General features: G+C 48.2%; 57 protein-coding genes and 1 riboswitch (2 of these 58 running past the window's edge). Of the genes, 9 read left to right on the forward strand and 48 right to left on the reverse strand.

Annotated features, from left to right (window positions below; translation table 11 throughout):
• Both T3H97_RS24195 and T3H97_RS26495 read right to left on the reverse strand, forming a co-directional pair.
• Positions 1-393 carry the 5' portion of an SMI1/KNR4 family protein gene (locus T3H97_RS24195; protein WP_328801103.1) on the reverse strand. The gene continues 147 nt to the left of window position 1, outside the view, so the window shows 393 of its 540 coding nt (coding positions 1-393); the start codon lies at positions 391-393; the stop codon falls past the left edge of the window.
• Between the two features lie 218 nt (positions 394-611).
• Positions 612-704: a putative holin-like toxin gene (locus T3H97_RS26495; protein WP_219727865.1), complete on the reverse strand. Its 93-nt coding sequence runs from the start codon at positions 702-704 to the stop codon at positions 612-614.
• A 119-nt stretch (positions 705-823) separates the two neighbouring features.
• On the opposite strand from T3H97_RS26495, the gene T3H97_RS24200 reads away from it, so the two are divergent.
• On the forward strand, positions 824-1483 hold the full coding sequence (locus T3H97_RS24200) for a hypothetical protein (protein WP_328801104.1): 660 nt from the start codon (positions 824-826) through the stop codon (positions 1481-1483).
• Entirely contained in the window at positions 1464-1823 is a 360-nt protein-coding gene (locus tag T3H97_RS24205; RefSeq protein WP_328801105.1) for a DUF7716 domain-containing protein, read from the forward strand. The genes T3H97_RS24200 and T3H97_RS24205 overlap by 20 nt, the downstream gene beginning before the upstream one ends.
• Here the strand turns inward: T3H97_RS24205 and T3H97_RS24210 are convergent.
• Positions 1813-3450 carry a DUF6138 family protein gene (locus T3H97_RS24210; protein ID WP_328801106.1) on the reverse strand — a complete coding sequence of 546 codons (1638 nt, stop codon included), beginning with the start codon at positions 3448-3450 and terminating at the stop codon, positions 1813-1815. The two genes, T3H97_RS24205 and T3H97_RS24210, sit on opposite strands and share 11 nt — an antisense overlap.
• A 158-nt stretch (positions 3451-3608) precedes the next feature.
• Between T3H97_RS24210 and T3H97_RS24215 the strand changes: the two genes are divergently transcribed.
• Together T3H97_RS24215 and T3H97_RS24220 are read left to right on the forward strand one after the other, a co-directional pair.
• A complete protein-coding gene (locus tag T3H97_RS24215; RefSeq protein WP_328801107.1) occupies positions 3609-4385 on the forward strand; it encodes an SMI1/KNR4 family protein in 777 nt (258 codons plus the stop codon).
• 17 nt (positions 4386-4402) lie between these two features.
• Positions 4403-5824 carry an SMI1/KNR4 family protein gene (locus tag T3H97_RS24220; protein WP_328801108.1) on the forward strand — a complete coding sequence of 474 codons (1422 nt, stop codon included), beginning with the start codon at positions 4403-4405 and terminating at the stop codon, positions 5822-5824.
• Positions 5825-5892: 68 nt separating this feature from the next.
• On the opposite strand, the gene T3H97_RS24225 is transcribed toward T3H97_RS24220, so the two are convergent.
• On the reverse strand, positions 5893-6507 hold the full coding sequence (locus T3H97_RS24225) for a TetR/AcrR family transcriptional regulator (RefSeq protein WP_272639368.1): 615 nt from the start codon (positions 6505-6507) through the stop codon (positions 5893-5895).
• Positions 6508-6532: 25 nt separating this feature from the next.
• The gene (locus T3H97_RS24230) at positions 6533-8017 is read right to left on the reverse strand and encodes a phytoene desaturase family protein (RefSeq protein WP_328801109.1); all 1485 of its coding nucleotides are present in this window, start codon (positions 8015-8017) and stop codon (positions 6533-6535) included.
• 424 nt (positions 8018-8441) lie between these two features.
• On the opposite strand from T3H97_RS24230, the gene T3H97_RS24235 reads away from it, so the two are divergent.
• On the forward strand, positions 8442-9674 hold the full coding sequence (locus T3H97_RS24235) for a PHB depolymerase family esterase (protein ID WP_272639370.1): 1233 nt from the start codon (positions 8442-8444) through the stop codon (positions 9672-9674).
• 191 nt (positions 9675-9865) lie between these two features.
• Here the strand turns inward: T3H97_RS24235 and T3H97_RS24240 are convergent, their stop codons facing one another.
• From T3H97_RS24240 to T3H97_RS24295, 12 genes are all read right to left on the reverse strand, one after another.
• A complete protein-coding gene (locus T3H97_RS24240; RefSeq protein WP_328801110.1) occupies positions 9866-9973 on the reverse strand; it encodes a putative metal homeostasis protein in 108 nt (35 codons plus the stop codon).
• 250 nt (positions 9974-10223) lie between these two features.
• Positions 10224-11099, reverse strand: coding sequence for a cysteine ABC transporter substrate-binding protein (locus tag T3H97_RS24245; RefSeq protein ID WP_328801111.1), 876 nt, complete (start codon positions 11097-11099; stop codon positions 10224-10226).
• 18 nt (positions 11100-11117) lie between these two features.
• The gene (locus tag T3H97_RS24250) at positions 11118-11873 is read right to left on the reverse strand and encodes an amino acid ABC transporter ATP-binding protein (RefSeq protein ID WP_328801112.1); all 756 of its coding nucleotides are present in this window, start codon (positions 11871-11873) and stop codon (positions 11118-11120) included.
• Between the two features lie 18 nt (positions 11874-11891).
• Positions 11892-12569 (reverse strand): amino acid ABC transporter permease, encoded by a 678-nt coding sequence (locus tag T3H97_RS24255; RefSeq protein WP_103047354.1) that lies wholly within the window; start codon positions 12567-12569, stop codon positions 11892-11894.
• Positions 12550-13215 carry an amino acid ABC transporter permease gene (locus T3H97_RS24260; RefSeq protein WP_328801113.1) on the reverse strand — a complete coding sequence of 222 codons (666 nt, stop codon included), beginning with the start codon at positions 13213-13215 and terminating at the stop codon, positions 12550-12552. Before T3H97_RS24260 ends, T3H97_RS24255 begins: the two co-directional genes overlap by 20 nt.
• 219 nt (positions 13216-13434) lie before the next feature.
• Positions 13435-14883, reverse strand: a complete 1449-nt coding sequence (locus T3H97_RS24265; protein ID WP_328801114.1) for a SulP family inorganic anion transporter — start codon at positions 14881-14883, stop codon at positions 13435-13437.
• Positions 14884-15171: 288 nt separating this feature from the next.
• Positions 15172-15576 (reverse strand): PIN domain-containing protein, encoded by a 405-nt coding sequence (locus tag T3H97_RS24270; RefSeq protein ID WP_190298162.1) that lies wholly within the window; start codon positions 15574-15576, stop codon positions 15172-15174.
• Entirely contained in the window at positions 15577-15816 is a 240-nt protein-coding gene (locus tag T3H97_RS24275) for a hypothetical protein (RefSeq protein WP_016822811.1), read from the reverse strand. It abuts the gene before it with no gap.
• A 64-nt stretch (positions 15817-15880) separates the two neighbouring features.
• Positions 15881-16438: a hypothetical protein gene (locus T3H97_RS24280; RefSeq protein WP_134903266.1), complete on the reverse strand. Its 558-nt coding sequence runs from the start codon at positions 16436-16438 to the stop codon at positions 15881-15883.
• A gap of 23 nt (positions 16439-16461) precedes the next feature.
• Entirely contained in the window at positions 16462-18132 is a 1671-nt protein-coding gene (locus T3H97_RS24285; protein ID WP_328801115.1) for an ABC1 kinase family protein, read from the reverse strand.
• 1 nt (position 18133) lies between these two features.
• Positions 18134-18493, reverse strand: a complete 360-nt coding sequence (locus tag T3H97_RS24290) for a phasin family protein (protein ID WP_013312404.1) — start codon at positions 18491-18493, stop codon at positions 18134-18136.
• A gap of 102 nt (positions 18494-18595) precedes the next feature.
• A complete protein-coding gene (locus tag T3H97_RS24295; protein ID WP_134903268.1) occupies positions 18596-19234 on the reverse strand; it encodes a ThuA domain-containing protein in 639 nt (212 codons plus the stop codon).
• A 438-nt stretch (positions 19235-19672) separates the two neighbouring features.
• Between T3H97_RS24295 and T3H97_RS24300 the strand changes: the two genes are divergently transcribed.
• Positions 19673-20122 carry an AbrB/MazE/SpoVT family DNA-binding domain-containing protein gene (locus T3H97_RS24300; RefSeq protein ID WP_025721620.1) on the forward strand — a complete coding sequence of 150 codons (450 nt, stop codon included), beginning with the start codon at positions 19673-19675 and terminating at the stop codon, positions 20120-20122.
• 134 nt (positions 20123-20256) lie between these two features.
• On the opposite strand, the gene T3H97_RS24305 is transcribed toward T3H97_RS24300, so the two are convergent.
• The 19 genes from T3H97_RS24305 to T3H97_RS24395 all read right to left on the reverse strand — a co-directional run bounded on the left by T3H97_RS24305 (position 20257) and on the right by T3H97_RS24395 (position 40235).
• Positions 20257-21714 (reverse strand): cobyrinic acid a,c-diamide synthase CobB, encoded by a 1458-nt coding sequence (locus T3H97_RS24305; RefSeq protein WP_134903269.1) that lies wholly within the window; start codon positions 21712-21714, stop codon positions 20257-20259.
• Positions 21707-22795, reverse strand: a complete 1089-nt coding sequence (locus T3H97_RS24310) for a cobalt-precorrin 5A hydrolase (protein ID WP_328801116.1) — start codon at positions 22793-22795, stop codon at positions 21707-21709. The genes T3H97_RS24305 and T3H97_RS24310 overlap by 8 nt, the downstream gene beginning before the upstream one ends.
• Positions 22788-23582, reverse strand: coding sequence for a precorrin-4 C(11)-methyltransferase (gene cobM, locus T3H97_RS24315; protein ID WP_134903271.1), 795 nt, complete (start codon positions 23580-23582; stop codon positions 22788-22790). Before cobM ends, T3H97_RS24310 begins: the two co-directional genes overlap by 8 nt.
• Complete coding sequence (gene cobI, locus T3H97_RS24320; RefSeq protein ID WP_025719607.1) at positions 23579-24295, reverse strand: precorrin-2 C(20)-methyltransferase; 717 nt, start codon at positions 24293-24295, stop codon at positions 23579-23581. Before cobI ends, cobM begins: the two co-directional genes overlap by 4 nt.
• A gap of 31 nt (positions 24296-24326) precedes the next feature.
• The gene (gene cbiE / locus T3H97_RS24325) at positions 24327-25583 is read right to left on the reverse strand and encodes a precorrin-6y C5,15-methyltransferase (decarboxylating) subunit CbiE (protein ID WP_328801117.1); all 1257 of its coding nucleotides are present in this window, start codon (positions 25581-25583) and stop codon (positions 24327-24329) included.
• Positions 25576-26721 (reverse strand): cobalt-precorrin-5B (C(1))-methyltransferase, encoded by a 1146-nt coding sequence (locus tag T3H97_RS24330; RefSeq protein ID WP_328801118.1) that lies wholly within the window; start codon positions 26719-26721, stop codon positions 25576-25578. The genes cbiE and T3H97_RS24330 overlap by 8 nt, the downstream gene beginning before the upstream one ends.
• A 74-nt stretch (positions 26722-26795) precedes the next feature.
• Positions 26796-27440: a precorrin-8X methylmutase gene (locus T3H97_RS24335; protein ID WP_103047344.1), complete on the reverse strand. Its 645-nt coding sequence runs from the start codon at positions 27438-27440 to the stop codon at positions 26796-26798.
• A 396-nt stretch (positions 27441-27836) separates the two neighbouring features.
• Positions 27837-28601, reverse strand: a complete 765-nt coding sequence (gene cobK / locus T3H97_RS24340; RefSeq protein ID WP_311080469.1) for a precorrin-6A reductase — start codon at positions 28599-28601, stop codon at positions 27837-27839.
• Entirely contained in the window at positions 28598-29644 is a 1047-nt protein-coding gene (locus T3H97_RS24345; RefSeq protein ID WP_328801119.1) for a sirohydrochlorin chelatase, read from the reverse strand. Before T3H97_RS24345 ends, cobK begins: the two co-directional genes overlap by 4 nt.
• A gap of 92 nt (positions 29645-29736) precedes the next feature.
• Positions 29737-31536, reverse strand: coding sequence for a precorrin-3B C(17)-methyltransferase (cobJ, locus tag T3H97_RS24350; RefSeq protein WP_328801120.1), 1800 nt, complete (start codon positions 31534-31536; stop codon positions 29737-29739).
• Positions 31537-31846: 310 nt separating this feature from the next.
• Positions 31847-32032, reverse strand: a riboswitch (cobalamin riboswitch).
• Between the two features lie 57 nt (positions 32033-32089).
• Entirely contained in the window at positions 32090-32644 is a 555-nt protein-coding gene (locus T3H97_RS24355; RefSeq protein WP_023990794.1) for an LOG family protein, read from the reverse strand.
• 205 nt (positions 32645-32849) lie between these two features.
• Positions 32850-33701, reverse strand: coding sequence for a uroporphyrinogen-III synthase (locus T3H97_RS24360; RefSeq protein WP_069080101.1), 852 nt, complete (start codon positions 33699-33701; stop codon positions 32850-32852).
• A gap of 101 nt (positions 33702-33802) precedes the next feature.
• A complete protein-coding gene (locus T3H97_RS24365; RefSeq protein ID WP_328801121.1) occupies positions 33803-34957 on the reverse strand; it encodes a GerAB/ArcD/ProY family transporter in 1155 nt (384 codons plus the stop codon).
• Between the two features lie 44 nt (positions 34958-35001).
• On the reverse strand, positions 35002-35226 hold the full coding sequence (locus T3H97_RS24370; RefSeq protein WP_328801123.1) for a hypothetical protein: 225 nt from the start codon (positions 35224-35226) through the stop codon (positions 35002-35004).
• Positions 35219-36436 (reverse strand): Ger(x)C family spore germination protein, encoded by a 1218-nt coding sequence (locus T3H97_RS24375; protein ID WP_209947740.1) that lies wholly within the window; start codon positions 36434-36436, stop codon positions 35219-35221. Before T3H97_RS24375 ends, T3H97_RS24370 begins: the two co-directional genes overlap by 8 nt.
• On the reverse strand, positions 36436-38061 hold the full coding sequence (locus tag T3H97_RS24380) for a spore germination protein (RefSeq protein WP_328801124.1): 1626 nt from the start codon (positions 38059-38061) through the stop codon (positions 36436-36438). The genes T3H97_RS24375 and T3H97_RS24380 overlap by 1 nt, the downstream gene beginning before the upstream one ends.
• Positions 38062-38240: 179 nt before the next feature.
• The gene (locus T3H97_RS24385) at positions 38241-38579 is read right to left on the reverse strand and encodes a hypothetical protein (RefSeq protein WP_328801126.1); all 339 of its coding nucleotides are present in this window, start codon (positions 38577-38579) and stop codon (positions 38241-38243) included.
• Positions 38580-38594: 15 nt separating this feature from the next.
• Complete coding sequence (locus tag T3H97_RS24390; protein WP_028540748.1) at positions 38595-39308, reverse strand: pirin family protein; 714 nt, start codon at positions 39306-39308, stop codon at positions 38595-38597.
• A gap of 69 nt (positions 39309-39377) precedes the next feature.
• Positions 39378-40235, reverse strand: coding sequence for a LysR family transcriptional regulator (locus T3H97_RS24395; protein WP_023990802.1), 858 nt, complete (start codon positions 40233-40235; stop codon positions 39378-39380).
• A 181-nt stretch (positions 40236-40416) separates the two neighbouring features.
• Between T3H97_RS24395 and T3H97_RS24400 the strand changes: the two genes are divergently transcribed.
• On the forward strand, positions 40417-41397 hold the full coding sequence (locus T3H97_RS24400; protein ID WP_328801127.1) for a DMT family transporter: 981 nt from the start codon (positions 40417-40419) through the stop codon (positions 41395-41397).
• A 95-nt stretch (positions 41398-41492) separates the two neighbouring features.
• On the opposite strand, the gene T3H97_RS24405 is transcribed toward T3H97_RS24400, so the two are convergent.
• The 10 genes from T3H97_RS24405 to T3H97_RS24450 all read right to left on the reverse strand — a co-directional run bounded on the left by T3H97_RS24405 (position 41493) and on the right by T3H97_RS24450 (position 52328).
• Entirely contained in the window at positions 41493-43481 is a 1989-nt protein-coding gene (locus tag T3H97_RS24405) for a methyl-accepting chemotaxis protein (protein WP_328801128.1), read from the reverse strand.
• 154 nt (positions 43482-43635) lie between these two features.
• A complete protein-coding gene (locus T3H97_RS24410) occupies positions 43636-44043 on the reverse strand; it encodes a DoxX family protein (protein ID WP_165177881.1) in 408 nt (135 codons plus the stop codon).
• 117 nt (positions 44044-44160) lie between these two features.
• A complete protein-coding gene (locus T3H97_RS24415) occupies positions 44161-45021 on the reverse strand; it encodes a M56 family metallopeptidase (protein ID WP_328801129.1) in 861 nt (286 codons plus the stop codon).
• Between the two features lie 2 nt (positions 45022-45023).
• The gene (locus tag T3H97_RS24420; RefSeq protein ID WP_039271686.1) at positions 45024-45437 is read right to left on the reverse strand and encodes a BlaI/MecI/CopY family transcriptional regulator; all 414 of its coding nucleotides are present in this window, start codon (positions 45435-45437) and stop codon (positions 45024-45026) included.
• A gap of 146 nt (positions 45438-45583) precedes the next feature.
• Entirely contained in the window at positions 45584-46423 is an 840-nt protein-coding gene (locus tag T3H97_RS24425) for a response regulator transcription factor (protein ID WP_061830456.1), read from the reverse strand.
• On the reverse strand, positions 46399-46794 hold the full coding sequence (locus tag T3H97_RS24430; RefSeq protein WP_069290605.1) for a Fur family transcriptional regulator: 396 nt from the start codon (positions 46792-46794) through the stop codon (positions 46399-46401). Before T3H97_RS24430 ends, T3H97_RS24425 begins: the two co-directional genes overlap by 25 nt.
• Positions 46795-47197: 403 nt before the next feature.
• Positions 47198-48343, reverse strand: coding sequence for a GerAB/ArcD/ProY family transporter (locus tag T3H97_RS24435; protein WP_328801130.1), 1146 nt, complete (start codon positions 48341-48343; stop codon positions 47198-47200).
• Positions 48340-49449 carry a GerAB/ArcD/ProY family transporter gene (locus T3H97_RS24440; protein ID WP_328801131.1) on the reverse strand — a complete coding sequence of 370 codons (1110 nt, stop codon included), beginning with the start codon at positions 49447-49449 and terminating at the stop codon, positions 48340-48342. Before T3H97_RS24440 ends, T3H97_RS24435 begins: the two co-directional genes overlap by 4 nt.
• A 25-nt stretch (positions 49450-49474) precedes the next feature.
• Entirely contained in the window at positions 49475-50716 is a 1242-nt protein-coding gene (locus tag T3H97_RS24445; RefSeq protein WP_328801132.1) for a Ger(x)C family spore germination protein, read from the reverse strand.
• Positions 50694-52328, reverse strand: a complete 1635-nt coding sequence (locus T3H97_RS24450) for a spore germination protein (RefSeq protein ID WP_328801133.1) — start codon at positions 52326-52328, stop codon at positions 50694-50696. Before T3H97_RS24450 ends, T3H97_RS24445 begins: the two co-directional genes overlap by 23 nt.
• A gap of 224 nt (positions 52329-52552) precedes the next feature.
• On the opposite strand from T3H97_RS24450, the gene T3H97_RS24455 reads away from it, so the two are divergent.
• Positions 52553-53644: a diguanylate cyclase gene (locus T3H97_RS24455; RefSeq protein WP_328801134.1), complete on the forward strand. Its 1092-nt coding sequence runs from the start codon at positions 52553-52555 to the stop codon at positions 53642-53644.
• Between the two features lie 67 nt (positions 53645-53711).
• On the opposite strand, the gene T3H97_RS24460 is transcribed toward T3H97_RS24455, so the two are convergent.
• Both T3H97_RS24460 and T3H97_RS24465 read right to left on the reverse strand, forming a co-directional pair.
• A complete protein-coding gene (locus T3H97_RS24460) occupies positions 53712-54185 on the reverse strand; it encodes an Rrf2 family transcriptional regulator (protein WP_013312437.1) in 474 nt (157 codons plus the stop codon).
• 66 nt (positions 54186-54251) lie between these two features.
• Positions 54252-57197, reverse strand: coding sequence for a glycoside hydrolase family 3 C-terminal domain-containing protein (locus T3H97_RS24465; RefSeq protein ID WP_328801135.1), 2946 nt, complete (start codon positions 57195-57197; stop codon positions 54252-54254).
• Between the two features lie 234 nt (positions 57198-57431).
• On the opposite strand from T3H97_RS24465, the gene T3H97_RS24470 reads away from it, so the two are divergent.
• Positions 57432-57671 carry the 5' portion of an AbrB/MazE/SpoVT family DNA-binding domain-containing protein gene (locus tag T3H97_RS24470; protein WP_328801137.1) on the forward strand. 231 nt of this gene lie beyond the right edge of the window, so 240 of the gene's 471 nt are visible here — the first part of the coding sequence; its start codon is at positions 57432-57434; its stop codon lies beyond the right edge, outside the window.

Genomic DNA, 57671 nt, shown 5'->3' on the forward strand with positions numbered 1-57671 from the left:
ATAGATTGGGAATTCTCCCCGTTCATCAGGCGATTGAATATCCCAAATCAGCAGGTCATTCCCTTCACTAGAAGCGAAGGGAACCGCATGGTCCAAAAGCTCCGGAAAACCATCTGGCTCCAGCGCCGCTTCTTGTAGAACCTCTTCTGATTCTAGTAAATCATCAAACCAGGCCCGCCAGTTATGATAACGATGAAACCATGAATTCGGGTGATCGCCAAGAGGAATATGAATGTTCCATAAGCCGCATAGTCGCCCGTAACCAAGAGTTTTGACATAATCTATATAAGAAGGCGGAAAACCCATACCATTTTCAAAACGATGCTCTATTAGAAAAGCCTCATCATAATAAGCCTGAAACTGCGGACGTTGCAGCCCTGTAAAAATGCTCATGTTCACCCTCTCCTTTTGCACGTCCTATTCACCTTTTCACCCTTCGGTGCATTGAAAAGGCCATTTTCAAGTGTTAGAATGGGAATAAGATGTATATTCTAAAAAAAGAGTGAAGATGCGTCAACATCCTCACTCTTTGGCAACAGCCGCTTTTAAGGGCGGTAGCCGTGTCAAAGGATGATCATTGAAATAGACCGCTTGCCTTTGTCGAGGGCGGTCTATTTCTTTTTATGGAAGGAAAGAATTAGGATCACCAACGTTGCGAATTGAATCATCAACATTAAGGTGTCTTTAACCTCCACAGGCCTCACCTCCTTTACAGGAGACTAGCCGACCGCCCATCTAAGCCATTCTGTTGTTAAGGAATATTATAACATATGAATCATAAAATGTACGTTTTTACGCTCTTTTCGAAAAGGGGGGCACGAATATGGAGCAAAAACGCTTCAAAGATGAACATGGATATAAATATGACTTTGCCGCCGTGATCCGGAGAGGAGAACAAGTAGCTGTTCACTGTCCCCGTTGTCAGGGCCAAGCTTTTATTTCCAGATCCAAAAAAGACTGTTATTACGTCGTTCGATGCTCTCATTGTTACTACACGTATCAGCAACCAGAATCTTATACATTCTATGCACGCGGCGTATGCAACCATTGCGAGCGGTATTTTAACATCGAAATCCATGATGACCGAACGAAACTCCATAAAAATACGAATATAAACTGTCCGCACTGTGAGACACGTAATCAGGTTCCGGTACATCGTGTGCAATCACGCGAATGGCATACGGACGTGATCCAAAACGGAAAAGACCCTATTTTCCAGCTCCAGCTGTACTTCCTTGATTACTATCGTGATAAACCTGTCTGGGCTCTTAACCGGATACACCTGAATTACCTGCTCTCCTATATCTCTGCCGAGTTGCGAGAAAAGCCTACATCCGGTATGATGCGTACGGCTTCCCATTCCATTCCCAAGTACATTAAGGATGCGAAGAATCGACAGGCCATCTTGAGAATATTACAAAAACTACAGCATAAGTCAGCAGATAAGAGAGGGGCCTCCATACATGAGCATACAAACTTTTGATAGCCTTGAAGCACTGGTCCATGCCGTTGACCAAACAGAAATCAATGAATGGGTATTTGCCAATCTGGAACGTGTTCAAAGCAGTCCGCTTGATACTACCTATTACATCATCCCCGAGGAAGAATTGTGGGAGCTGGAGGATGCGGGTCTCACCGTCACCAATCATCGTGATGAAAGTATCCCTGCATCTCTGCCAGACCATCACGTGCAATCTTGGCTGGAGGTGGCGACTGTACAGGATGTCATTGAAGTGTTACGCCACAGCGGAAGCGAGCCGGATATTGAACGCATTGCGCAGGGACTGCGATATTACCATGAATATGATGCTTTTATGGAATAAGCGTCTCCAGCAACTCTTTTACCTCAGGGACAGCCTGCTTCAGGCTGTTTTTTAGTTTCTTCGCGCCACCCCATATACGATAAACAAGCACCTCTTGTTCGTAGTCCTCCAGCTTCTCAAGCTCCTCCACCAGTACCTGTGCCTGCTCTACGGTTTCGATTCCGGGTGACTTCAGTGGTTTGGCAGACTCGTTGCCTGCCAGTAGAACCCTCGTCCAAACGGGGATCGTGTCAGGTGTCAGCCCATGCGCTTCGGCAAAAGCAGCCGCGTAACCGTCCTGTACGGACTGATGTTCACTGTCCCCCAGCTTCATATAACGATTCACTAATGGGAAATAGTTCTTTCCTTTTAGGCCCAGTCCCATCACCGCATAGGTTCCCGGCATCGCCGACTTTTCACCGGGCTCTACATCGTTATACCACTTGAACTCTTCCATCACGACCTCAGCATATTCAGCCAGCAACGGATGCAGCGCAGGGTATTCAAGTGCATTGGCGAAGAAACGATGTAACGTAGATTTAGCCAACTTGGGTACAGGCAGGTAGTTTTTCACCTTGCTTTTGAACTTCATCCGATATTCCTTGGTAAAGCCCTTTCTTAAAATATCGCATAAATATACGAGCGCTTCTCTATAGCTTTCTTCTTCCTCTGAACGAATCTGAACCTCCAGCGTTTGCAAAATATCATTGGCTTGGCAGATGACTCGCTCGCTTGTATGTAGCGCTGGGATGCTTCCTGATCCGCTCTCAAGCCACACGGAAGCCTGCTCCGAGCCTAGCTGTGCAGCAATCTCCAAATATTTCTGCCGTGCATCGGCATCGGTCGAACCCACCCGCATCGCGGTAAGCAGGAACATCTCCATGGCTGGCGCGGGAATTTCCGAAGGGAGAATATCGGGCTTCACTTTATAATCCAGCCCATAGCTTTTTTCCCGATCCGCATACTTCAGCAAAAATTCATCTTCAGCCCAATGCTTTAAGCCACTGCTGAGCTGATACCTCCATGCTTCCTCACGCTTGCGGCTGACCTTCACTTTGGCATCCATTATATGGAGCAACTCATCCACCCGCTGGGCATCTATAGCGTATAAATGAGGATCAAGCAAGTGTCTCACTAAGAAGAAATCGTCCTCTTCCTTCGGGATAGCTTTACTGGAGGGGTTGAGCTTCTGCTCCACAAACTGTTGGATAGTGGCTAACAGTTGCTGCCGTTTATCTTCATTTAGGAGTGAGAATGTAAAATGATTGGCCTTATTCTCTAAGACCACTTCCAGATGAAAATCCAGCCGATAACGAAAGAACATGGAACTGAATTCTTCCGAATTAAATAGCGCCTCTATCCGTTCCCTAAACACAGGCATCCATTCGTCCTGAATCTGCTGCAGTGTTACCCCCTCCGTAAAACCAGAAATTTTTATATCCGGTCTACGATGATCCCAATCAAACGGTTCGTAGGTATCCACCCACAGCCCATCCTTCTTACAGGTAACTTTTAAGTATTCATGAATCCCTTCGTGAAGGACACTTTTGATTTGGAATTCGGCGATGCGCTTTTGCTCAGAAGCGTACGCCTCATCAATCGCTTCAAAAATTGGATCTATGTAGGCTTGTACCCCTGATGTTGTCATAAGATGTGTTCCTCCTTCGTCCCCTCACAAATTGTAGTTCCTATGGAATTAAGATAGACTAATCTATAGCTAATTTATTTCCTAATTATAGCATATCTCTCATTTACTTTTGATCTCTATCCCTATAGATAGAGTGCCGGAAAGCAGGTGTATCCTACATGTATTGGGTTTCCACACAACATACGACGGTGACTGCCGATGAACTGACAACTTTTGAACATACCTATGGATTAACTTTACCCCCTCCCTATGTAGCATTCCTCACCCGCTACGGGTCGGGCACCTATTGCGGCCTGCTAATGATTGAAAGGCCTGATCCTCAACTATTGCAAGCCTATGCGGATTACGAACTGTGGACGCATGATGATAACTGCCCAATTACAGCGCAGCAGCTGGGTGAGTGCGTGGTCATTGGCAGCTCCATAGATGGTGACTTCCTAGCGATTCACCCTCAGGTTGAAGGCTTGCTGTGGCTGCCACGACACTCGGAGATCATTACTACGAAGACTTTAGATATCCAAGTTCCATTCACAGAAACATTAGAGCATATACTACAGGATCAATTTGGAAGGGTGGAGCCGGTTCCCCGTTATTTCGAACCTGTCAGCCCAGACAAAGCCGCTACATTCCTACTGTTTAATCCCCCGGATACGCCCGAGGCCTACAATCCAGCCCATCCGAACGAGCAAGCCCTGGATTTCACTCCGACATCCATACAAGCATTGGCTCAGCGGTTTAAACAGCATTTTGCCTCAAACCTATGGATCGAAAATGAGCATATCTGCATGGCTTTTCTTCAGACTCTAGGCGGATACGTGCGTTTTAACTATGCATATGGACGCGAAGTGGCGATCATTTATGAACCCAAAGCGATAGCACTTCGTGATGAAATTCTAGCATTCTTGCAAAAAGAGCATTGCCGGGTTGTAGAGTAAGAGGAGGACGAATACGAATGACAGTACATTTTGCACAAACCTTAGAAAAACTGGAACAAGTCGTTGATCGTCTGAGACAAAGTGGGATGCCTGATGTGGTATGTCAATGGACGGAGGGGATTTCTACAGGTGAACTAACTGAGCTGGAGGAACGGCTGCAGATGCCTTTGCCTGCCTCCCTGTCTGAATTGATACAGCGGTGTGGCAGCTTAAATTTACTATGGTGCCTCCCCCCACACTGTATTGTAGCTGATGGACCGGAGTGTTCATATAAAAACAGCAATGATCTTGAACAAGAGCAGAGTATCCTAGACGATATCACAGGAGAGTTTGGCTGGAATCATGAGTATATTGGCTATTTTACATCCTATGGGGAAGATACCGACTCGGTAGCGGACGAGCAACGATATCTGATCCTTAATTATAATGGTGCGGGTGATCCGATACTGCTTGATATGGCGACATCCACTACAGAGCCAGCGGTGTTCTGCTATCATCACGAGTTGGACCAGTTCACGCTGCTTGCGGAAAATCTACCTGCCTATATAGACACCATGCTCACCTTGCATGGGCTATGGCTATGGGATTGGTTTAAAGTGGCCGATGAGCATGGCATTCAGCTAAACAGCCCACCACTGCAACTCTGGCTACGCTGGTTGAACATGTTTTGCACGATGAAACTGGAGGATGCGCAGTCGTTGGAGACGCTGATCCATTACACCACCATGCATGGCGTAGATCATCCTGCTGTGTTGCAGGCTTTTCAAGCCTATGATCCAAAGGATATTTTTCTTGCCTGGGAGCAGCACTGGCAGAACATTCAACATAGCCAGGTTCCATTCTCTACTTGGGCCGTTTTGGTAGGAGAGACCGCGGGGATTGGGGCTGCTGATTGGGTCCGCTCCTTGTGGGAACCAGAAACCGCGCAAGCATGGACATCTTTAGCTCAAAACAATACCCTACATGCTAAGGGTGCATTTGTGTCCACACGTGCCTATCTGAGCGCCCGTTGCCTACCCGAGCAGGAAGGCTTGGTATGTGTTTGCAATCACCTGCTACAGGATTCGGCTGCAGAAGACAAATTAGAAGGATACACCGCTAATGGGCAGCTACAGCATTTTCGTTCACAACAGATCATTAACTGGATACGGGATAAAGTCAATCATCCGGTGGATGGCTGGGCAATACTTTTCGCTCACTCCCGTCCTACAGCTGAGCAGTTGATTGAATGGCTATCCGATAGCGAGCTTCATCAAAAAATTGCAACGGAGGCGCTAGATATCATGATTCATCGGGATCTTCTTCCCGCTCTGAAAGCAGATGCTTGGGCCAATATCTCAGATCTGCTTCTTGCTTCTTTGCAGCTCGTTATGCTCAAAAAAGATAAACGTCGTATTGAAGCCGTGCTTAAGCAGCTTTCAGATTTGGAACTTCGTTAATCTTTCGGAATGGTTGTATGCGGATTCGCATGTACAGTGGTGTGAGGTTAAGAAAGTTAGCCGCTGCGTCAGCGGCTTAACCCCTTGAGGAAAGTATCTATAGTGAATGCGATCAATTCATCATTGGATTTTGCCATAGGAAGTTCAAAATTCAGGAGCAAAGAAGTCAATCCGTGCAGCATGCTCCATACGGATCTGGCGATCAGGCGCTCATCTCCTTGAATGATGCAGCCTTCCTCCATAGCGGCTTTGAGCCCAGCTTCAAGCAGCTCAAAGCCTTTAAAACGCCCACTGTCTATAAGGCTGACCAAGCTTACAGATTCCAGGTTGCTGATAAACAGGATGTTGTAATATTCCGGGTTAGCCGTTCCAAAACGAACATACGCATCAGATACCGTTTTCAGTGTGTCCAGCGCATTTAATCCCGCTGCCTGTGCTTCATCCACACGCTGCTGAAGAGCCTGCAGGAACAAGGTATTTCCTTCTACCAGCAGTTCACAGACCACGGCTTCCTTATTGGCAAAATAATGATAAATAGTCGTTGGTGAATATTCGATCTGATCCGCAATTTTGCGCATAGAGACTTCGGCATACCCTTGATTGAGGAACAGCGACCGGGCGGCCTCAATGATTTTCCGGCGGATCTCACTGCTTTCACGTTCTCGGCGTTTGATATGTTTCATGAGTAGATGTACTTGCCCTTTCTGCCTACCCCAATTTGGCGGCGATACGATCAGCTTCCATTATACCCGAGTTCATAGCCCCTTGAAACCCGCCCCCAGGCTGTGTCCAGGCCCCTACCAATGACAGACGATTCACAGCTGATTTGTGCTTCAGTCTTTTTATACCGGACTGCCGAACCGTTTGTGCGTAGCCATAAACGGCACCGTCGGGATTAGCAGTATAACGTTGCATTGTGCGTGGTGTGCCCAATTCGGCTACCACTACCTTGCTGCCAAAACCCGGATACAGCTGTTCTAGGCATCCCAATATCTGCTGTGTCACGGCTTCCTTTTTGGCTTTATATTCGGGACGTGTGGCAGGCCAGTTCTCCAATCTGTCCAAAAATGTAATTGCAATGACACCCTTTCCCGGTTCATTGAGCTTAGGGTCCATGGCGTTATAATTCGTGAGCATCCAGTTGCCTTTGGTATACTGGCCGCTCATCATAGCTTCATAATCTGTTTCCGAATCCGGCTCATTGCACAGGATTAGGTCTTCTTCGGTGATGCCAAGCTCATGAGGCTCACATGATAATCCCAGATATAGCTGGGTGAGAGACGTGCCGGTCTCCAGACTGCTGACAGCTTCCAGCTCACGACGGGCAGCATCATGGTTTTCCAGTAGACGGCCATAGGTATGATGGGGACTGATACCAGACACAATCCAGTTAGCTTTATATGCATCGCCTTTTTTCAGACGAACACCAGCTGCTTTACCGCGTTCGAGCATAATCTCAGATACCTGACTGCGCAGATGAACTTCTCCTCCCGTTGACTTAATAGCGTCCACCAGTGCATTGGATAAAGCCTGTGCGCCTCCCTCAATGTAATATGTCCCCTCCAAATGATAGCCGATCCAGGGAATAAAAAAATACAAGGCCGCAAGCCGCTTTGGAGGCAATCCATAATAAGCCCACAGCGCAGTGAAAAATTCCGTGAATCGGTCAGACAACCCGAATTGTCTTATAGCTTCCCAGGTCGTCATTTGCGTCCAACGGAAGAAGGTTCCTGCTTTGAGCAGGCCAGCCGCCTTGCGCCAGGAAGTGAGGGAAGAAAAAGCAGAGAAGCCTGTTTCAAAACGACGAATGCCCGCGAATAAACTGTCAATGCCTGCCACCTCAGCAGGAAACATGTTTTTGAGGAGCTGCACATACTCCTGAACATCGGACGGAATATCAATGGTCTGCCCTTCCCAACGAATGGAGTAAGGGTGCTTTTTGCGGAGAGGAACAATTCGCTGGTCCGCATTGCAGTCCTTTAACAGCCGACCGAAGCTGCCCTCCTCGAGTCCGCCGACACCGTGCAAGGAGACATCAAAGGTATATCCCTTTCTTGTAAATTCAGTTGCGAAACCGCCAGCCAAAGTATGGCTTTCAAAAACAGCTGTTCGGTAACCGAGCGCGGAAAGTCTTGCTGCACAGGACAAGCCACCCAATCCTGCACCGATGACAATAACATCGTATTGGTTCATGATTTCATCCCCTTTTGTTAACATCGTTATATAAATTAACAGTGTTAAGTTAAGGAGATTATATACCACAATATTACCGTTGAAAAGCCCGGTATCTTGGATGCCCACTATAGATGAATACAATGAGTTCGATCTATCTACTTCGAATTGCAAGCGGCTTTAAGGGTTTTTGTAGAATCCTCCGTTGCGGAAGTAAACCTTTTTTTATAAAAAACATCCAAAATTGTAGCGCTTTCACTTGTCAGATTTCAATGAAGGTGCTATCCTTCAAGTGGGATTGTTACTGAAAAGGCAAAACCCGAGTACACTTGTGTACCCGGAGTTTGCCTTTTTTTTTGATTTGTATGAATTCCACAGCATACAATCAACCGTCCCGAACATGTAGTAAGCGCTTTAAAAAATGACACCAAAGGAGATTAAACTCATGCAAAGAAGACGTTTTGCCCTTGTTTTATTATCTTTCGTGTTCCTGCTAACGATCTTTTTCCCATCCTCCAGCTCTGCCGCAGCAGCCGATGTCCCAGCGCCACAGGCTACCCTGCTTACTCAGGTACAGCCTTTGGGTGAAGTCGTTTCTGCTGTCGTACTGAAATACAGCACCAATATTGACGGGGCATCCTTATCCACGTCCAGCTTTCAGGTTCAATCTGTACTCAATGATGTATATACAGACAGAACCGTGACCGGTGTATATACCAATGATACTGGAGCCATCACCAATCGCAGTACTCATGGTAAATATGTCGTGATTGAGCTGGATACGCAAGATAAAAATGCAAGTACCCTTACTTACGATGCAACAAGCGCAGTTAACCGCATCAACACGTTGAATTATAATATTAGTCAAAAGAAAGATATTGCAACTTCAAAGAAAACAGTCATCCCAGCCTCTGTACAGACTGTAAAAGCAACGGATAAAATTACACCGATTGTGGACGATTTCCAAAAAAACACCTTTGAAAATAAAGAAGGCTTCAAGCTGAACTACTTTACGTTTGAGCCTAAAGTAGAGCCCGGCAAAACCTACCCTCTGGTTGTGTTTCTGCACGGAAATGGCGAACGTGGTGACGGAAACGGAGTAAACTTGCTGGCAAATGCCGGAGCAGTTACTTGGGCTTCTCCTGAGCAGCAAGCCAAACACCCATCCTTCGTAATCGCTCCACAAAGCCCGATTGACCTGGAGCATAAATTCATTTGGGCGGATGAGCCACGCAACAGCGCTGTAGCCGATTTGGTACGTGAAACGGCGTTAAAATACCCGATCGATACCAACCGAATCTATATTGTTGGTATTTCTCAAGGAGCTATGGGTACGTGGAGATTGTTGGAGAAAAATCTTGACTTGTTCGCCGCAGGTGTACCGATTGCCGGTTTGACCAACTATGAAAAAGCCGTTAACATGTACGCGCCTGTTGAACCTACACACGTCGAGGTATTGAAAAACGTTCCGATTTGGGCCTTCCATGCTGCAGACGATACCACAGTAAGTCCTAAAAACTCGCAAGAAATGGTCGCTGCCATTAAAGCACAAAACGGAAACCTCATTCACTTCACTGAATACGAAGCAGGGATTATCAAACCTACAGGACACTTCTCCTGGGTTCCGGCTCTGCAAAATCAGGATATGATTGAATGGCTGTTTGCACAAAAGAAATAAAATTGTTTTTCATATCTATAAAAAATAATGCGTCAGAACGGTTCGATACCCGTCTGGCGCTTTTTTATTATCATTGAAAAAAGGCACCTGCCTTCCTGTGTACCACCATCAGGAAAGCAGGTGCAATATCAAAACGAGGAGACTGAAAAATTTGACACTGGTATTGCCATTTGCAGTTAACTTGGAACCTGCTACTTCGCGCGTTTCGCAGTTTTGATCGTTCTCAAAGCTCGTCTGCGAGTTACCTTGTTCGGACTCCGAAACTGTCTTCTGGCAGTAGCCACATCTGCTTTAGCCATGTGCATATCACCATCCTATTCACTTAGGCTCATATTGGGAGCATGCACCTAAGGACTGTTAGTGATGATTATGATTCTCATTATCATTTAGGATTATATAATGAAATCTACTAGCATGCAAGAGCTTTTGTCGGAAGTATGCAATTTTATTAAGGAGTTGCCAAAGACCTCTTTCCCCCATATTAATAAAGAAGCGTTGGGCTTGCAGTCCCAACGCTTCTTTATAGTAAAACAACAACTTATACTATGATTAATCCACTTTGCCGCCCTCTACGACCAATTGATCTGTAAAGCCTTCTCCATAAACAGAGGTCAATGTGTCCTTGTAGGCTTGATGCACAAAGTTTTCCTTGCCCAGTATAGCCAGCTCATTGTTGATCCAGTCCAACAGCTCCTTATTTCCCTTCGCTACTGCGGGGGCAATCGTATCTTGTCCACCAAAGGACGGAATGGTTACGGTGAAGCCGGGGTTAGCCTTTGCCCAAGCGATCAGCTCTGTATTATCGTTGGCAATGGCAGCGCCGCGTTTGTCTTTGAGGGCTGAGAAGATTTCTGTATATTGATCGAATTTAAGCAGCTTGATGTCAGGATAATTTTTCGTAAAATAGGTTTCAGCCGTCGTTCCCTTTGCGACAATCAGCTTTTGGTCCGAATTCTTCAATTGATCAATCGTGGTGATTGGAGCGCTGTCAGGTGACACAATGCCAAAGGATAATTTCATATACGGATTGGCAAAATCGACTTTTTCTTTACGCTCATCCGTCACCGTAAAGTTAGCCATGATGATATCTACCTTGTTGGATTCCAAATAGGCGACCCGGCTGGCAGCATCCACCAGAACAAATTCCACCTTGGACTCGTCACCCAAGAGATCTTTGGCAAACCGCTTCGCAATATAGACGTCAAAGCCTTGATTCTTCCCTTCCGAATCCACGTAGCCAAAAGGCGGCTTATCCGCGAATACACCGATTCGAATCTTGCCATTCTTTTTAATGTCCTCAATCGAAGCAAATTTAGCCGTGCCTGAACTACCGTTGGTATTTCCGCCTCCTGCACATCCCGCCAAACCAACAAGCAGCAAGCTCAAAGCCAGTAATAACGTCGTGAACTTCATTCCTTTTCTCATCTGTATTCATCCCCCTGTTTATATCGTTTCGTACTGAAATATATCCAGAAAGTGCTTGGCACGCTCTGTTTCCGGTTGGGTAAAAAATTGCTGTGGCGTAGTCATTTCACATATTTGTCCTTGATCCATAAAAACGATCCGATCTCCTACCGACTTGGCAAATCCCATTTCATGCGTCACGATAATCATGGTCATGCCCTGCTGTGCCAGCTCTCGCATAACATCCAGCACCTCTCTGACCATTTCCGGATCCAAGGATGCGGTGACTTCATCAAAGAGCATAATTTCCGGGTTCATACACAGGGCGCGCACAATCGCAATCCGTTGCTTTTGCCCGCCTGATAATTGTCTCGGATACGCATCTTTGCGATCCAGCAGACCCACTCGCTCCAATAGCTGCTCCGCTTGCTCAAGTGCCTCCTGCTTGTTTCTCCGCTGAACTTTAAGCGGGCCGAGCAATATATTTTCTAAAACCGTCATATGCGGAAACAGCTCGTAGTTCTGGAACACCATTCCGATATGCTGCCGCACCTCACGCCAATTCACTTTCTTATCCGTCAGGTCCTGCCCTCTATAACGGATATCTCCACTCTGGACTGGCTCCAGACCATTGAGACATCGGAGGAGCGTGCTTTTTCCACATCCCGAAGGGCCGAGAACGACCACGACTTCCCCTTTCGTTACGTCCAGATTAATCTGTTGCAGTACTTTTCGGTCTTCGAAGCTTTTGTGCAGCCCTCGAATCTCGAGTAAAACCTCCACAGCCTCTCCCATGACACCCACCCCATCCTGCTAATTTTGCCATCTGCGTTCAAATCTTTTGGAAAGTCTGGATAACGGATAGCATACGAGAAAATACAATATGAAAATAAAGCCGTACACCCAGAAGGATGCCGAGGGCGCTTTGATTACACCAAGTTCAATAATCTGCTGCCCGACCTTGACCACTTCCACTACACCGATCAGCACCACTAATGAAGTGGTTTTGATCATCCGTGTCGCCAGATTAATAGAACCGGGAAGCATTCGGCGCACCGCCTGGGGAATGAGCACATGGCGGTATAACTGTCCATATGTCAGTCCCAATGCCTGCCCAGATTCCACCTGATGTTTGGGCAGTGATTCCAATGCACCGCGAACGATGTCACCAATCTCGGCTGCTCCCCACAGGCTGAATACGATAATTGCTGTCAATTCCCCGCTGATATTCACATTTAACAAAGGCGTAAATCCAAAATATACGACATACAACCACACCAGAATCGGAATAATGCGGAATGTCTCCAAATATAATCTCAGCACGAACCGAATCGGTCTTGATTTTAAGGTGCGCAGCAACCCCATCAAAATGCCTAATAGAGTACTGATAATAATGGAAAGTAACGCAATCTCCAGCGTAACGAGCAATCCCCCTAATAGACGCTCGAAATTGGAACCTTCAAAGAGCACATTAATCCCCGAATTCAGCATATCTCACCTTCCTTTCCACCCACGTCAGCAGTATCGACAAAGGTACAAGCAGGACGAGATATGCCAATACCAGCAGAATTAGCGATTCTGTCGTTTTGTAGTACATGCCGATCAGGTCTTTTGCCACATTCATCAGATCTAATAAAGCAATGGCGCCAACAATGGAAGTCTCCTTGAGCAGAAAAATCGCATTCGCTCCCAGAGACGGAACACTGATGGCAAAAGCCTGTGGCAAAATAACATATCTCGCCAGTTGTATCTTGGACAGTCCGAGACTCAGCCCGGATTCCGTCTGGGTTTTACTCACTGCTTCCATTCCCCCACGGAACGCCTCAGCCATATAACCCCCGCCCAAAAAGGTCATGCCCACAATGGCACACGTCATTTCGCTCATATGCAGACCTATTTTCGTAAACCCGTAATACAGAAAATATAACTGTACAAGCAGCGGCGTATTTCGGGAAAGCTCAATATAGGCAACAACGATGCCGCTAATTCCCCTTACCTTGTAATACAGTACTGTGCTGCACAGCAAACCGACGACTAATGAAAATAGAATAGCAAAAAAGGCGATCTTCAACGTCAACCACATAGCTTCTCCATATAACGGCAAGCTCTCTACAATAAACTCCCAGTCTAAGTTCATATGTGCATACCTTTCAATTTTCAATTATTCCTATGTATTTGCTCTGCTTAATAACAATGATTGTATTCCTGCCCAATTATTACGTCAATACTTTGATGAAAATTTGTCATATTTATTTATGATTCAGGAAGAAAAGTGTTGTTATATTTCAGAAATAAATAAAAAAAGCTTGAAATGAATAAATTTCATTTCAAGCTTTGATTTATGCTATACGATTCATCACACGAGCGGCTCGGTAACAAGAGGGCCGCCGAGCTTCTCTACAATTAAACGGCTCTCCTCATTTAATCCCCGCAGGGTGATGGATTTGCCGGATTTTGTATACTTTTGCAACACCTTGCCGATGGCAGTAACAGCGGAGTGATCCCAAATATGAGAATGACTGAAGTCCACCACGACACGTTCTGGATCATCCGAGGGTTCGAAAAGATCGACAAAATGAGTCGTTGAAGCAAAAAACATCGGACCCCTGACATGGTACACCTTTTCGTCGTTGTTCTCCGTTGCGCTGATGCGAATTTTAGCCATTTTCCAGCCAAAATGCAGGGCACTCAGCAGTACGCCTACGATCACGCCCTTGGACAAATCATGCGTAGCCACCACAATGATCACCGTGACCACCATAATAAACGTGTCCGCCTTGGGTACCTTAGCAATGTTTCGGAGCGATTTCCAGTCTACGGTTCCGATACACACCATGAACATGACTCCTACCAATGCACCCATTGGCACTTCCTTTACAACCCCGCCAAGCACGAGCAGCAGAAAGGCCAAGAATACCCCAGCCGTAAAAGTGGACAAACGCCCTCTTCCACCTGAGCTGACATTAATGACGGATTGTCCGATCATGGCACAACCACCCATACCACCAAAAAAGCCATTTACAAAGTTGGCAATCCCTTGCCCGCGGGCTTCCCGGTTTTTATTGCTTTTCGTTTCGGTCATTTCATCCAGAATACTGGCTGTCAGCAGCGATTCCAGCAGTCCAACCAGTGCCATCGTAAAGGAATACGGCAACAAAATCCGCAAAGTATGCCACGACCACTCAATTTGCGGCAAATGGAATGAAGGCAGCGAGCTGGTTAGCGTCCCAATATCTCCTACTGTTTTCACATTCAATCCAAATACATACGTAATGATCGTCATGATAATGATTGCCGTCAATGGAGCAGGAATGCTTTTCACAAATCTCGGTAAAATATACACAATGAGCAGCGTCCCCGCTACCATCGCGTACATGATCCAATTAGCTCCATGAAAGTGAGTGAGTTGCGCCATAAAGACGAGGATCGCCAGCGCATTCACAAATCCGGTCATGACCGGCTGCGAAATAAAGCTGATAAAGCGACCTATTTTCAAAACACCCAGCAGCACTTGAATGATTCCTGCCAAAATGGTAGCTGCAAACAGATATTCCACGCCATGGTCCTTCACCAGGCCAACGACCAGTACAGCTACGGCCCCGGTCGCTGCCGAGATCATCGCCGGACGTCCACCTGCAAAAGAGATAACAATTGCCATCGAGATGGAGGCGTACAGTCCGACCATGGGATTGACCCCCGCAATGATCGAGAAGGCAATCGCCTCGGGAATTAGTGCTAGCGCCACAGTCATGCCCGCAAGTATATCGGCCCGGATATTACCGAACCATTGTTGTCTAAGATTCATACTGTCTCGTTCCAGCCTCCTATATTTACAGAGAGTAGCGTGTTGACTCGCACCCCGTGTGTTTCGGGCATCCGTCCAGCGGCCAATCGCCAAGGCTCTCCTATCATTCAGCTCGTCTCTCTCAAACGAACCCGGTCCGTTACATTCAGTCCATCATTATAACGTAAGGAATTCGCAGAGACGAATGAGTTAAAAGGCTGTTTACAGAAAGAAATCATCTATTTCCTTGATATATCGCTCAGTATCTTCATCTTATTCGTTTTCTTATAATTAAAATTTTCGCAATTACTAAGATTCTAACCTGCCAAAGTTTATCACCTTAACTTCATACTCAGACTCCGCGAACTGTAAATCTTGATCCGCCGTAACCAGTACCAATTGGTTTATAATAGCTGTCGCAAGAATCAATGCATCTGGGGTCTTGAGCTTTCTTGCAAACTTATCTTTTTGTTCTCTTCTGATACGCCCCGCTTTAACTGCGATCTCTGAATTAACTGCAATAAATTCCCCGCCAAGAAAAGGTATCGAATCTAAGTCAGTATCAGTGGGCAACCCGGCTATAAACTCGGACTGAGTTATAACAGAAAAGAAAATATTTTCTTTATCTTCCTCAGCTTGTCGTATTACTCTATCCAAAGATGAGTCAAGCCTATGAAGGGCAATAGCTGCATTCGTATCAAATAAATACCCCATCTAATCCCAATCCTCTCTGGATTGTTTAACACTCTCTTCGATCTCAAGTAATTGCTCCTTACTTAGGCTGCCTCGGGAATTTAAAACAGCTTGCAGCCCTTTCGGTAACGGGGACTCTAAATCAATAACCTCAGTTTCCCCCTGTTTATTTTCTATAGTAACTTTTGATGGTTCAAACCCAATATCACGAAGGAGACTTAGGAGACGTATTCGATGTATATCAGTTAATTTTTTTGCCACTAAAATCACTCCTTAGCAAAAGATTAGTTTGCTGTCATAGCTCGATTGATTCGTTTTCTTATATTTAAAATTTTCGCAATTCCTGTACAAGCTCTGATAGGGCTTCAGCAATCTCCGAGTCCTCATGGTGCTGGAGTAAGCTTTCAAAGTCAGGCAGTGCTTGCTTCAATAATCGATAACTATAGTCATAATAACTCCAAAAAGCTACCGGATCGTAACCGCGTGCTTCTTCCTCTTCCCACTCCAGTTCATCCTCTTCTGGATCGCTGTCTGCCGGCCATAGGTATTTTTCGTCCAGCAGCATGGTTAGGGACTCTACAGACTTCTGTGAATCAGCTTGTGCATTTTCCATGTCCAATGCTCCAACAACCGCATGGTACAGTTCCAACTCACTCAGCGTGATATCATCCGAATTTCTCATATGCATATTACGCAATAAGAAAAGTAACACCCATGGCGTAACCTGCCACAATGTGCCTTGATGCTCTATCAGATCAGCAATTGCTGCGTACTCCCCGTTGGATATCAATTGTGGCAACTTCGTGCCCCTACCATAAGGAGTAGTCAGGCGGTGCCATGGCACCTCTGCAATTTGGAGATTATTCATCTTATGTGTATCCATAAGTTTTCCTTTCTGGTCAGTATCTAGAATCTTCCCGATTTAAAAATGGAATATAGTAAAAAGGCAACCATTAAGAGGGCGACAACAAAGCCGATTTCAATGGCAGGTACATTCCACAGCATGGTCGCCTGATGATTCAGCGATGAACCGATAATCAGTCCGACCATAATAATGCTGAACGCTAATAGCACGATACTGAATGACAGGCGGTTGCTGATCTGATCCAGCCTGCGCAGAAGCATTTCCAGCTCCGGCACAGTAACCTCCAGCTTAAGCTTGCCCTTGCTGATAATCGAGGCCAAATGCCTCGCATGTCCTGGCAGTTCCATCAGCGTCTCCACCAGCTCAGTCGCACCACCCAGCAGCTTGCCTCGGATACGACGACCGCTGAAGCGTTCCTTCAGCAGCTTGTTACCAAAAGGCTCGGCCAAAGCGATAATACTGAGATCGGGGTCCAGATGCTCCACGACCCCTTCCAATGTCAGCAAAGCCTTGCCTAGCAGCAGGACATCCGACGGCAAACTAATCCGATGGCGCTGCGCTGCGCCAAACAGGTCGTTCAAAGCATCACCAATACTGACCTGTGAGAAAGGAACGTCTGAGTAATCTTCACGTATCTTGTCCAGATCGGCACGCAGCGCATTCAGGTCGGTGCCCGGTTCAACCAGACCCAATCGTTCTATAGACCGAACCATGGCATCGGTATTTTTGCGCATCAGGGCAATAATGAGGGAAGCGAGATGATTCTTCATCTCTTCGCTCAGCCTTCCCGTCATGCCAAAGTCCAAATAAGCGAGACTACCATTTTTCAGAACAAGTAAATTCCCCGGATGGGGATCGGCATGAAAAAACCCCTCTATAAAAATTTGATGCAGCATACTATTCACCAGCCGCTGCGCCAGTTCTTTCAAGTTATATCCACGGCGCAATAGCTCTTCACGACTACCCAAGTGAGTTCCGTCTAGAAACTCCATGGTCAGTATACGGGAAGAGGTATGATCCCAGTATATTTTCGGAATATAGATATGTGGGTCCTGCTCAAATTGGAGCGCAATCTTCTCTGTGTTACGGGCTTCATGGTTGTAATCCAGCTCCTGAATGAGCGATCTCCCCAGCTCCTCTACCATCTGACGAAGCTGATACCGCTCTACCCATTCCCAACGCTTGGCTGCCATAGCGGTCAGTTCCCGCAAAATGTCCAAATCTCGCCGAATGATGCGATTAACGCCAGGACGCTGGATTTTAATGGCGACCATTTCGCCGCTGTGCAGCTTGCCCAGATGCACTTGCCCGATCGAAGCAGCGGCCAGCGGAACATCGTCAAAACGAATCAGTATGTCCTCTAATGACGTGTCCAGCTCCTGCTCCAGAATGCCACGCGCCGTTTCAGATGAAAACGGCGGTACCTGATCCTGAAGCTTAACCAGCTCACGGATAATAGGCTCCGGCAGCAGGTCAGCACGTGTGCTTGCCAACTGTCCAAGCTTGATGAATGCAGGCCCCAGATCCTCCAGCACAAGTCGAATCCGTTCACCTAGCGTTTTGGACTCGGGAGTTTCTCTCGTCAGCCACTTGCGAGGCAGTGACAGTAGCTGGAACAGTCCCATTTCTTCCACCATATAGCCAAAGCCATGACGCGCCAGCGCCATGGCAATTTCCCGGTAACGACCGGCGTGCTTCATACGAACCGCCATTTTAATCCAGCCGGTTCGCTTCTTCAGCGTCGCTCGAACCCGTAAGCGCCGCCTTTTCTTTTTCCAGCTCCGCTACCTGTTTTTCCAACAATGCCACACGCTGCTCCAAACTTGTAACATCATTTTCGGTAGGTACTTCCAGCTCCTGCAAAATGCGGCTAACCTGTTCGCGGATCACTGTTTTGAATTGTCCCTGTTCCTCTGCCCCTCGTTCGATCAGACGATCGACCAGCGCTTTGGATTCCGAGGGCGCAAGTTCTCCCCGGTTTACAAGATCCTCGACGGCTTTCTCCACCTTTTCTTTGCTGACAACGGTGAGGCCCCACCCCAATGAGATGGCTTTTTTGAACAAATCGCTCATAATATATCCTCCCCTACCTGTGATTACCTATAGTATAACCTGAAAAGGGGAGCCGCATAAAGCTCGCAGCTCCCCTTCCTCAATGAATGGAATAATCTATGTTTAACCTGGAAAGCGTCCAGCCCACTTGGCAGCCTGAAGCAGTAGCTTGCGGTATCCCTCGTGCTGGAAGCTTGGCTGATTATGTCCAGGCATCAAATAGACGACCCGACCCAAGCCATAGGACAGTGACCATGCCGCCGGCCACCACTGGCCTTCGTGTTCATATTCCATCAGTAGTGTTTTTTCAGTGAATGGATCAAAATCAAAACGATACGGCTCCTCTTGCATCTCGAACGGCTCAATTCCTTCCATAATCGGATGATCCGGCGCCGTTACTTTGAAGGAAAGTGGACCGGCAGCCGGGTGTCGCAAGAAACGTGCCCCCATTAACTGTGCAATTTCATACCGTCCTTGCAATGTGATTCCGTTATGCAGCACAAGCAATCCACCCCCGCCGCTAACATAAGACAGCAATCCTGCTGTTTGTTGAGGTGACAGAACCTCCTTGCGGCTGTCACAGTACGAGATACATAGATCAAATGAGGTTAGATTTTCCTTAAGCAGCATTTTACGATTCTCACTGCACTGTACCGTCATCCAATCCTGTAAAATATGGCTAATCTCTTCGTCCACCCCTTGCAGCGGGTGAAACTCCGGATACGAATAATCTCCTAACAACAATGCTTTTCTTTTTTCCATAATAAATCCTCCTTGCCTGACTTGTATATAAGGACTTTAAAGGCGGGACCCGTGTCATTTATTCTTGTTTGTGGGGTCAAAACGCTCAGAAAATTCCGTTTGGCCCTCATCCATTTCCCATAACACCGCCATCATTGTCCGAGCTACGGCATATATAAATAATTCTACAGACGGCCTATTAAATCCTTTAGCAGACGATTATAGCATATATGTTCGCTCGGAATAAACTTATTAAAACTTATTCGAAATTTATAAATCTGAACGATGGCGATTCGGCCTGTTTATGGTATACTCGTAAGAAAAAAAGTGCGTCCATGCTTGATTAACAATGAAGGGCCGCTTTTTGTAAGAATTTATGCTTGCGGTTATAGAATTGATAAGAATTGCCTCAAACCTTATACATTCTATAAATCTTAAAAAACCGGGGAGGTTGCATGAATGAAAAGGACTGGAATGACCCGGCCCTTGGACAGCTTGGGGCGAATTGTGCTTCCTAAAGAGTTGCGCATGACGATGGAGATTGACATCGGCGATCCATTAGAGTTTTTTATTGAAGACCAGACACTCATGCTCCGTAAGTACAAATCAACCAACTGTATATTTTGCGGTGCGGTTGATACCAACACCTACTTTAAAGATCAGTTTATCTGCGATGAATGTGCAGCCTCGATGAAAACGGAAGATTTAGTTCCGGTCACAGCGACTGAAACCCATTCACCCCCACTTAAGCAAAATATGCATATGAAAAAAATTTATCAGCGCACAGACGTTATTTTGGAGAAAATGAGAGAGCTTATGGAAGAACATCCAGCATCTTCACAAAAACAACTCGCCTCCATGCTTGGCGTGAGTCAGGGAAGGATTTCCCAGCTGAAAAAACTCATGTAAGCGAATCACCAAAAAAGTAATGTATACGCTTCCATACTATGTAAGGTTTAAATCTATTGAAATTTAGAAAAGCCGGACCCTTTAGGGGCTCGGCTTTTTTTCGTTCATATGAAGTAGGGGACTCGTTTGCAAACCTATTGACCGTAAGCCCGACATTGTTCCACCCAGCGTGCTGCCGCCTTGGGAAGAGAAGCTAGATGAATATGCGTATAGGCAGCCAAAAGGTTCCCTTTCGCATAGCCCTCGCTTTGGAGTCCACGCATCCCCTTGGTTTGATAAGCATAGGGGTAGGGGGCGACAGATTCATCATAGTTCATGACAGAATAATGAAATTCATGTCCCCGAATGGTCTCTCCAGCCTCCAGCAGCAAGCAATCCTGCAAAGCGGTTGCTTCCCGGTATCCCAGTGCGGCCCGTTTCTCCTGCATGCGGACGTCCGACGGAATAACCCCGGCCATGTAATAGGCATTACCCATACGATCCGTAAGTGTCCGTGCCAGTACCATATAACCGCCGCATTCGGCGAATACTGGCATATCCCGGCTTACCGCGTTGCGGATATCTTCCAAAAAGCCCTTGTTTGCAGCGATATCTGCGGCAAACTCTTCGGGGAAACCGCCGCCCAGGTATAGGCCGCTTGCCTGCTCAGGTACGCGCTCTCCCGCCAGCGGACTGAAATAGACAATCTCTGCTCCCGCCTGACGCAGCAAATCCATATTTTCCGGGTAGTAAAAATTGAACGCCGCATCTCTGGCGACGGCGATGACGGGGCGTTCCCCAGTATTAGCTTCATGCCCTGCTGATGGAAGCCAATCCGGAGGAAACAACGGTTGTGCGGGCAGAGACAACGGCGGAGCCGAATCCGCCAATGCCCGCAGTGCATCCAGATCCGTACCCGCGCGGATCAGCTCTGCCGCCCGTTGGAAAAGCGGCTCCAGCTCGCCGCGTTCCACAGCGGGTACCAGGCCCAGATGACGCTCAGGAATATCAAGCCCGTCATCACGCTTTAACCAGCCGAGCACGGGGATGTCGCACTCCTGCTCAATCGCCTTTTTGACGATGCCATAGTGCCCTTGGCTACCGCAGCGATTCACAATTACGCCCACAATGCGTAGCTTGGGCTCCAAGCGCTGAAAGCCGAGCACAATAGCGGCGGCGCTTCGTGCCATACTGCGCACGTCGACCACCAGCAATACAGGGCTGTCCGTCAGCATAGCGATCTCAGCGGTCGAGCCGGTGTTGCTGAGCGGGTCCTTGCCGTCATACAGCCCCATGACGCCTTCAATCACAGAAATATCCGCGCCTTCGGAAGCACGGATAAAGGTTTCACGTACCGTATCCGGTGAGGTCATCCATGAATCCAGATTACGGGAAGAGGTCCCGGTTACGGCAGTATGATAGGTCGGATCAATATAATCCGGCCCGCATTTAAAACCCTGCACTCGCAGGCCGCTGTCGGCGAACGCCTTCATCAGCCCGAGGGTAACAGTCGTTTTGCCTGCGCCGCTGCCTGTGCCAGCAACAACAATACGGCTTCTGCGCGTAGCGGCAGATGGATCAGACTGTACAGCCTGCTTCATGACGTCAGTCATAGGAAACCCGCGCTACAGACAACGTCATATTGCCGCTTTTTTTCTTCTCCAGCAGCCAATGGTCTGCACCAGAAGACAACAAGGCTGAAGGTTCGCTGACCCCGTATGCACCAGTGTATTTGAAGACGGTTTCCGATGGATTGGGAAGCTGCACCGTATTCAGCTCTGACGGAGTATACGTCACCAGTTCCCAACCGTATTTGGCGCAAAGGGCAAGTAAGCCCTCTTCGTCCTTTTTCAAATCAATGGTGGCAATATTCCGTACGCTTTTCACGGACAAACGCAGCTCTTGCAAGGTGTCCAGCACACCCGCCTCCAGCTCCTCTAATGCAGTCCCACGGTTGCAGCCGATGCCAAGCACCAAGCTTTTCGGACGGTACAGCACGCCATTAGAAAGAAGTTGCTCCTCTTCCTCCGGCTCCAATAAACGGTCGCTCACGACCAACGCGGCGTTAAATGGTTCTTGTAATGCTTCTGCCGTCGAAGCATATACCTTGATATGTCCAGGTACAGGCTTGTCATAACGCCACCAGTTCTGTTCGCCTGTCTCTTGTATGAGCGCGACAGGCTCCTCGTTCACAACAGCGGCGCTCACAGGAGTGGCCTTGTCGAAGCTATCGACCACCCAACCCAATTCCCGACCAAACATGTCCACCGGAATCGTGCCCTGCACGTCTGATGCGGTCGTGATTACAGCACGTGCGCCTAGTACAGCGGCTACATGGCGGGTCAGTTCATTGGCGCCACCTAAATGGCCAGACAGTACGCTAATGACATGCTCGCCGCGATCATCAATGACGACTACCGCTGGGTCTACCTTTTTATCCACCAAAATCGGTGCAATCATACGAACTACTGCACCGAGAGATATAAATAAAATAATACCATTATATTGTTTAAATAAATCCGGCAAAATCAGCTTGACCGAGCCTTCGAACAACTGAATGCCACGCTCCTGTTCGTCACCACGCTCAAATTTGGACATGTAATACACATCCGTACCCGGAAAGTTGGCTCCCAAATTGCGGACCATTTCCACTCCATGCTTCGTGATTGCCACAGCGGCAAATGGATTACTCACCGGGCTTCACTCCCTTCCGGTAGCCATGGGTGAACGACTTATCATACAGCTTGGAACGATGCGCGTCCTTGTCCACCAGCTCCGGGTCGAGCGCCCAGCCTGCCAAAATCATGGCATGCATCGTTATGCCTGCTGCACGCAAATCGGCGGGCAATTGGGCAAGCGTCGTGCGCACGATCTTTTGGTCCGGCCAGGTCGCGCGCTGCACAACGGCTACAGGCGTGTCCTCGCTCCAGCCAGCTGCCAAAAACTCAACGACCACCTTCTTTGCCAGCGTTGCGCTGAGAAACAGTGCCACTGTACAGTGATGGGATGCCAAGTCACGCAGCTTTTCACGATCCGGTACAGGTGTACGGCCTTCGGCACGCGTCAGAATGACCGTCTGCGTCAGGTCAGGCACAGTTAGCTCTGCACCCAGCACGGCCGCAGAAGCAAAGACCGAGCTGACGCCCGGCACGATTTCGTATGCTACTCCGCGCTGCTTCAGCAACACCATTTGCTCCAAAATCGCACCGTATACTGCCGGATCACCTGTATGTACGCGAGCTACGCTGCGTCCAGCCTGCACAGCATCGCTCATAATCTCGACCTGCCGTTCTAGATCCATGCCTGAGCTTTGCAGTACCTGCGCCTCTGGTTTGGCCGTAGCAATCAGCTCATCGTTCACGAGTGAATCTGTGTACAATACCACATCGGCCGTGCGTAGAATCCGAGAGCCTTTGACTGTAATCAGCTCCGGGTCGCCGGGACCTGCTCCTACGATATATACTTTGGGCTCCAATGTCATTTGCTCACCACCATTAAACTCAAATATTCAAGTTCCTGTCCGCGCAGCTCACGTGCGTTGCGCCATACCATTTCATAAGGAGAAGTGACTTTGGTAATGACAGATGCACGGTCCCCCAGATTGAGTTCATCGAGCACATCCAAAATCAAATCCAGCACCTTGGCAACCTTGATGAACACGACCGTATCGTGATTCTCAATCGCCCGCTTCATCGCTTCCCGATCATCCGTAGCCGGAATAATACCGACCTGCTGATCTCCGTCTGCCAAAGGCAATTCCAGCGCCGCTGCCGCTCCTAACACAGACGAAATGCCCGGAATAGATACAATCGGCACCTCAGGATGGAGATCCTTCATGAGCCGTGCCAAATGAATAAAGGTACTGTACAGATTAGGGTCTCCCTCTGTGACAAAGGCTACATCCTTGCCTTGGCTCAGTGCCTCCCAGCAAGCAACCACCGTTTTGTTCCACTCACGCTCCAGTACAACCGGGTCCTTGGTCATTGGAAAAATGAGTCCCAGCATCTCCTTTTCCTCTGGGTTGACGTACAACTCCACGATCTCGTGAGCATACGACTTGCCTCCCCGGCGTTTCTTCGGATAAGCCACAACTGCACATTCCTGAATCATGCGATACGCCTTGACTGTAATCAGCTCGGGATCACCCGGCCCCACGCCTACGCCGTAAAGTGTTCCTGTTGCCGCCGTATTCATGCTGTCTCTCTCCCCCTCTTGAATTACCAGCTTACTCCCCTGCTACTTCGCCAGCCACGTCCACCGACGGCTGTCCTGTAATAACATATATCGGATTGAGTCCGTCAAAACGAGTCATATTCAAGATCGGCTTGCTGCGCGCTGTTTGCAATAACGTCACTGAGGTATCGAGTCCTGCTGCTTGCATCGCCTTCATACCGTCATGCAGCGTCTCAATCGTTGCAGCATTCACTACAATTCGTCCATCCTTACGCAGACGGGAAGCGCACAGACGAATCAGCTCGGACAATTCTCCCCCGCTCCCCCCGATAAACACCGCATCCGGGTCTGGCAGATCTTCCAGTCCGGCAGGCGCTTTGGCATGAATAACCGGGAAATCGGTACGGAATTTGATTTTGTTCGCTTCCACATTAGCCAGATCGCCTTCGTTCTTCTCAATGGCAAATACTTGCCCATACCTGGCCAGCCGCGCACATTCCACCGCTACAGAGCCGGAACCTGCACCGATATCCCATACGATGCTTCGCTCTGTCAGACGCAGCTCGGACAAGCTGAATACGCGTACTTCGCGCTTCGTGATCAGCCCTTTTTCCGGCTTGCGCTGGTGAAATTCCGCATCCTCGAAGCCAAATCCCCGACGAATTGCAGGCACGTCTTCACCCTTACGGCGGCGCAAAATGACTACATTCAGTGGCTGGAACGTTCTCTGCGCCATCTCATCCAGCGTATAATGCTGATACGCTTCATCCGGTCCGCCCAAATGCTCGCCGACAAAGGCATCATATTCCGTCATGCCATAATGCAGCAGATAGGTAGCGACTGCAGCGGGATGATTCCGGTCGTCCGTCAGCAGCGCGACCTTGTTCTGTCCATCGATCCGCTGCGCCAATCCGGTCATCGGACGGCCGTGTACGCTTTCCAGCACCGCATCCTGCCAGCTTTCACCAAGACGCGCAAACGCCAGCTGAACTGAGCTGAGATGCGGCAAAATATCCAAGTGTTCAGCCCCCAGCTTGCTGGACAAATAGCCTGCAATTCCAAAAAAAAGCGGATCGCCTGACGCAAGCACGACAATATCCTTGTCCTCACGCAACCGTCCCAATTCTTCCACCACGGCGGATAAGCCGCTCTTTAATGTTCGTTTTTCCCCTGCGAATACCTTGAAAAAGGCTAGCTGGCGTTCTCCACCAACCAGCAGGTCGGCACGCTCAATGTGTTCCAGCGTCTCCTGCGACAGACCTGCCGCTCCATTTTCACCGATACCAATGACACGAATCAATCTACTCACTGACTCTCGCCCTCCCCAGCACGTTTCCTTTCAGCGTTACCAGTACCATTTCCACGACAATTCCACCACCTGCATGCTCCAGACAATGCTGACATCCATAGGTACACAGCTTTTCAAAAAAGCTCAGCGCATTCGCTTCGGTCATCATATCCGCCACCTGCGTAGCTGTATTCGCCTCTGCCACTGCCGCTGCAAGCGACTCGTCCACACCTGCTTCACGCGCAACCTGGGCCAAAAATCCAAAATCAACCGGAGCGCTCTTGGAGTGAACCATCATGACGCCTTGAGCAACCTTCGACAGCTTGCCGGGCATACCGACGAGAATAATTTTTTTCATTCCCAATCGTTTGCCATGCTTGACTGCAAAGCCGACAAAGTCGCCCATTTGAATAAAGGCTTCTTCCGTCAGCTGATCGTACATTTGCATGGCATATTTTTCACTGCTGCCGCCTGTGGTCAGGACTATTTCCTGGCAGTTCATCGCTTGCGCAACCGATATGGCCTGCACGACACTGGCTTTATAAGCTGACGTGGAAAACGGAACGACCACACCACGCGTGCCTAGTATGGAAATACCACCAAGAATGCCAAGTCGTCCGTTCAACGTTTTCTTGGCGATTTCTTCGCCGTCCGGTACGCTGATGACGACACGGACACCTTTGGCCGATCCATGCTCCTCGAGCACGCCAGAGACGGCCTCCGTAATCATCCGGCGCGGCACTGGATTGATCGCTGCTTCCCCGACAGGCACAGGCAGACCGGGCTTCGTTACACGTCCCACGCCGATGCCGCCGTCCAGCTCAATACCCGGCTCCTCGCGCCAGCTAACAGAGGCGATAATTTTCGCCTGATGCGTGGCATCTGGGTCATCGCCACCGTCCTTGATCGTCGTGCAGGAAGCTTCGTCCGCGTCCAACACAGGCTCGATCAACTCAAACGCATGATCGAATCCCGCGGGCAGCGATATCACTGCTTCCTTCGGTGGAATGCCCGTGATGAGCAGTTGTACCGCTCCTTTGGCCACTGCAGCCGCACAAGCTCCAGTCGTAAAGCCTGACCGCATTGGCTTGTCCGGCGCGGGAGCTTCACCGCTTTTCATCCGTTTGGGCCTGTTGGCGGACGCCGCTTCCTTTTCCATGCCAATTCCTCCTTAACCTCTTCTGCTGATCATGTTCCAATTCATTTCATGATACAGCAAACGAACAACCGCATCTAGCGGACAGCCATTAAGGAGATCGCATTCAATGCTGCTACGACAATTGTACTGCCGCCCTTGCGTCCAATATTCGTAATGAACGGAATATCCAGCTTGCGCAGCTCATCCTTAGATTCTGCTGCCGATACGAAACCGACGGGCATGCCAATCACCAGTCCGGGCTTAGCCGCTCCTTCTTTTACTAGACGGATCAACTCCAGCAACGCTGTAGGCGCATTACCAATGGCATAAATGCCACCTTCGCCCGCCTGAATCGCTTTGCGCATCGAAATAATGGCGCGTGTCGTATTCAGCCTTTTCGCTTCTTCCATGACATCAGGGTCAGATATGTACACATGCACATCCCCGCCAAATTGACGGATACGATCCTTGCTCAGCCCCGCTTGAATCATCTGCACATCCGCCACTACCTGCTGTCCTGCGCGAATAGCTGCAACCCCGGCTTCAATCGCTTTTGGATGAAACACCATGCTGCGGCCCAGCTCAAAATCAGCAGATGCATGAATGACACGCTGTACAACGGGATATTGCTCTGCTGTAAAAGGATGCTCTCCCAATTCTTCAGTGATCATCTCGAAGCTTTTGCCCTCAATTTCCTGCGGCTGTACCGTTAGCGGTTTAAATTCTGTTTTAAAATCCATCGTATCGACCACTCCCTTATGGAAATTCAGAAAATTAAATTAACTTAGAATGTTAAAGTTACCTATTGTTCCACTACGCAGTCGGATGGTGCTTCCCATCGCCACCGCCCCCGGATTTCTTGAATAAAACCTATGAGCAGCGTAGAAATCCGGGGACAAAAGCGACCGCTCCGCTTGCACAGCACCATTCCGGCTACTCCGTTTTTATGTTCATTTTTCAAGTCGTCTTAAGGAAAATGACATTCATGTTAAGGAGTTATAAACACCTCTAAACAAAAACTGATTTTAAGATGACTATATTTTAAATACACGCCAGAGATCGCTCTGGATTTATTGGATTGACTGGGATTGACCAGCTTCATAGAGTCATAGATTTATAACTTAGAGCATGGACTCCTATTCGGCAGTACGCAGTGCGTTGATTACTCCGTCGTAATGATCAAATACAGTTCCAAATTCTACTTCCGGTCTGGAAATCAGAAGTACGTGAATCCCCAGCTCCAATGCAGATTGAACCTTTTCATCCACTGCTCCCGTGCGTCCGCTTTCCTTGGTGACCATCACGGTCGTGCCATAGTGCTTGTACAATGCTTCGTTCATCTCGCGGGAAAAGGGTCCCTGCATGGCAATAATATTCTTTTGCTCCATGCCCAGTTCGCCGCATTTCTCCATATTGTCCAAGCGCGGCAGCATGCGTGCAACCAGACGAATCTCCGGGTCTCCGAGTAAATGCTTGGTGAACGTGCCGAGCGTCTTACTGCCTGTCGTAAGCATTACAGAGCCTTTGAGTTGCTTCGCTTCTAATGCGGCTTCTTCATAGGAAGATACGATGTGGAGCAATGGATGATTGTCATACACCAGTCCCGCCCGCTCGTAGCGAATATAAGGAACTCCGGACTCGCGAGCGGCTGTCATCGCATTCGCATGTGCTTCTTCCGCAAAAGGATGACTGGCATCAACAACCGCCTGTATTCCCTGCTCCCGAATCATTGTAGTCATTTCATCGGCTGTCATTCGGCCTGTACGTACGTCCAGCCCCGCTTCGGACAAGCTGGCCGCCGCGCTTTCGGTTACGACCGAGGTCAATACGTTGAAGCCATTGTCACGGATTTGCAGCGCCAATTCCCGAGCATCGCTCGTTCCGCATAGCATGAATATCATGAGCCCTTCACCTGCCCGCTTCTGTTCACCACAGATGGCGTATGTGAATGCTCGTGATGGTGATCATGGTCATCATGGCTGTGAGCATGGACATGCTCATGAGTGTGATCGTGGCTGTGTGTATAGTGATCATGATGATCGTGCTCATGTGCATGATGATGCTCATGATGGTGGTCATGGTCATGGTCGTGGTGATGATGGTGGTGCTCCTGCGCCTCCAGACGGAACTGGCAATTATCACAATTGGCCGTAACCTTGCCGAACAAGCCTTCCTTAGCTCGCTCCAGTACCAGTTCAATCAGTTGAGGATGGAAACCAAAATATCCGCCCATTTCCACTTGTAATGTAGGGTGAGCCTCGGCAAATTCCTGGGTCATTTCTCCGATGCGCTTAATCAGCACACCCGTGAACAGAAAATAGGGAAGCACGATAATCTTTTTGGCCCCCAATCGTACACAACGCTCCAACCCATCGGGAAAAGAAGGCTGCGTCACACCGATAAAGCTGCTCTCTACCCACGTATAAGAAAGCTGTTCCCACAGCATACGGGTGATTTTGAAAAAGTCACTGTTCGCATCTGGATCGCTACTTCCGCGTCCTAACACAAGTACCGCCGTTTCTTCGTCGGATACCTCGGCAAATGCCTCTACAGCTCTATTCATTCCCGCTGGAACTGCAACCGGACGGGCCTCTTTCAAGCGGCTTTGCAGAATGCTAACGATTTTCTCGTGAACACCAATCGGACGTCCGTATACAAATTCCACCTGCGGATATTTCGCCTTTGCCCGGTCAATAGCCATCGGAATATCAATTTTGGCATGTACCGCTGCGAACAAGATAATCGGAATGAGAACGACACGCGTCGCACCTTTCTCCACACATGTTTGCATCCCATCAGCAATGCTGGGACGTGCCAACTCCAAGAAACAGGTTTCCACGCACATATCCGGTACCCGGTCTGCCACTGCCTGTGCAAATTCCAGCAGTTCCTGGTTCCCCTCCGGGTCCCGACTTCCATGTCCAACCAACAATATTGCATCCACTGCTGTTTTTTCCTCCTCTTTAATAGGGATAGCGCCTGCATGACGCCCTATTATATATATGCTTGTATCCAGTTCATCAGGCCTTCAGTACATTAATCACCACAAACCGCATTCACTTCTACCGTTGCTGGTGAATCCTCATGCCGGAAACCCGCAACGACGCCTACACGTTTAAAAAATTTATGAAAACGCTCATTCGGATGCCCTTTTTCCTTATATTCAGCGATGACGTTCTCCACAATGTCAGTAATTTGATCACCCGGAATCCCTTCCGCTACGGGCTGAGCGGCATGAGCATTGCGACCGAATTTTTTACCACCAAGGAAGAGGTCGTATCCTCCCTTGCGATAGACGATTCCGATATCCTCCAGCACCGCTCCATAGCAGGCCATACCGCATCCGTTCAAAGCAATGCTCGTTTCCTTGGGTGCTTGTAATCCGCCAAGTACCACCTGTAGATGCTCAGCCACAGGCACAGCGTCATCCTTCTCCATATTGCAGAAGTCGCACGCCTTCACCTTAAACACATCGCCAATCGGCATGACAATGAATCGTTCATCCCGCAGCCGTCCGACCAGTTCCTCGGGGTCTGCACACGGCACGCGCAGCACGATCTGATGATCTGGCGTGTATTCCAGCTCGCCGTCATCACCCGCTACCTCGGCGAGCAGCGCCATCTGGCGAGCGGTGAACTTCTTGTTTCCCACACCCGGGGAAACACCCACCTCAAATAGCGCAGGCTTGCCAAAGCCGCCTGTCGCCATCCCGGACGCGGTCCCCGCTCCGGCCACCGCTGACGTTCCGGCGGTGCTCTCGGTAGCAGGCGCTTGCCCGCTCCAGCGAGCGTTGGCTGCGCTAGGCAGCTTGCCGCCAACAGCTAGGCGGCTTAGTGCCTCTGCCGCCAGCGATGCCGGGGTTGCTGCGCCGGTTTGCACAGCGGTCGTTGCCTGCACGGCAGCCATCGCTTGCGGGCGTGCCTGCGTCGCAACCGCAGCGCCGCTCGCGGAGGGTCCAGCGGGCGTAGTCGGGGCTGCGCCTGCCTGCGGTGTATCCTCTTGTGCGCCCAGCGACCACGGCTCCGCTTCCGTGCGGAGACGCTGATGTGGCTTGAGCGCCTGCTCGGTCGCATCCAGCGTGTATTTGCGCTGATATCCGCGCGGAGTCACGATCAAGCCGTCATACACCGTTGTCGAGGAATTGCCGATGATTACAGTCGTCAGCATCCCGATGTCATGATTCAGCATATCTTCCAGCGTCGTTACAATAACTTGCTGACGTTCACGATAAGCACTTTTCACCAACCCAACTGGAGTTTGCGGATCGCGGTAACGCAGCAAAATGGACTGCGTCTCCACAATCTGGCGGGTACGCCGACCACTGCGCGGGTTGTATAATGCAATCACAAAATCGGCCGAAGCCGCTGCTTCTACACGCTTCACAATCGTTTCCCAGGGGGTCAGATGATCACTCAGACTGATCGTGCAAGCATCATGCATAACTGGCGCCCCCAACAGTGAAGCACAGGACTGAATAGCCGAGATCCCTGGCACGACTTCTACCTCAACCCCGTCCTCGCGTCGCCAGCCTTTTTGCATCAGCACTTCGTACACCAGCCCTGCCATACCATAGACTCCTGCATCTCCACTGGAAATGACAGCTACCTTCTTGCCCATCTCTGCTTGGCGAACCGCCTCCTGCGCACGGCTCACTTCCTCTGTCATCCCTGTGCGTACAATCTCCTGTCCGTTCAACAACGGACGGATCAAATCAACGTAGGTATTGTAGCCGATAATGACCTCACTTTCGGCCAGCGCATCCAGCGCCCGTTTTGTGATATGTTCCATATCTCCTGGTCCAAATCCAATCACCAGCAATTTTCCTAATGGGCTCATCGTGCTCCTCCTATTCACCCTTTTCAGGGTAGCTATCCTATCTATTTCAATGATTTATGGACATCCTGTAACTCAAAAAACCCCATCCTACCCGGATGGGGTTTCTATGTACGTATCTCTCATCAGACGAACAAACAGCGTAAGAAGACACTATTTGTCTTCCTCCAGCCTGCCGTTGTTTTCCACCTGTCTGTTTACGCTTCAAACGCTGCTGCACGTTCATATCCACGCAAACCTCTAACCAACATGGAAAAAGCAACGTGTGCCTGATTTCCTGATTTCGTACACCCATCCTCTCCGCGAAGGTTAACGGTGCATACAGATCAAGGTAGGTCTCCTGGCTTGGCATCAACAGATTCTTTCGTCTTCCCCGTTTTTCACGAGTGACCATTTAAAAAAATCCTCTTCCTTACAGTGGCGGGACCGCTCGGGATTTGCACCCGATTCCCTGTTACCCTTTGCTCAACCGCAAAGGCACCTTGTCTGTCCGCTATTTGATTATGGGTCTTATCATAACCTTGCCTCAATCAGTTGTGCAAGCACGAAAAACGCTTTATTTCAAGTTCTCTGCTTTATTTTTTAACATATGTAGCAATTCGTCCGGGTCCGCAGAGATACTTAATAACGCTGGATGCTCAGCCCCGGTAAACCCTTCTTGCACGCTATGACGCACCATTTCTACTAACGGGTCAAAATATCCATTCACATTCAGCAGCCCAATCGGCTTGCGATGAATGCCAATTTGCGCCCAGCACAATACCTCGAACAGCTCTTCAAAGGTTCCCAAGCCACCCGGAAGGGCAATAAACGCATCGGCCATCTCGCTCATTGCCGCTTTACGCTCATGCATGCTTGCTACCTCAATAAATTCGGTAACCCCCCGATGAATGATCTCTGCATCAAATAACAGGGTAGGCATAATGCCAGTGACCTGACCGTCACCCGCCAGCATTCCATCCGCCACCTCTCCCATCAGCCCCCTACTGGAGCCACCGTAGATCAGACGGATATGATGGCGAGCCATGGCTTCTCCCAGCTTGCCTGCCGCTTCAACATATACCGATGAATGTCCAGGTCTGGACCCGGCAAATACACAAATAGAATTCATTAACGTCTCAGCTCCTGTCCTAAGTATCATGCATCGAAACTTATTCATTATATTAGCTAAATATTTTCGCTATAACAAAAATCTTTGTCGATGCATATCCAATAAAAAAAGATAAAGACCTCGCAGGCCCTTATCTTTATTTTACGCTTTATCCAAAAATATAAGTTCATTTTTAGCATACTATATTTATAATTTCTATCTCATTTCAATGACCATTCACGATCTTCAGACCACAGCCATGCACCGAATCGTTATGCTCAAAATATTTGCCCAGCTCCACCATCATCGCGCCCATGCGCTCTTCGGTTGGAAACACGACTCGATCAATCCCTTCTTCCACAATGGACTGTGCAGTCACCTTCCCTACTGATACAGCAATCACATCCTCACGGAAAGCTTCCAGTAAATCCTCGATTCGATTTTGCTCTCTCGCATATTGGGCTAAAAATCGAATTTGCGGACCACTCGTGAACGTAACAGCATCAACATTACGATGGATAACATCCTCCAGTAACGCCTGCAATTTTGCTTCCTCGGGTGGGATATGCTTATAAGGAAGTACCTGGCGGGTCACTGCCCCCTGCTCGTCTAGCCACTTTACCAACCGTGGGGCTGGATCGCCATGCAGTTGCAACAATACTTCTTTTCCCTTCAGATCGTATGGGGCGAAAGCTCCTGTCAATCCGATCAAACTTCCGTCCTCGTCTCGTACTGCTGGCGTAAAGCCACGCTTTTTGAGTCCATTGACCGTCTTGTAGCCCCGCGCTGCAATGTTGGAAGATTGCAGCAGCTCCATAATCTGCTCAGCCACGCCCATATCCTCTGCCATATCGAACAGGGCATCCAGCCCCATACCTGTCGTGAAGATGTACCAGTCCGGAGGGTGCTTCACCCACGATACAACAGCGTTGCGCAGCTCGATATCATCCAGAAAAACGGTACCCTGGGCCGGGCGCTGTACTGGCTCACCCCCCATCTTCACAACTAGCAGCGCCATTTCTTCTGCTTTACGGGGACCCGCAAGAGCGACTCTCTTGCCTGCCATGCGTTGTGCCATTCTGTTGCCTCCCTTGTAGATGTCGTATTTCTTTCTACCAAGTATACAATCAGAGGGGTAAAAGACAAATAAGAATTACTTTTCCGATGAATACAGTAAACTTATAAGTGGCCGTGTCCTGTTCTGCCTCCCTGCTGGCTTTCTTTCTGACTACTACTATCCCGCTCTCCGTTAGATGCCTTATCATCGTCGCCTCTCCCTTTAGATTTGGGTCGGAGCAACATCCACAGCACGAAGGGCATCAATACAAAAAAAATGACCATCACCGCAGTCCATTCTCGACTGAAATCATAAATTTGCACGATGTTGGAGAACAGCATAAACGAACAGACATAACCTAACAAACCTACGGGCCAAACCATCAGACTTCCCCAGGCTTGGGCAAACATACGCTTTACTGCCAAACTGGTAACATACAGATCAACTCCAATCTTCGTAAGAAAGGTCGGTACGGTCAGTGCCGCCACGAACAAGTCGAACCGATCCAGAAAGTCCGTTAGCTGCAATTGACGCACCAGTTCATACGATGGATAAAACAGCCGTGACAAGATAGGAACACCAATAACCAACTCGGACAGCAGCACCAGGATAATCAGAAAAGCGGTTCCGAGCAAATGCCCAAACCACGCACTACGCCCATTATAGCTCTTCCCAGAAATTACAAAGGGGACTATCATGATATCAGCCATATATCCCAGCATGCGCCAGCTGCCCTTAATCACTCCATCTACTTCCGGATGTAAATAAGGTCTCAGTACCGAGAAGTCCATATTACGCCCGAAAAAAAGCGGCATGGTCAGCAATGTCAGAATCAACAACGGTACAAAAATCTCCGCCATATTGACGATGGTTCTTATTCCACCTTTAGCCATAAATACCAGAGTTAACAGCACAATAAGAGAAGTGACCACAATCGGAGTCAGCGGCAAAAGCACCACCTCCACCAGATCCGTAATAATTCTCAAATCTCGCGTAAAAATGATCAGGAATAAAATAAGGTAGATTGCAAGCAGCACACGTCCCAACACAGGATGAGAGCTCACCATCGCCTGCATCAATTCCTGATCAGGAAAACGTCGCTTGAGTCTCAACATCGCCCAGATCGGCAAGCATAGCACGATAGCAGCAATTATACAGGTCCAGTAGGCATGTTGATTCGCGTGATCCGCTGCCTGCGCGGGAGCATGTATAAGGGTAATACCGACCTCCATCAATACACCAAGCAGCACAATTTGTCTGGTTGTGAACTGTTTCATGCAGGTACATCCTCCTTTTTGCCCGCAGGCATCCATTACACGATTTACAACGTAGGGGGGATCCACATGTCAATAAAACGGGTCAGCCATGTAGCCACATAAACGGTGCTCTTCGTTGATGTTCCGTAAATCCAGATACCAATGCTAATAACATACAATACTCGAGAGACCCAACGATTGATGGCGGGTGCATTGTTAATATTTTTACGGTCAATCAGATACATAAAGAGCATAGCCAGCACCAAAGGTAACAGAAATACTTTATTCATTCTGGATTTGCTCCTTTTTGACCCCGAATGGTTTGGTGACCGCACCAATATTCTCAATATGCACGACCGGATTTATGGTGATCTCCACCTTGGGATATAGTTGTTCCCATTGAGGTTTAATCCGTTTCCATTCGTCCGGGTGACTCGTAATAATAGCCCGGCCCAAACCAAGTACGTCTGACCGATACTTTTGCTGAATCACGTGGACAGCCTCTCCCAGCTCCCTCTTGATTTCCTCGGCTGTCTGCTGCTCCAGCCACTTCAAATTTTCCTCGTTGGAAATATCGAAATTCGTCTCATTTTCCTTCACATTCCCATTGCAGTTCATATGAACGGTCATTCGAATCTCATCCCCCCGAATAAAGGGCTTGATATGGACTCTATTTTCGATGAGATGCACAGATATGTAACCTTTACCCTTGGGAGGGGGGATAAATATCTCTGTCTCCTTGGCTTGCTCCATACCCAACAGCAGAAACCGACTTAGATGGTTATCAATAATCCCTGTTAACCTGTCTTGTCGAAAGACTGCCAGTCCATCGATCTGAATATTCGTCTTCTTGTCTTTAAGACTAGCGGGCCCATTTTTCACCAGAGACATTACTGGCACCACCGGGTCAATGCCTTCCAGCAGGACGGAATTCATCAGCAGTTTAACGGAACGAGGTTTTTTCATATAGGAAAAGTTAAGCTCACGCACCATTTCCGCTGGATATTGCTCAATCGGAGCATCTGCCTGAAGCACTTCCATCGCTGACCCCTTCGTGATAACAACCAGGGAAGACAGACGGTTCTGCGGAATACGTGCAATGACATCCATCATTTTGCTAATCCCTTCCCGTGCCAGCGTCTCCCCGAACAGCAGCACCCGTCGATGAGAGTAATTCAGTGTTCGTGAAACCTCGCGCTGTTCCTCGGTGCTTGCTCCTCGGAAGCTTGGACCTGTTTTGGACTCCAGGTAGTAGGATTTCGTACCGCTTGTACCTCCCCCTCCCCCTGTACTGCCCGAAGATCCAAGCTGTCCGGGCAGAGCAATTTGCATCGTTACCCGGTATTGATCGCCTTCTTTATCCAGGCCCGTGCCCATCACAAAGGCCACATCGTTCACTTCACGGCGATCCCAGCATCCTCCCAAAAGAACAGAACAAAGCAGCAGACAACAGAGCACAGCCGCTTTACGTATTTTTTGTGTATCGGATTTGGGCTTCATCACCATCCCTCCTCGGTTGTAGGCGATCCATTCATCTTTTCCTTCGCTCGTTTGTTATTGTCTTTACCAATCCAGGAAGGACGTTTAGTCATTTTCCACCAAGGTGCACGGACGACGATATCCTTTTGATCCATATGGTTGTACGGGCTATATCCGCTCATATAAGGAACACCAAACGATGTTAGCTTGGTTAGATGCGTAGCAATCAGCGTTGTCGCAATAATGATCCCAAACAATCCGAATAAACCCGCCATCAGCATGATGGGAAATCGTAGCAGGCGAACCGTGATGGCAAAGTTAAAGCGTGGAATGGTAAACGAAGCAATACCTGTGAGCGACACGATAATAACCATCGGTGCCGATACAATTCCCGCTTGTACGGATGCCTGACCGATGACGAGCGCTCCAAGGATACTGACAGCCTGACCGACCGTTTTGGGGAGACGAATCCCCGCTTCCCGTAATGCCTCAAAGGAAATTTCCATCATCAGTGCTTCCACCAAAGCGGGGAAAGGGATAGACTCACGCGCTGCCGCAATACTCAAAATAAGCGTCGTTGGCAGCATATCATGATGATAGGTCGTGACCGCTACATATAATGCAGGCAGAAAGAGAGCCAATATCAGAAAAAGAAAACGAATCCAGCGCACCATATTACTGATAAAAAAACGCTCGTAATAATCTTCGCTCGCTTGCATCATCTGCCACATCGTCACGGGCCCAATCAGGGCAAACGGCGTTCCGTCCACAAAAATGGCAAAACGCCCTTCCAATAATTGTGCAGTGACGGTATCCGGTCGTTCGGTGTATTCCATTTGCGGAAATGGCGAAAACGGGTGATCCTCAATCAGTTCCTCAATATATCCCGTCTCCAGGACACCATCAATTTCAATATCGCTGATCCTTTTTTTTACATCCTCCACCAACTTGGGATCTATGATTCCTTCGATATAGGTAAGGACGATGCTCGTTTGTGTTTCTGTTCCGATGGTCATGCTGTACATCTTGAGCTTGGAGGTCTTCAGCTTGAAACGTAACAGTGCCGTATTGACGCGAAGTGTCTCTGTGAATCCTTCACGCGGTCCACGAATAACCGATTCGGTCTGCGGCTCCTCCACACCACGGCGGACGCCCCCCTTGGCGCTAAAAATATAAGCACGAGGCGTACCATCTACGAACAAGGCGGCATTGCCGTCCAGTATCGCTGCCGATACCATCTTCCATTCGTCCATCGTTTTAGTCTGGGACATGGAGATACGAGTTTCATCCAACGGCTCTAATTTGCCGTTTACCTCAGGGTCCTTGAGCATCATGCCCAGAATGACAGGCCGCAGGATATGATCCTGCAAATCCTCCGATTTTACCGTACCTTCAAAATAAGCCAACAACCCTTTGCGTTCAGGGGAAATCATGAGCTCTCGATAGACGATATCAGAGCAATCCTTGAAAATATCACGCAAAGCAATCAAATTGTCTTCCACACTGCTACGTAGCGGCTGCTCCAGCCACGAAGACTCAGGCAGTCCTTTGGGCACATTGGAATTTCGTGTCTTGCGGTCTGCGGCTGGAATCGCTCTCCGGCTCCACGGTAGCTTCGGCAACTTGGGAAAGCGCCCTTTCTTCATCGTTATTCCCCCTTTACGAATGAGCCGAACAGATAATATGTCCTATAGGATGTACCAGCCTACAAAGGATTATGTATCCAATGAACTCAACATGTTGAACGGATAACAAAAAGACCCTGCAATGATGCAGGGCCTTCGAAAATCCATTATAAATCTGAAAATTTATGATAAAGGAATGATTAATCTCCCCAATACTCCTCAGGATGGTATTCAATCTCAGAACTAGCTTTGAACGTAAGCTCATCTGTCTGATCATGATATTCCACGCTTTCCGGGGTGACGTAATACCAATGCTTCACCAGGGGTCCATCGTCTACCGGCGTTACAAAACGAAATACGTTCAACTCCCCGCTATAACGCACAATCGCCTCTGCCGTCTCATGCGGCAGTCCTTGAAGCGTAAAGCGAAACACGCCGTCCGCCGATTCCAAATGGCAATCGAAAACCTGCTTGCGGCTGTCAGCAAAGCTACGTCCCGTGACGGCATGCTTGATCAGCCATGTTTCCTGCTGCGCCATTGTGCGCACCTCCTTTTAGGGCAAATCAATCAACATATAAAAAACAGAATCTTCTGCTTTCAGTGAGAGCTTCGGCTCCTGCTCAATACGAGCGGAATCGCGTCCTTGCAGAATATGTTCACCGTTCACACGCAGCGAGCCTTCGATGACGAATAGGAACACGCGCCGACCCTCGGCCTGTGTGAATTCTACTTGCTCTCCAGGCTGAAGCTTGCTTAAATAAATCGTTAAATCCTGGTTGATTGCAGCTATTTCACCCTCCGTGCCTGGTACGCGCTTTCCGGCAACGACCGGCAGAAGCTGACCGTGAAGACGCTCAGGATTGAATGCTGTAGCCTCATATGACGGTTTTAGTCCTCTCGTATGCGGGCTAAACCACAATTGCAGCAGACTAACATCCTCCGTTTGTGAAGCGTTGTGCTCCGTATGAATGATGCCGTGGCCTGCTGACATTCGCTGAATGCCTCCAAAACGGGTCACCGCTACATGTCCACGGTTGTCTTCATGACGCAGTTCCCCATACAGCACAATCGAAACAATCTCCATATCACTGTGCGGATGCGCCCCAAATCCCCGTCCCGGTGCGATGACATCGTCATTACAGACACGCATAGGACCAAACGCTGTATTGTTCTCATCCTGATACTCCGCGAATGAGAAGCTGTGACTCCCCCGCAGCCAGCCCTTATCGAAGCTGAATCGGGAAGCCGCCGGATATATTGTAAACATAATAGCCCTCCTTCAGGAAGAAAAATGAGATCAAATCCCTCTCATTGTAACCGAGCCAAAGCGATAAAGCTACGCCTCTGTCTGAGTGATAATCTCATCTATAAAAGACTGTAAAGTACTGGTAACAAAGGCTTCCTTACGTCGGATAAACACCGTTGTTACTTCATTGTACGGCTCAGGCATCGCATGACCGCACACAAGGCCTTGAGCCACCAGTCCGCTGATCGACGATTCGGGAAAAACGGTCATTCCAATACCAGCTGCCACACTGCCGATAATCGTCTCAAATGTCCCAAACTCCATAATCTGCTTGGGAATAATCCCCTCCATCTTGAGCCAGGTTTCCAGCCGCCCCCGGTAGCCGCAGCCTTTTTTATATAAGAGAAGCGGACGGGTAGTGAGATCCTCGACAGAAAAGTCATCTCCTTGGGATACAAGGACCAGCTTTTCCTGAAATACATCAAACTGTTCAATGAGCGGATGCTTGACCGGCCCGGTCACAAAAGCTCCATCCAGCCGCATTTCTGCAACCTCCTGCACCAGAGACTCTGTAACCCCAGCCTTGAGGGACAACTCGACATCCGGGTACTTGCTATAGTAAGCATGTAAAATGGCCGGGAGGGCAATGACAGTCTCCACAATGCCAATCTCCAGCACCCCCGAAGGTGCAGAGGTATTCTGAAACGCATGTTTCATTTCCTCAAATTGCGATAAAATGCTTTTCGTATATTGCAGCAGACGCTTGCCCTCGGCATTGAGGATCATTCCCCGCTTATGTCTATTAAATAAAGGCGTTTGCAGCTCCTTTTCGAGCAGCTTGATTCTGGCCGTTACATTGGACTGGACATAGCTAAGCTCGGCTGCAGCCTTGCTGACACTGCCATGCGCAGCCACCGTCTGGAAAATGTTTAAATCGTTCAGATCCACTACTGCTCCCCCTTATTGTGAAGGGCAAGGGGCCATCAAAATTGACGCGCCTTGTCACTTATTATCATTTTAAATGATCATAATGTTTATTTTCAATCATTTTACCAACAGCTCCCTATCCTTTATGATGTGTCCATAAGATATGTCCGCTGAGACCGGCAAGGAGGAGCTTTTGTACACCATGAACAGACAAATCATGACCGGATCTTTATTATGCCTAATCGCCAGTATGTCCTGGGGGGCGATGTTTCCGGTTTCGCACATTGCATTACAACACATCAATCCACTGTACTTTTCATTTTTGCGCTATTTGTCGGTTACACTCATTTTAGTCGTGCTATTGTGGCTCAAAGAGGGACGGACAGCATTTCGCTTTGAGGGCAAGGGCAAGACGTTGTTATTCTTCGGGACCATGGGATTCACCATTTATAATATGGCCGTTTTCCAGGGACAGCACGCGATGGGGGCAGCAGGTACTCTGGTAGCCTCTATAATGGAAGTGCTAATGCCGATGATTTCCATTGCGATGGTGTGGATCATGACCCGTAAAATGCCTCCGAAATATACACTAATTAGCATGATGATTGCGCTGGCTGGGGCTTTACTTGTGATCACGAACGGAAAATGGACCTTTTTCACACTTGCCGGACAACATTTACTGCCGCTGCTGCTTATTTTCGTAGGCGTCGTCGGATGGGTCGTATATTCCATGGGAGGCAGCCATTTTGCAGGATGGTCTACTCTTCGGTATTCAACCCTAACCTGCCTGCTTGGAACTCTCGTCTCCTTCGTAGTCGTCACATTTGCCTCTGCTTTCAACTGGGTTGTGGTGCCGGACTGGCAGGCTGTGTGGTCAGTTAAATACGAAATGAGCTTTATGATCCTGCTGCCGGGCCTGGCTGCCCTGCTTAGCTGGAATGCCGGAATCCGAAAGCTATCTCCACTGAACGGAATTCTATTTATTAACTTTGTACCGATTACCACGCTGGTACTTATGTACTTCCAAGGTTACGCCATTAGCCGTTTTGAACTGTACGGGACAGTGCTGGTCATTTTCGCGCTGGTTCTGAACAATATGTTTCAGAGAAGTTCGCTGCGTCCTTCCGACAGCTCACGGGATGTCCGTTTCCGTCTGGTTCGCCGCAAGTCCTTCCAACGTTAACTTCTAACCCTGCAAACCAGAAATTATGTTAAAACATTAAAAAAAGCGCCTGGATACAGAGTATAACCTCCTGTATCCGGGCGCTTTTTATCATTTTAGGATTTTCCTTCAACCTGAAAACGTCCAACCAGTTCGCGCAATTCCTCTGCCATTTGGCTCAGGTCCGCTGTAGATGAAGCAATCTCCTCGATAGAAGCAAGCTGTTGCTCAGCTGCCGCTGAGATGGACTCGGTGTTGCTCGCTGCCTCGTCCGAAATGTGGGCAATATCGCTCATAATATCTACGACACCTACAGTCCCTCGTGCCATTTCTTGAGTCACTCCGGTAATGTCATTGATATGTACCATAGCTCGTTCCACGGCCTGACTGATTTCCGCAAAGGATTGCTCAGATGTGGTTACCGAATCAATGCCTTCCGTCACTCGTGTCCGCGCTTGATGCATAGCACCCAGAGCATGATTCATATCCACCTGCATCGCTTCAATGCGCTCCGAGATCAAGGTAGCCGATTTCGCTGATTCCTCAGCCAGCTTACGCACCTCCGTAGCGACCACGGCAAATCCCTTACCATGATCCCCAGCGCGTGCGGCCTCAATGGACGCATTCAGAGCTAACAGATTCGTCTGTTTGGCAATACCGGATATAACGCTGATAATATTCACGATTTCACTGGAGCGCTCATTCAGGGAGTCCATAGCCTGTCCGAGATCGTTAACGGTCTCGTCGATGTCATGCATCTTCTGTACAGCCTGCGTAGCAGCCTTGCTGCCTTCCTGAGCCGACTCGGCGTTCATCTTCACATGTTCAGAAACGCCCACCATACGCTCGGATACGTTCGCTGCTTGCTGAGCAAGCTCCTCCATATTTACAGAGCCGTGCTTAACGCTCTGCACCTGACGTTCGCTGCCCACAGCTACTTCCTGGATAGCAATGGTGACATGCTCAATCGCTTGGGTTGTCTGATCTGCACCCGCAGCCAGCTCCTCCGCTGAAGAACTTACCCGATCTGTCGTTTCGTGTACGCTTCGAATCATCGTGCGCAAACTATCCACCATGGTTTGAAAGTGAGCAGACAATTCGCCCACCTCATCCGTTTTCCCAGTTTCCAAATCGCCCGTCAAATCTCCTTCACTGATTCGTTCTGCTGATTTTTGCAGCTTACGAATCGGTACCAAAACAGAACGGGTAATCAGGAAAATCGCGATAAGCGCAATCACCAGTGAGGCAGCCAGCACGAAAATGGTTACATAACGCATGGCAGCGGTGGCATCGCTAATCTCGGATTGATAAAAGGTACCTGCAATTTTCCAGCCGGTATCCGTATTCGTTACATAGGTCAAATATTTCTCGCGACCTTCATGCATATAGTTGAAGTTCCCACTCGGCGCAGTATACAACGTATCAAGCGAATTCTCCTGAGGAGATGAGCCCGCTTTAGCCGTAGGATGGACTACGAATTTCTTCGTATGATCCAAAATGATGATATACCCCTCCTGGCCCACTTTGATGGAGGCCAGTTTACGTACACTCTCCAGATTTAGGGAAATCCCGATAACCCCGGACTGGTCGGAAAGCGTCTGAGATACTACGACAACAGGAATACCCGATGAATTGATAATAACAGGCGTAATTGCAACCTTACCGGGCTGCTTCATCGCTTCGATGTACCATGGGCGTGTGCGAGGATCAAATGTCCCTTCATCCTCCTTGGGCACCCCCCGAATCATCAGCCCCTCCGGTGTTCCAACAAAAATATCCGTGGCATCTTCATGCAAACCCTTGTATTGGATCAGCTTCGGCTGAATCAAAGGGCTGTTTCGACCATCTATCATCGAGCCGTCCAGACGCTCCGCCAAATAACTCGCATCTTTAATTTTACTGGCGATTGCGTATTCAATTATTGAGTTAGCTGTCGCTACCCCCTGATTCGCACTGCCGTGGAGCTGTTTTTCCATAGCATTATATGATGATTTATAGGTCGCAATGGAAATACTTAAGCTCGGAATCAGCAAAACAAGTAAAAAGCCTAAACTTAGCTTGTTCCTGAGTGTCCATATCGTTTTTCTCTTTCGCGTTGTTCCCATGTTTTTTCCCCTTTGCTCATAAAACGATATATTTGAATTACATTCCGTGTTAGTTATATCGGTTGAAAGTAGCAAATGATTTACAATGAAATTTCACAAAGGAGAAAAACAAAAAACGCGCCCTATAAGACTAAGGACGCGGTTATATGAACATTTAGACCTGTACGTTACTGTTTTCAGCCTTTTTGCGGCCAAATAACTGATCCACTGCCAGAAAACGTCCACCGACAAGCGCTTGCTGAAGGCTGGTGAACAGAATCAGCAGATCAAATTCAATCGAGCCAAAAGGCTGTCCTTTTTTAGCGGTTAGCAATACACCAATCATAACAATGGTCAATGCCGCTCCAGCCAGTCGTGTTCCGATACCCAGAACCAGTGCAATTCCTCCAACCAGCTCAACCGTAGCGACCACAGGAGCCATCCAACCAGGGAGTCCGATACTTTGGAAGAAGCCGGAGGTTCCGTCTAATCCCTGAAACTTTTGTGCACCGTGAACGATAAAAATAACCCCTGTAAAGATTCGTACCAACCATAATCCAATATTCATAAGCGTTTGATTCATTTGCTCATCTCCTTTTAAATTGTATAAAAATCCTGTAACAAACTACATAGTGTAGTGTATTGCACATCGAGAATCGGGAGCGCGAAAAGCGCCACCCGTAAGAAGCATCTTGTCCAACTAGATTAGCGCCAGTGCGAACATAAGTGTCAGCATCACTAGCACATAGCTGGAAAACATAATCGAACGCCAAGGCATTTGAATGACAGGTTCTTGCTGAGGGTCTAAAATACGTGAGATACGATAATTAATGGACGTTTCTGCAAACGAGGAACAAGCGGCCGAGTTTACCAGGCGAGTATTGGCAGGTGTCATACTCAGAAGCTTGAGCAATGCGCTCCCAATCCCAACGGGTGAACCAGCTCGATGGATCGCTTCGTTATCGGCCAAAATTTCACGGGCCGTCTTATAATGATTGGTAATGTGACGCAGCACTGGCAAGTAAAACAGCTGTTTAGCACACACTTGCAGCAACCAGGTCTTCAACGGATCATAATGTTTCATATGATAGGCTTCGTGGTATATGACAGCCTCTTCCTCGTGCTTGTCCAGTACGGACAATAGTGCAGAGGACAATACAATACGTGGCTTCCATAATCCCATGGTAAAAGCGGCTGGCTTGGCATAATCAATGACCCATATCCGATCGGTCCCGAGTTCACGATATCGCTCACCCAGTGCCTCGGTCAGAGAGAGGTCACGCATTCGGTGCAGTCTGCGAAAAGCTGCCCTGGTAGCCATACACTGTCTGACTGCTTCTCCTCCAGCGATAGCAAAGGTAATGAAAACCAGCCCGCTGAGCGCATCCACCATGTAGCCAATTCCGTAGTGCTGCAACAAACTTCTGCAAATTTGAAACACGTTATAATTCAATTTCCAGCCGAAAACATGCTGCCCGGCGTACATACCCATCTGTATAAGGGCGAAACCCGAAATCAAGGCGCCTGCTGTAAACAGTAATTTAGAACGTGTTTTCCACATCGCTACATATCCTTTTTCCATTGTTTAATTTTTTGTTCCAGACGTTCGATCAACTTCGGATCGGCCACCTCCAGAGCATCAATCATATGATTGACAGCAAGCGGACCAAATTCATCCACCAATTCGTGACTGAGTCCCTTGGATTGCTCATCCATGAACTCTTCCCTACTTAAAACTGGACGATATAAAGACGTTCTCCCACGTATACTCTTACTCAGTATCCCCTTGTCCACTAAACGGTTCATCACGGTCATTACCGTATTGAAGTTAAAGTCCCGATCCCCCTCCAACGCGGTCTGCACTTCTTTGATACTCCGATCCGAAGTGGACCATAAAATATCCATAATCTTGGCTTCCAGAGGCCCGAAAAATCGGTTAAGCCCGGTTTCGCCAGCTTTAAAATTCAGTCGTTTCATAAGAAGCACCTCACACTACCGATTGTAGTGTATATATCCGGCTAAAGTCAACCGTCACACCTAATGTCAGTTTCTTCATGGAATCATATACAAACCGCCGAATGTCTCCATCCGGCGGAAATTCATCGGTATTCATAACTTTCAGGTCAATCTGCCAATCTGTATCCTACACCTCTTACGGTTGCAATATATTCAGGTTCCGCAGGTCGATCATCTAGCTTCTTGCGCAAACTTTTGACATGCACATCTACAACGTTACTGCCGCCTACAAAATCCGTCTCCCAGATATCGTGCATCATTTGCTCGCGAGAGATCACTTTGCCTTGAGCATCAATCAGCTTCAGCAGCAAATCGTATTCTGTTTTAGTCAGATTCAGTTGACTCTCTTCTTTATATACCAGCATTTTATCTCGGTCAATCCAGATGTCCTTGAACACCGTACGACGGCTGGCTTGCGCTGCCTGACGGGAAACGGCAGGATGGCGTACAATCATCCGTTCAATGTCATGCACCATATGATTGGAAGCCAGCGGCCACACCAGTACCTCTTCTGAAGGAAGCAGCTCATTCGCATGTACAGACACCCGATCCTGAACCACGTACATAACCGGTGTGTCTTTCATGTGTTCTACCTCCAGACGATTGCGAATATCCAGTAATTCACTCTGTGGTTCGGTGGCGGTCAAATCGTAAATCAATAGATCGCTTCCCAGATGACGCTGCACTTCAGGCTCCCAGCGATGAAAAACCATCACATCAAAACACGCATCTGACAACGTACGCACCAACCCGTGAACTACACCCGGTACCGAACTGATTAGAATGATACGACGTGTGGTCGGACAATACAAAGGCTCATTGGAGGGAACGGTCTGCACCGTAGGTGTAGAGGGAGCTGCTAACATCGATGTCCAACTACCCTTCACCCGTCTAGGCATGTCAGCCACTTTGAAACGATTCGTTATCTGATTCGCTTGCTTTGACATTCCTTACACACTCCTCCGAATACGACATGGGCATGGGCAATAGTATACCCCGTTTCATGCGCAACCGTGTCAATCCAATCATGTGGGACTTCACTCATCACTTCATCTACCCGGCCGCATACCTGACAAATAATATGCTGATGATCGTCCATCCGTCCGTCATAACGACTAGCAGCTTCCCCCAGCTTCAATTCACGGATTAATTCCTTATCCGTCAAATAACGCAGTGAATTATATACCGTTCCATAGGCCAGATTATATCCGCGCTCCATCAACCGATTCATAACATCGGCCGCAGTAGGATGATCGTGGGCTTCACGAACCACATCATATACCGCTTGGCGCTGCGAAGTTAAATTTAAAGTTCTCATACCGCATCTCCCTTAACCAACGCAGATTATATTAATTACAAACTTACAATCATAATAAAGATCAATTTAGAATAAGTATAAATCTTAATTTATTTCAAGTCAATGGGATCGGATAAATTGAACGGCTTTGCAACACAATGTATACATGGTACATCTCAGCTCATACACATCGGAGGAATATTTTATGAAAATACTGTGGATATTCACACTCTTTATGATGCTTATGCTCGGCACCAATCTGCTAGTGAACTGGCTATTCAGTACTCATACCCCGTGGGAGCCGATGGCATTGGCTTTTAGCACTATGCGTCCATCCGAATATATCGTCTTGGCAGGAATGCTGCTCGTATTCTTTGTGACCGTGGCAAAAAAACAAATTAAATATGGATTTCACTTCCTTTTTTCACGATGGTCCCGTTTTCTGAAAGTTTCCGCTTCTTCCTCGGGTTCTAACTCTGCTGCGATGCAAAAGAGCGGCCAAAAAGAGCAGCAAGGGAAAGATGTAAACAAATAACGGATGAATATAGATAAACGATAATCGTCCAAAAGCAAGGTGCTCAATCATGCTGGGTGTTTGTACCTGTGACCACAGTAAGACAATGATCCCGACAAAAAGTAGTGTTTTCCGGTAGGGGAGGTTAAATATATCGGAGATCCCAAGCACCGCAGCATAGAAGAACAGGGCAATTTTAAAAAAATCGCCGATTATCATCGTCATCAGAACAATCACATCCAGACGTTGTAAATATTCTGAAAACTGTACATTCCCAAAGGTGCTGAGTAAAGGAAAGATGGAGCGCTGTGCAATGTCAGTGCCCATAACAGCCACATTTAGTATTGCGGCTTCAGCTAAAACGAAACCACCTACGATAATGCCCGCATAGCCTGTTCTGGACAACTGCGACGTTTTTTCCAAATGGGGCACGAACATCATAAAACAAATCATTTCTGCGTATGGAAATGCCAAATGTTCCCGAATGGCTGAATGAAGCACAGATTTAAAGCCATGCTCCATCACCGGCGTCAGCTCATGCAAATGAATGCTGTCCGATAAAATTAACAGTACATTCCCCACAAAAATGACGGTCACCACTGCAATAAGCATTATTTGTCCTGTTCGAGCTAATACTTCAAATCCTAACCAAAGGACATACATTACGCACAAAACCATAAGGAAGGCAACGACGAGGTTGGGCGTTTGCTCCAGTACGGAAATACGAATCAGCTCTGTCTCATCGCGCAAATTCCCGCCTGTTAGAAATAAAAAAAACAAAATATATAATACTCCCATGACTGTTCCACATGTATGACCGACCAATTCGCTAGCATAGGTTGTGAGAGGCTTACCAGGGAACGTTTCAGCTGTGTAGCAGTACATTTGGAACAATACCATACCCAGAATCATAGCAACGAGTTGAATAATCCAGGTGTCCCGCTCCATATAACTATCCATATTAATGGTGACTGCGTTGCCTGTAAGAAAATGAAACATAAGAATGAGCAATTGCCCCGTGCTGATGTATGTTTTGTTTTCAAGACGATGACTCACGAGGCATACTCCTTTCTTTTTTTGTTGCGAAACTTTTTCAGCCATGACACCATAAGCAACAAGAAAGGAAAGAACACAGCAAATACCGGAAACACCCATTTCAGTACAAACTCGCCTGTTGTAAGATGTTCTTGATAACCTTGGGTCATCAACACGCAAGAAACAAGCATGATAAGCCCAAACGGCAGAATCAGTTTATGGTATGAAACACGTAATACATCTTCAGCAGCCTTAACCGCTGCATAATAGAAAATAAAAATTTTGAAAAAATCAAAAATAATGACAGTCATGACCCCAATTACATCCACTCTATCGACGAAATCTGATATTTCCACCTTGCTGATCATAGAAAGCAGCGGGTAAGTGGCCCGTTTGAATACGTCCTCCCCAAGCACAACCACATTTGACAGTGTAACAAAAGACAGGATTGCGCCTCCCAACAATACAGCGGTGACCCCAACCCCGTTGGCACGGTAGCCTTTCTTTAATGTGGGAAGGATCATCGCAAACGTGACCATCTCACCGTATGGCAACATCAAGGCTTGTGAATAGACAACCTCCCATACCGGCTGCCAGCCATGCTGGGCAATAGGCAATATATTGCTCATATGAACAATGCCTGACAATAAAATCATGATATTCGTAGCGAAGCCCAGCAGCAGCAGCAAAAATAACAGCATAAGTCCCGTGCGGCCTGCGACCTCAATTCCCAAATGCATCACATACATAACAAGACCAATCATCAGGACACAGACGATAGTTAACGGCGTGTGCTGTAATGTCCGATCGGCAATCAGTATTCCAGTATCTCGAAGATCGCGTGCTCCACCGTAAAGAAAAAACACAATATATAAAAAGGCAAGCACGCTCCCAGCAGTTTTGCCCAGGAGCACCTTGCAGTACTGTGTCATGAGTAGGTCGGGAAAGTGGCGGTGAAGGCTGCCGTAGCATAGAAAAAGTAGGGCTCCCAAACCTGCGGCGAAAAGAATAGCAATCCACGCATCCTTGCCCGCATCTCTTCCGGGAATAGACATCATGGACGTCCCCAACTCAAACAGCATCATCAGGGAAATCATCTCTTTTGCGTCGATTTGTATCTTTTTCAATGCCTTCCCTCCTTTCCCGATTTCACTAATTGGACTCTCCCTTTGAATAAGGGCTAGTCCGTGACTGTGTATGTTTCAGTACCGAAGTCACCTGAACACGAACGGTGCTTTCTGCAAAATAGCGGCTCCATTCAGGTGAGAGTTTTTTCCACTGTTCAGGATGGCTTTTCTCCAGTGCATGGCCTAGGCCGAGTACATCACTACGGCTACGCTGAACCTCCTTAACCGTTGAAGTAATCACTTTTTTTGTTTCTTCTCCCCACTGTTTCTGCAAGCTATACATAACCTCTGGACTTTTTAAGTCAATCGAGCACTCAGCTTCCTGAATCGTCCCGGTCTGCTCCAAATTAATAACAAATACCGGCTTCCCTTGCTCGATCAGACTGTGTACATGTGTTTTAGAATACAAGGTTTCGATTCCAATGGTTTCACCTTTTTTGCCGCAGCCCAACGCGGTTTCAGCACTGTGCACCTTGTTATTCACCATAGATAGTCCCAACGCTTGGTCATCGTCCAGCCATTGGATGAGACGATCCTTCTGGAACACTCCCATACCCTTGATGCTAACAATCGCTTCGGGCAAAATAGTATCCACGTTAGCCTTAAGGGGAGCCTGCTCCAAATTACCTTCTACTTCTACACCAGTAAGGACAGGCCCACTACCTTTATTGGACATACTCCGGATAACATCGTCTAGACTCACTGCGTAATCCCCGGCGTACATACGCTGGGACGCTTCCAGCTTACCCGAGATATCATTAGCAGGAATACGACCGATTGCAGTCATGGATGCCAGTACGTTCTTGGCCGTTTCACCGCGTGCTACCAGCATTTTCATCGTTAGTCGGGGCTCCGCAGCCCTTTCCAAATAATCCAACGTATCCCCGATACCACGTCGAGCCAGCTTTTCTCCAAAAACGACAATCCTCGCATGGGCCAGAGAAACTACCCGCGGAATCTTCTGTGAAGCTTTGCGAATCACTTGAAAAAGGTTGCTTCCCTTTTGCTGAAACAGCACGACTGGGGTATTTCCTCGGGCCTTAGCCCCGGCAATTTCATCCGCTACGATAATCTGTAGGGAAACCACATAATCCGATTCCCCATCCGCATCAATGCCTATAGCCGCGACTACTGCCCGCTGGTTCAACTCCACTGAATCCCAGCAGCCAGAGAGAAGCGGCATGACTAGTAGCCCCACCAAACTCAGCATCCATATTCTCCATTTAAAGGTTGCTGTGCTTCGTTCACTCCCCTTCTCCAGATGCACCCTGAGCGCCCCCCTCCCGCATCGGTGAAGTTTTATCGGAAGGGGAAATCCCGCTTCCATCCTTCATTCGTGTCTGATTCGTTGATGTAATACTTTTAGGACGTTTCCGCATCATCCAAAACGGCATTCGCAATACCGCATCCTTTTGACTCTCCAGCACAAAAGGACTGAAAGGGGCCATGTAGGGCACCCCAAAAGAGCGAAGGCTGTTCATATGGGCGATCAGCGCAATGAGCCCCAATGTAATGCCATACAGCCCCATAAATGCAGCCAGCACCATAAAAACAAACCGGAACAGTCTCCCGGCTACCGCCATGTTATATGTCGGAATCGCGTAGCTGGCAATCCCCGTCAGCGCTACTACAATCGTGAGCAGCGGGGTGACAATTCCAGCCTCCACAGCCGCTTGTCCCAATACAAGCGCACCGATAACGGATACCGTTTGTCCGCCCACACGGGGCATTCGAATACCTGCTTCTCGCAAGATTTCAAAGGTGATTTCCAGAATAAACGCCTCCAGAAATGCCGGAAAAGGAACGGATTCCCGCTGCGCTAGTATGCTGATGAGCAGTGGGGTTGGTATCATTTCATAATGATAAGTGGTTAAGGCGATGTAGAGAGAAGGCCCCAAAATCAGAATAATAAAGCTGATATACCGGATGAGTCGGACGACAGTCGCCATGTCGTAACGTTCCGAATAATCGGAAGAACTTTGAAAAAATTGAGCAAATACAGTGGGCATCACCAGTACAAATGGATTTCCATCCACGATGAGTGCCACCCGACCCTCCATAATGTTGCTGCTAATCGTATCCGGTCTTTCTGAGTTATAGATCGTTGGAAATGGTGTAAGATTTTGGTCCTGTATCATCTCTTCTACCATGCCGGATTCAAATATGGCGTCAATATTGATGGCTTTTACCCGTTTGCGAACTTCATCTACGACACTTGAATCTGCAATATTTTTCATATACAGTATGGCCACATTCGTGAGGGACGTACTTCCCACTTTGAACATCTCCATCGTAAGATCGGAGCTTTTAATCCGCCGACGTACAAGAGAGACGTTCGTGAACAGGGATTCCACAAATCCATCCTTCGGCCCCTGAACGACAGAATGTGTGGAGGGCTCGTTAACCGCCCGCGTCTCTCCTCCGCGTGTGCCGCATGCGATGGTTTTTTTACAGCCTTCCAGCAGAATGATCGTATCTCCCATCAAGAGTTGTTCCATCATGGAATTCCAATCATCGCAATCCTTCACTTCACCCAGTTCCAGCGCATGAGCCTGTATCCGATTGTAAAGCTCTTCTGCACTTTCTACCTCAGCAGCCACCTCGGCAGATGGGCGGCTAAGCAATGATTTCATGACGAGCTCATTCACCGTATCCGTCTTGACCATACTATCTAGAAATACAATGGCGGCAGGCACATCCGCCTTCAATCCCACATTAAAACGGCGAATCAAGAAGTCTGGGCTGTTTGACGTCGATTCCTTAATTTGCTGCAAGTTGGTTTCCAAATGCGCCTCAATCTTTAAAGAACGTGAAGAATTTTCATTATTCTTGTCCGCACCCGACTTTTTATTATGTTTGCGATAGGGATAGCGAATCATGAGCAAACCTCATCTCCAGTAAGGCAGCAATAGCTACCGCCTATTTTTCCTTATTCTTGTATCTTTGGAGTATGCTCAATCTATTCCCAGTTATGCACCAAACATGTGGACGAAACGCTATAAGCGCACTCGCGTAATAAATTTCAATAAATTCTTCATTTGCAAGCTTAATGTCAGTTTTTTTGATAAAATGAAGAAATATGCCTCTCGGGAGGGTTAGCATCTTGTTCAGTACGTTTTTTGTAAATACCTGTATCCTTGTCACCTTTTTGTACATAACCGGCCTTATATCACAAAGATATAAAATCCGGCTGCACACCTTGAAGCGTAAGATACATTGGATTGGAGGCGCCCTTTTTGGGTGCTACGGCATTGTTATGATGTACTATTCAATTCCAGTAGGATTTAATACGATTGCCGATCTTCGTCATTTGGCCATCGTAGCTACCGCAACGTATATCGGCGCCCCAGCAGCACTCATGGCTACCCTGTTTATATGTGTAGGTAGATTATTATTGTTTGGTATTAACACTCAAGCCATCGTAGGCGCTATTTTTATGATGCTCGCTGGGCTTGGGTGCGCTTTATTGTCACATCTGTCCTGGTCACGTTTACCCAAGCTGATGATTATGAACGTTTTTGCTTTGGCCATTATATTCTGTCCCCTTATGATTAATTTGAAAAATCTTGATGATGTTCTGCACGTGTATCCGCTCCAATTCTTCATTTCCATGGTCGGCGGATGTCTTCTGTACCTCATTGCTGAATCTATCAACACATCCAATGAGCTGTTACTTCGACTGGAGCATACCTCCTACACAGACCATCTCACTAATTTAAGCAACAGAAGACAGCTTGAGTTTTCATTGGAAGAGGAGCTCCCTCAAGCTCGCCAACGTCATGAGCACTTATCTGTGCTGGTGTTGGATATTGATCACTTCAAGGAAGTCAACGATACCTACGGACATGCGGCAGGAGATGCAGTGCTGCGCCAGCTTGGGCAGATTTTAATGGAAAAATGTCGTCCTAATGATGTAGTCACCCGCAGCGGGGGGGAAGAATTCACTGTGCTTTTGCCGAATTGTGCTTTTCGACAAGCGCTGCGCATAGCTAATCAGATTCTAAGTGGAGTAAATCAGCACGAGTTTATTTTAGCGGACGATCTTGTTCTTAAAATCACGGTGTCCATCGGCGTGACGACCTTTCCTGGTACCGGGGAAGATATGTCCGGGGCAGCCCTGCTGGAACAGGCAGACAAAGCACTATATGAAGCTAAAAAGGCTGGACGTAACCGGGTTTGCTCATATGAAATATAATTTGAGACATGACCATTTCATAGAAATAGCCGATACAACCCTCTCTTGAGAGTCGTATCGGCTATCATCATTTTGAATCTTCATTATGATTGCATTTCCCCACCACGAGTGACGTACGATTGGCAAGCGAAGCCAGCGTATGGGACCCCCATACTTCTAGCATACGTCGTTCGCTCTCAGCTAAAATTTCGGATACGGCTATCGCCAACTCCTCACAAAAAGGATTGGTTTCCGGTTCATGCATCATACCCGGGAAAATCGGATCACATATTTCAATGGCGTGGTATATATCGGCAAGTGTAATATGGTCGGCCGAACGGGTAAGCACATAGCCTCCCTCACGACCTTCGCGTGCTGCAATCAAATCTGCCTGTACAAGTCGCGTCAGCACCCTGCGCACCAAAGTGACTTCGCAGTCAATGGAACGGGCAATAGAACCGCTGGCACAGAGTTCTCCGTGCTTTTCCAAATAGACAAGCGCCTTTACCGCCACCCCAAGCCATTTAGGCGTTGCGGTGCGTAGTCGTTTTTCACTATTCAAATGAGATGACACCCCTAAGCTGTAGAAACTTCGTTGAATGCATTGTACGTGATGTCAGAAGTAAGTTCAAGCCTGAAAGCCGGAATCCTCTGTAGCATTAGCGCCCAAAGTAAAATGAGCTAGCCGCACTTCCCCGCTCAACCACAGGTATACATCACGGGTGCCAGAGACTGAATGTACCGCTTCCGCGAGCGTAGCCCATGCTTGCGCACCTCCTGTATTGCCCACGTTCACACGTGCCACAGCTTCGCTGTCCGGCGTATCCAATCGCAGCTCAATTGTGGCATCGCTGCTGTTGCCTGACACGCGGCACTGAAGCTCGACCACACTCACCGTATTCATGTCTACGCCATGAAAGGCAATCCAACCAGAACGTTGAGGTGTGCGCGGACGTACACAGGCCTCCCTTTGCTCCTTGCTTTCATCCAGTACGATGTCAGAGCAATCATCAAAGTTTTCAGCGCGGATACTTCGTCCAGCTTGGCGTGGTGGAATAACTTCGCCACGAACGTACACAGGGTGTTCCAACCGGATATCCGCTGAGGAAGCCCCTGCCAGCAGTGTATATTCACCCGATTCAACGCAATAGCGATCCCGTGTAACATCCCAAATCGCCCAATCCTTCATCCGAATCGTAAAGGAAACCGTTCGCGTCTCACCTGCGTCTAAGCGAATACGTTGAAAACCGCACAATGTCTTCAGTGGTCGCTTTACTCGTGAGGCACCGGGCCGGACATATAGTTGTACGACCTCTTCACCAGTAGCTACGCCCCGATTCGTCACCTCTACCCACACCTGGAGCGTATCCACGGCATCCAGTGCAGCAATAGATTTTACGCTATCCTTTGGGGCATCTGTACGCAGGTCATTATATTCAAAAGGCGAATACGTCAATCCATGGCCAAACGGATACAAGGATTCACCTTCAAAATATTGATAGGTACGACCACCGCGAATAATATCGTAATCTTTAATGTCGCCCAATTGATCCTCGCTCTGAACCCAAGTCATGTTCAAACGCCCCGCTGGCGCGTAATCTCCAAATAACACATCCGCTATTGCTGTACCATGCTCTTGTCCCGCATGAGACGTGTATACGATCGCTGGAATATGCTCCTGAACCCAAGGGATGGCAAATGGATAGCTGCCCGTCAGAATCACAATCATATTCGGATTGACGCGATACACTTCCTCGATAAGCCGTTGCTGGGAAGCTGCGAGTTCCAAGCCTGGACGGTCATTCTCTTCCTTTCCATTGATGAGCGGGTGATTTCCAACAAATACAATTGCTGTATCTGCCGCTTGCGCAGCGGCTATCGCTTCCGCTAAACCATCTGACACCGTCTCTACCTGGAATGTTGTATGGCTCTGTCCTGAAACTGTCGAGGCGTTACTCTCTACAGCGTTAAGTGCAGATCTTTCAGCCTCCACTACTTTTAATGAGCCCTCCGTTCCGGCAATCACTGGTTTGCCATTCCATGTTGTCCACAGATGCTCTCCTTGTCCAACAGGAGTCAGCCCAAAGACCTCTTTGACATACCAGCCATACGCTTCATCAGCTGTCACACGGAGCGTCTCCTCATCACTCGTCACGTAAGTACCCAGATGCTCATCATGTAGCGTCACACTGCCATAGCCCCAATCCGTCATGGTCAACACCGTGGGCTCTCCATCCTGGGACAGGCGCATCTCACCAGAAGAATCGACTGTGAGCTTCGCTCCGTCATTCGCCGCCGTCAAGATCACGCGATTCTTGGCATCACGGTACACGACGCGTTCCTTTGCGTCCTCGCCTTCCAGCTTGGCACGAATCGCCTCCAGCGGTGTAATCCGGTAGGGCAGCGTACCGGAATACCAGTCGCGGTACACCTCATTGCCATGCGTACCAATGACCGCTACTTTGCCGCACCGGGCAGGGTTCAAAGGCAAGAGTTCATGCTCATTTTTAAGCAATACGATCTGCTCCCTCGCCGCACGCAATGATAATTCACGGGCTTGCTCTGTCATGAGAGCTTCCTCTCCGATCAAGGCATAGGGATTGTCTGTCGCTGGGTCGAATTCCCCCAAACGAAAACGGACACGGAACGTATGGAACAATGCCCGATCCAAGTCTTCTTCTTGTAGCGTTCCTTGCGCCAAGGCTTCACGAATCGCCTGTTTGGAGAGCTCTGCATCATCTGTAATGCTGTCAATTCCAGCCCGAATAGATTCGGCCACACCTGGCGTGTGGGAATCGTAATACTGATGATCGTTGACAATCCCCATGACATCACCCGCATCACTTACAACAAAGCCGTCCATCCCCCATTCGTCCCTGACAATATCGTTAACCCCGTGATATAACGTAGCAGGCGTACCATTAATCAGGTTGTAAGAAGTCATCATCGACTGGGCGCCGCCTTCCGTAAAAGGCTTCTCAAAGGCTCTTAGGTAATATTCTCGCAGGTTTCGTGGATCTATACTGGAGGAGCCACTTCCCCGATCCACTTCATTGTTGTTACCCAGAAAATGTTTTAAAGTGGCAACCGCTTTCAAATATACTGGATGATCCCCCTGTATCCCCTTGACTAACTCCTTTGACAGCTCTCCCGTCAAATACGGATCTTCGCCGTAAGCTTCCTCATTGCGTCCCCATCTGGGGTCACGCTCCATATCCACCGTAGGTGCCCACAGGGTCAGACCGTTTAATTTGGGATCACGACGATAGTAAACACGTGCCTCATCTGCGATAACAGAGCCGATGAGGCGCAATAATTCCGTATCCCAAGTACATGCCAATCCTACAGGCTGAGGAAATGAAGTCGCCTCACCCAACCACGCTATTCCGTGTGCCGCTTCCGTACCGTGCTTGTAAGCTGCGACTCCGAATCGGTCAATGGCCGGCTGGTATTGCAACATGGATTCAACCTTTTCCTCCAAGGTTAGTCGCGACACGAGATCCCGTACACGCTCATCCAGATGAATCTTCGGATCTTGAAATAAATATTCAATACCCGTTGTTTCATGACTCATATCCGTCATCTCCTTAGCTTAATTAAGATGATAATAAGCACTTTTGTGAAAGCGTTTTAATACATCATAGCTAAAAAGGGGTACCCCGGCAACAATACCGAAAACACCCTATACTGGTTGAAAGAGAGACCGCACCATAAAGACAAAAAAAGTTGTATTTTACCTTCAATATACAAAGCTAAAAATAATATTTTTTGGTATAATCAGGATATATCACTGAAGGAGGAAGCGCTGATGAAAAATACCGGAATGACAAGGCCTCTGGATCAATTGGGGCGGATTGTACTCCCTAAGGAAATGCGCACCACAATGGATATCAATATTGGTGATTCACTTGAGTTTTTCGTAGATGAAGAAGGATTTGTATTAAGAAAATACACCGGTGTCTCCTGCAAATTTTGCGGCGCGGTGGATCATTTAACTTATTTTCGCGACAGCTTTATTTGCGCAGAGTGCATCCAGGTATTAAAGACC

Source organism: Paenibacillus sp. LX16 (assembly GCF_036252815.1).
Taxonomy (GTDB): Bacteria; Bacillota; Bacilli; order Paenibacillales; family Paenibacillaceae; genus Paenibacillus; species Paenibacillus polymyxa_B.

Excerpts from the sequence above, each read along its gene's own strand:
- cobJ (WP_328801120.1), bottom strand. The coding sequence starts at position 31,536 with ATGAGCCCATTAGGAAAATTGCTGGTGATTGGATTTGGACCAGGAGAT.
- T3H97_RS24295 (WP_134903268.1), bottom strand. The coding sequence starts at position 19,234 with ATGGAAAAAAGAAAAGCATTGTTGTTAGGAGATTATTCGTATCCGGAG.
- T3H97_RS24240 (WP_328801110.1), bottom strand. The coding sequence starts at position 9,973 with ATGGCTAAAGCAGATGTGGCTACTGCCAGAAGACAGTTTCGGAGTCCG.
- T3H97_RS24235 (WP_272639370.1), top strand. The coding sequence starts at position 8,442 with ATGCAAAGAAGACGTTTTGCCCTTGTTTTATTATCTTTCGTGTTCCTG.
- T3H97_RS24420 (WP_039271686.1), bottom strand. The coding sequence starts at position 45,437 with ATGAAACGACTGAATTTTAAAGCTGGCGAAACCGGGCTTAACCGATTT.
- T3H97_RS24265 (WP_328801114.1), bottom strand. The coding sequence starts at position 14,883 with ATGAATCTTAGACAACAATGGTTCGGTAATATCCGGGCCGATATACTT.
- T3H97_RS24280 (WP_134903266.1), bottom strand. The coding sequence starts at position 16,438 with ATGGATACACATAAGATGAATAATCTCCAAATTGCAGAGGTGCCATGG.
- T3H97_RS24305 (WP_134903269.1), bottom strand. The coding sequence starts at position 21,714 with ATGACTGACGTCATGAAGCAGGCTGTACAGTCTGATCCATCTGCCGCT.
- T3H97_RS24255 (WP_103047354.1), bottom strand. The coding sequence starts at position 12,569 with ATGCTGAATTCGGGGATTAATGTGCTCTTTGAAGGTTCCAATTTCGAG.
- T3H97_RS24450 (WP_328801133.1), bottom strand. The coding sequence starts at position 52,328 with ATGATTCGCTATCCCTATCGCAAACATAATAAAAAGTCGGGTGCGGAC.
- T3H97_RS24330 (WP_328801118.1), bottom strand. The coding sequence starts at position 26,721 with ATGGAAAAGGAAGCGGCGTCCGCCAACAGGCCCAAACGGATGAAAAGC.
- cobM (WP_134903271.1), bottom strand. The coding sequence starts at position 23,582 with ATGACATTGGAGCCCAAAGTATATATCGTAGGAGCAGGTCCCGGCGAC.
- T3H97_RS24200 (WP_328801104.1), top strand. The coding sequence starts at position 824 with ATGGAGCAAAAACGCTTCAAAGATGAACATGGATATAAATATGACTTT.
- T3H97_RS24335 (WP_103047344.1), bottom strand. The coding sequence starts at position 27,440 with ATGGATTTTAAAACAGAATTTAAACCGCTAACGGTACAGCCGCAGGAA.
- T3H97_RS24370 (WP_328801123.1), bottom strand. The coding sequence starts at position 35,226 with ATGAATAAAGTATTTCTGTTACCTTTGGTGCTGGCTATGCTCTTTATG.
- T3H97_RS24215 (WP_328801107.1), top strand. The coding sequence starts at position 3,609 with ATGTATTGGGTTTCCACACAACATACGACGGTGACTGCCGATGAACTG.
- T3H97_RS24385 (WP_328801126.1), bottom strand. The coding sequence starts at position 38,579 with ATGGCGCAGCAGGAAACATGGCTGATCAAGCATGCCGTCACGGGACGT.
- T3H97_RS24430 (WP_069290605.1), bottom strand. The coding sequence starts at position 46,794 with ATGAGAACTTTAAATTTAACTTCGCAGCGCCAAGCGGTATATGATGTG.
- T3H97_RS24375 (WP_209947740.1), bottom strand. The coding sequence starts at position 36,436 with ATGAAGCCCAAATCCGATACACAAAAAATACGTAAAGCGGCTGTGCTC.
- T3H97_RS24405 (WP_328801128.1), bottom strand. The coding sequence starts at position 43,481 with ATGGGAACAACGCGAAAGAGAAAAACGATATGGACACTCAGGAACAAG.
- T3H97_RS24210 (WP_328801106.1), bottom strand. The coding sequence starts at position 3,450 with ATGACAACATCAGGGGTACAAGCCTACATAGATCCAATTTTTGAAGCG.
- T3H97_RS24220 (WP_328801108.1), top strand. The coding sequence starts at position 4,403 with ATGACAGTACATTTTGCACAAACCTTAGAAAAACTGGAACAAGTCGTT.
- T3H97_RS24400 (WP_328801127.1), top strand. The coding sequence starts at position 40,417 with ATGAACAGACAAATCATGACCGGATCTTTATTATGCCTAATCGCCAGT.
- T3H97_RS24410 (WP_165177881.1), bottom strand. The coding sequence starts at position 44,043 with ATGAATCAAACGCTTATGAATATTGGATTATGGTTGGTACGAATCTTT.
- cobI (WP_025719607.1), bottom strand. The coding sequence starts at position 24,295 with ATGAATACGGCGGCAACAGGAACACTTTACGGCGTAGGCGTGGGGCCG.
- T3H97_RS24360 (WP_069080101.1), bottom strand. The coding sequence starts at position 33,701 with ATGGCACAACGCATGGCAGGCAAGAGAGTCGCTCTTGCGGGTCCCCGT.
- T3H97_RS24425 (WP_061830456.1), bottom strand. The coding sequence starts at position 46,423 with ATGTCAAAGCAAGCGAATCAGATAACGAATCGTTTCAAAGTGGCTGAC.
- T3H97_RS24250 (WP_328801112.1), bottom strand. The coding sequence starts at position 11,873 with ATGGGAGAGGCTGTGGAGGTTTTACTCGAGATTCGAGGGCTGCACAAA.
- T3H97_RS24230 (WP_328801109.1), bottom strand. The coding sequence starts at position 8,017 with ATGAACCAATACGATGTTATTGTCATCGGTGCAGGATTGGGTGGCTTG.
- T3H97_RS24285 (WP_328801115.1), bottom strand. The coding sequence starts at position 18,132 with ATGGCGGTTCGTATGAAGCACGCCGGTCGTTACCGGGAAATTGCCATG.
- T3H97_RS24365 (WP_328801121.1), bottom strand. The coding sequence starts at position 34,957 with ATGAAACAGTTCACAACCAGACAAATTGTGCTGCTTGGTGTATTGATG.
- T3H97_RS24290 (WP_013312404.1), bottom strand. The coding sequence starts at position 18,493 with ATGAGCGATTTGTTCAAAAAAGCCATCTCATTGGGGTGGGGCCTCACC.
- T3H97_RS24260 (WP_328801113.1), bottom strand. The coding sequence starts at position 13,215 with ATGAACTTAGACTGGGAGTTTATTGTAGAGAGCTTGCCGTTATATGGA.
- T3H97_RS24380 (WP_328801124.1), bottom strand. The coding sequence starts at position 38,061 with ATGAAGAAAGGGCGCTTTCCCAAGTTGCCGAAGCTACCGTGGAGCCGG.
- cobK (WP_311080469.1), bottom strand. The coding sequence starts at position 28,601 with ATGATATTCATGCTATGCGGAACGAGCGATGCTCGGGAATTGGCGCTG.
- T3H97_RS24300 (WP_025721620.1), top strand. The coding sequence starts at position 19,673 with ATGAAAAGGACTGGAATGACCCGGCCCTTGGACAGCTTGGGGCGAATT.
- T3H97_RS24415 (WP_328801129.1), bottom strand. The coding sequence starts at position 45,021 with ATGTGGAAAACACGTTCTAAATTACTGTTTACAGCAGGCGCCTTGATT.
- T3H97_RS24390 (WP_028540748.1), bottom strand. The coding sequence starts at position 39,308 with ATGTTTACAATATATCCGGCGGCTTCCCGATTCAGCTTCGATAAGGGC.
- T3H97_RS24355 (WP_023990794.1), bottom strand. The coding sequence starts at position 32,644 with ATGAATTCTATTTGTGTATTTGCCGGGTCCAGACCTGGACATTCATCG.
- T3H97_RS24225 (WP_272639368.1), bottom strand. The coding sequence starts at position 6,507 with ATGAAACATATCAAACGCCGAGAACGTGAAAGCAGTGAGATCCGCCGG.
- T3H97_RS24205 (WP_328801105.1), top strand. The coding sequence starts at position 1,464 with ATGAGCATACAAACTTTTGATAGCCTTGAAGCACTGGTCCATGCCGTT.
- T3H97_RS24270 (WP_190298162.1), bottom strand. The coding sequence starts at position 15,576 with ATGGGGTATTTATTTGATACGAATGCAGCTATTGCCCTTCATAGGCTT.
- T3H97_RS24465 (WP_328801135.1), bottom strand. The coding sequence starts at position 57,197 with ATGAGTCATGAAACAACGGGTATTGAATATTTATTTCAAGATCCGAAG.
- T3H97_RS24245 (WP_328801111.1), bottom strand. The coding sequence starts at position 11,099 with ATGAGAAAAGGAATGAAGTTCACGACGTTATTACTGGCTTTGAGCTTG.